The 56,047-nt window shown below is 58.6% G+C and carries 56 protein-coding genes (2 of these 56 running past the window's edge); 25 read left to right on the forward strand and 31 right to left on the reverse strand.

All coding sequences use genetic code 11. From position 1 onward, the window contains the following. The 3 genes from BVK86_RS05750 to colR all read right to left on the reverse strand — a co-directional run. Positions 1 to 276, reverse strand: the start of a protein-coding gene (locus BVK86_RS05750) for a class I SAM-dependent methyltransferase (RefSeq protein WP_075945513.1). It extends 393 nt beyond the left edge of the window; the window shows 276 of its 669 coding nt (coding positions 1-276); its start codon is at positions 274 to 276; its stop codon lies off the left edge, out of view. A 157-nt stretch (positions 277 to 433) separates the two neighbouring features. Continuing rightward, positions 434 to 1,717: a sensor histidine kinase gene (locus tag BVK86_RS05755; RefSeq protein WP_075945514.1), complete on the reverse strand. Its 1,284-nt coding sequence runs from the start codon at positions 1,715 to 1,717 to the stop codon at positions 434 to 436. Next, on the reverse strand, positions 1,707 to 2,390 hold the full coding sequence (gene colR, locus BVK86_RS05760; protein ID WP_075945515.1) for a two-component system response regulator ColR: 684 nt from the start codon (positions 2,388 to 2,390) through the stop codon (positions 1,707 to 1,709). The genes BVK86_RS05755 and colR overlap by 11 nt, the downstream gene beginning before the upstream one ends. Positions 2,391 to 2,609: 219 nt before the next feature. Between colR and BVK86_RS05765 the strand changes: the two genes are divergently transcribed. Then, complete coding sequence (locus BVK86_RS05765; protein ID WP_075945516.1) at positions 2,610 to 3,353, forward strand: phosphatase PAP2 family protein; 744 nt, start codon at positions 2,610 to 2,612, stop codon at positions 3,351 to 3,353. Positions 3,354 to 3,474: 121 nt separating this feature from the next. On the opposite strand, the gene groL is transcribed toward BVK86_RS05765, so the two are convergent. The 4 genes from groL to BVK86_RS05785 all read right to left on the reverse strand — a co-directional run bounded on the left by groL (position 3,475) and on the right by BVK86_RS05785 (position 6,986). Next, on the reverse strand, positions 3,475 to 5,121 hold the full coding sequence (gene groL, locus BVK86_RS05770; RefSeq protein WP_075945517.1) for a chaperonin GroEL: 1,647 nt from the start codon (positions 5,119 to 5,121) through the stop codon (positions 3,475 to 3,477). 49 nt (positions 5,122 to 5,170) lie between these two features. After that, complete coding sequence (locus BVK86_RS05775) at positions 5,171 to 5,464, reverse strand: co-chaperone GroES (protein WP_075945518.1); 294 nt, start codon at positions 5,462 to 5,464, stop codon at positions 5,171 to 5,173. A 247-nt stretch (positions 5,465 to 5,711) separates the two neighbouring features. After that, positions 5,712 to 6,188 (reverse strand): FxsA family protein, encoded by a 477-nt coding sequence (locus BVK86_RS05780; RefSeq protein WP_075945519.1) that lies wholly within the window; start codon positions 6,186 to 6,188, stop codon positions 5,712 to 5,714. Positions 6,189 to 6,254: 66 nt separating this feature from the next. Continuing rightward, the gene (locus tag BVK86_RS05785; protein WP_075945520.1) at positions 6,255 to 6,986 is read right to left on the reverse strand and encodes a HugZ family pyridoxamine 5'-phosphate oxidase; all 732 of its coding nucleotides are present in this window, start codon (positions 6,984 to 6,986) and stop codon (positions 6,255 to 6,257) included. A gap of 165 nt (positions 6,987 to 7,151) precedes the next feature. Here BVK86_RS05785 and BVK86_RS05790 point away from each other — a divergent pair, with 165 nt between their 5' ends. Further along, positions 7,152 to 7,910 carry an SDR family oxidoreductase gene (locus BVK86_RS05790; RefSeq protein ID WP_075945521.1) on the forward strand — a complete coding sequence of 253 codons (759 nt, stop codon included), beginning with the start codon at positions 7,152 to 7,154 and terminating at the stop codon, positions 7,908 to 7,910. Between the two features lie 129 nt (positions 7,911 to 8,039). On the opposite strand, the gene apbC is transcribed toward BVK86_RS05790, so the two are convergent. Further along, entirely contained in the window at positions 8,040 to 9,134 is a 1,095-nt protein-coding gene (apbC, locus tag BVK86_RS05795; RefSeq protein ID WP_075945522.1) for an iron-sulfur cluster carrier protein ApbC, read from the reverse strand. 152 nt (positions 9,135 to 9,286) lie between these two features. Here apbC and metG point away from each other — a divergent pair, with 152 nt between their 5' ends. The 8 genes from metG to BVK86_RS05835 all read left to right on the forward strand — a co-directional run bounded on the left by metG (position 9,287) and on the right by BVK86_RS05835 (position 16,159). Further along, entirely contained in the window at positions 9,287 to 11,338 is a 2,052-nt protein-coding gene (metG, locus tag BVK86_RS05800) for a methionine--tRNA ligase (protein WP_075945523.1), read from the forward strand. A gap of 122 nt (positions 11,339 to 11,460) precedes the next feature. Next, the gene (locus tag BVK86_RS05805) at positions 11,461 to 12,030 is read left to right on the forward strand and encodes an Rnf-Nqr domain containing protein (RefSeq protein WP_075945524.1); all 570 of its coding nucleotides are present in this window, start codon (positions 11,461 to 11,463) and stop codon (positions 12,028 to 12,030) included. Continuing rightward, positions 12,027 to 13,049, forward strand: a complete 1,023-nt coding sequence (gene rsxB, locus BVK86_RS05810; RefSeq protein ID WP_075945525.1) for an electron transport complex subunit RsxB — start codon at positions 12,027 to 12,029, stop codon at positions 13,047 to 13,049. The genes BVK86_RS05805 and rsxB overlap by 4 nt, the downstream gene beginning before the upstream one ends. Continuing rightward, positions 13,036 to 14,022, forward strand: coding sequence for an RnfABCDGE type electron transport complex subunit D (locus tag BVK86_RS05815; RefSeq protein ID WP_075945526.1), 987 nt, complete (start codon positions 13,036 to 13,038; stop codon positions 14,020 to 14,022). The genes rsxB and BVK86_RS05815 overlap by 14 nt, the downstream gene beginning before the upstream one ends. Further along, entirely contained in the window at positions 14,019 to 14,630 is a 612-nt protein-coding gene (locus BVK86_RS05820) for an RnfABCDGE type electron transport complex subunit G (RefSeq protein ID WP_075945527.1), read from the forward strand. The genes BVK86_RS05815 and BVK86_RS05820 overlap by 4 nt, the downstream gene beginning before the upstream one ends. Further along, the gene (locus BVK86_RS05825) at positions 14,623 to 15,210 is read left to right on the forward strand and encodes an Rnf-Nqr domain containing protein (protein ID WP_075945528.1); all 588 of its coding nucleotides are present in this window, start codon (positions 14,623 to 14,625) and stop codon (positions 15,208 to 15,210) included. Before BVK86_RS05820 ends, BVK86_RS05825 begins: the two co-directional genes overlap by 8 nt. A 25-nt stretch (positions 15,211 to 15,235) precedes the next feature. Next, positions 15,236 to 15,874 (forward strand): endonuclease III, encoded by a 639-nt coding sequence (nth, locus tag BVK86_RS05830; protein WP_075945529.1) that lies wholly within the window; start codon positions 15,236 to 15,238, stop codon positions 15,872 to 15,874. 105 nt (positions 15,875 to 15,979) lie between these two features. Further along, on the forward strand, positions 15,980 to 16,159 hold the full coding sequence (locus BVK86_RS05835; RefSeq protein WP_075945530.1) for a PA3496 family putative envelope integrity protein: 180 nt from the start codon (positions 15,980 to 15,982) through the stop codon (positions 16,157 to 16,159). 84 nt (positions 16,160 to 16,243) lie between these two features. On the opposite strand, the gene BVK86_RS05840 is transcribed toward BVK86_RS05835, so the two are convergent. Continuing rightward, positions 16,244 to 16,870 (reverse strand): response regulator transcription factor, encoded by a 627-nt coding sequence (locus tag BVK86_RS05840; RefSeq protein WP_075945531.1) that lies wholly within the window; start codon positions 16,868 to 16,870, stop codon positions 16,244 to 16,246. Positions 16,871 to 17,426: 556 nt separating this feature from the next. Here BVK86_RS05840 and BVK86_RS05845 point away from each other — a divergent pair. Continuing rightward, positions 17,427 to 18,071, forward strand: a complete 645-nt coding sequence (locus BVK86_RS05845; protein WP_075945532.1) for a hypothetical protein — start codon at positions 17,427 to 17,429, stop codon at positions 18,069 to 18,071. Positions 18,072 to 18,222: 151 nt separating this feature from the next. Here the strand turns inward: BVK86_RS05845 and BVK86_RS05850 are convergent, their stop codons facing one another. Then, a complete protein-coding gene (locus BVK86_RS05850) occupies positions 18,223 to 19,440 on the reverse strand; it encodes an argininosuccinate synthase (RefSeq protein ID WP_020799894.1) in 1,218 nt (405 codons plus the stop codon). 129 nt (positions 19,441 to 19,569) lie between these two features. Next, entirely contained in the window at positions 19,570 to 20,475 is a 906-nt protein-coding gene (locus BVK86_RS05855; protein ID WP_075945533.1) for a flagellar protein MotY, read from the reverse strand. Between the two features lie 159 nt (positions 20,476 to 20,634). Here BVK86_RS05855 and pyrC point away from each other — a divergent pair, with 159 nt between their 5' ends. Then, positions 20,635 to 21,681, forward strand: coding sequence for a dihydroorotase (gene pyrC / locus BVK86_RS05860; RefSeq protein ID WP_075945534.1), 1,047 nt, complete (start codon positions 20,635 to 20,637; stop codon positions 21,679 to 21,681). After that, positions 21,678 to 22,355, forward strand: a complete 678-nt coding sequence (gene rnt / locus BVK86_RS05865; protein ID WP_056853601.1) for a ribonuclease T — start codon at positions 21,678 to 21,680, stop codon at positions 22,353 to 22,355. The genes pyrC and rnt overlap by 4 nt, the downstream gene beginning before the upstream one ends. An 87-nt stretch (positions 22,356 to 22,442) precedes the next feature. Here rnt and BVK86_RS05870 read toward each other — a convergent pair whose 3' ends face one another. Further along, positions 22,443 to 23,045, reverse strand: a complete 603-nt coding sequence (locus tag BVK86_RS05870; RefSeq protein ID WP_007971324.1) for a peroxiredoxin — start codon at positions 23,043 to 23,045, stop codon at positions 22,443 to 22,445. Positions 23,046 to 23,348: 303 nt separating this feature from the next. Between BVK86_RS05870 and BVK86_RS05875 the strand changes: the two genes are divergently transcribed. Next, positions 23,349 to 23,567, forward strand: a complete 219-nt coding sequence (locus tag BVK86_RS05875) for a bacterioferritin-associated ferredoxin (protein WP_075945535.1) — start codon at positions 23,349 to 23,351, stop codon at positions 23,565 to 23,567. Positions 23,568 to 23,766: 199 nt separating this feature from the next. Continuing rightward, the gene (gene bfr / locus BVK86_RS05880; protein WP_075945536.1) at positions 23,767 to 24,243 is read left to right on the forward strand and encodes a bacterioferritin; all 477 of its coding nucleotides are present in this window, start codon (positions 23,767 to 23,769) and stop codon (positions 24,241 to 24,243) included. 109 nt (positions 24,244 to 24,352) lie between these two features. On the opposite strand, the gene grxD is transcribed toward bfr, so the two are convergent. From grxD to BVK86_RS05895, 3 genes are all read right to left on the reverse strand, one after another. Next, positions 24,353 to 24,694: a Grx4 family monothiol glutaredoxin gene (gene grxD / locus BVK86_RS05885; RefSeq protein ID WP_075945537.1), complete on the reverse strand. Its 342-nt coding sequence runs from the start codon at positions 24,692 to 24,694 to the stop codon at positions 24,353 to 24,355. 97 nt (positions 24,695 to 24,791) lie between these two features. Beyond that, complete coding sequence (locus tag BVK86_RS05890) at positions 24,792 to 26,900, reverse strand: molybdopterin oxidoreductase family protein (protein ID WP_075945538.1); 2,109 nt, start codon at positions 26,898 to 26,900, stop codon at positions 24,792 to 24,794. A gap of 134 nt (positions 26,901 to 27,034) precedes the next feature. Then, the gene (locus tag BVK86_RS05895; protein WP_075945539.1) at positions 27,035 to 27,325 is read right to left on the reverse strand and encodes a hypothetical protein; all 291 of its coding nucleotides are present in this window, start codon (positions 27,323 to 27,325) and stop codon (positions 27,035 to 27,037) included. A 406-nt stretch (positions 27,326 to 27,731) separates the two neighbouring features. On the opposite strand from BVK86_RS05895, the gene argF reads away from it, so the two are divergent. Next, positions 27,732 to 28,652 carry an ornithine carbamoyltransferase gene (gene argF / locus BVK86_RS05900; RefSeq protein WP_075945540.1) on the forward strand — a complete coding sequence of 307 codons (921 nt, stop codon included), beginning with the start codon at positions 27,732 to 27,734 and terminating at the stop codon, positions 28,650 to 28,652. Further along, entirely contained in the window at positions 28,649 to 29,758 is a 1,110-nt protein-coding gene (locus BVK86_RS05905; protein ID WP_075945541.1) for an ABC transporter ATP-binding protein, read from the forward strand. The genes argF and BVK86_RS05905 overlap by 4 nt, the downstream gene beginning before the upstream one ends. A gap of 113 nt (positions 29,759 to 29,871) precedes the next feature. On the opposite strand, the gene BVK86_RS05910 is transcribed toward BVK86_RS05905, so the two are convergent. Together BVK86_RS05910 and ybaK are read right to left on the reverse strand one after the other, a co-directional pair. Continuing rightward, a complete protein-coding gene (locus BVK86_RS05910; protein ID WP_075945542.1) occupies positions 29,872 to 30,654 on the reverse strand; it encodes a PhzF family phenazine biosynthesis protein in 783 nt (260 codons plus the stop codon). A gap of 102 nt (positions 30,655 to 30,756) precedes the next feature. After that, complete coding sequence (gene ybaK / locus BVK86_RS05915) at positions 30,757 to 31,227, reverse strand: Cys-tRNA(Pro) deacylase (protein ID WP_075945543.1); 471 nt, start codon at positions 31,225 to 31,227, stop codon at positions 30,757 to 30,759. Between the two features lie 338 nt (positions 31,228 to 31,565). On the opposite strand from ybaK, the gene BVK86_RS05920 reads away from it, so the two are divergent. The 4 genes from BVK86_RS05920 to glpD all read left to right on the forward strand — a co-directional run bounded on the left by BVK86_RS05920 (position 31,566) and on the right by glpD (position 36,645). Then, positions 31,566 to 32,417 (forward strand): MIP/aquaporin family protein, encoded by an 852-nt coding sequence (locus BVK86_RS05920; RefSeq protein ID WP_075945544.1) that lies wholly within the window; start codon positions 31,566 to 31,568, stop codon positions 32,415 to 32,417. 75 nt (positions 32,418 to 32,492) lie between these two features. Beyond that, entirely contained in the window at positions 32,493 to 33,998 is a 1,506-nt protein-coding gene (gene glpK / locus BVK86_RS05925; protein ID WP_075945545.1) for a glycerol kinase GlpK, read from the forward strand. 95 nt (positions 33,999 to 34,093) lie between these two features. Next, entirely contained in the window at positions 34,094 to 34,849 is a 756-nt protein-coding gene (locus BVK86_RS05930) for a DeoR/GlpR family transcriptional regulator (protein WP_046042004.1), read from the forward strand. A gap of 257 nt (positions 34,850 to 35,106) precedes the next feature. Beyond that, positions 35,107 to 36,645, forward strand: a complete 1,539-nt coding sequence (gene glpD / locus BVK86_RS05935) for a glycerol-3-phosphate dehydrogenase (protein ID WP_075945546.1) — start codon at positions 35,107 to 35,109, stop codon at positions 36,643 to 36,645. A gap of 65 nt (positions 36,646 to 36,710) precedes the next feature. Here glpD and BVK86_RS05940 read toward each other — a convergent pair whose 3' ends face one another. The 3 genes from BVK86_RS05940 to BVK86_RS05950 all read right to left on the reverse strand — a co-directional run bounded on the left by BVK86_RS05940 (position 36,711) and on the right by BVK86_RS05950 (position 40,369). Continuing rightward, the gene (locus tag BVK86_RS05940) at positions 36,711 to 37,817 is read right to left on the reverse strand and encodes an NADH:flavin oxidoreductase/NADH oxidase (protein ID WP_075945547.1); all 1,107 of its coding nucleotides are present in this window, start codon (positions 37,815 to 37,817) and stop codon (positions 36,711 to 36,713) included. Positions 37,818 to 38,062: 245 nt separating this feature from the next. After that, entirely contained in the window at positions 38,063 to 39,772 is a 1,710-nt protein-coding gene (gene recJ, locus BVK86_RS05945; protein WP_075945548.1) for a single-stranded-DNA-specific exonuclease RecJ, read from the reverse strand. 54 nt (positions 39,773 to 39,826) lie between these two features. Next, positions 39,827 to 40,369, reverse strand: coding sequence for a YaeQ family protein (locus BVK86_RS05950; protein WP_056853617.1), 543 nt, complete (start codon positions 40,367 to 40,369; stop codon positions 39,827 to 39,829). Between the two features lie 147 nt (positions 40,370 to 40,516). Here BVK86_RS05950 and BVK86_RS05955 point away from each other — a divergent pair, with 147 nt between their 5' ends. Together BVK86_RS05955 and BVK86_RS05960 are read left to right on the forward strand one after the other, a co-directional pair. Continuing rightward, positions 40,517 to 41,716 carry a CaiB/BaiF CoA transferase family protein gene (locus BVK86_RS05955; RefSeq protein ID WP_075945549.1) on the forward strand — a complete coding sequence of 400 codons (1,200 nt, stop codon included), beginning with the start codon at positions 40,517 to 40,519 and terminating at the stop codon, positions 41,714 to 41,716. Beyond that, positions 41,670 to 42,638, forward strand: a complete 969-nt coding sequence (locus BVK86_RS05960; protein WP_075945550.1) for a TIGR02285 family protein — start codon at positions 41,670 to 41,672, stop codon at positions 42,636 to 42,638. Before BVK86_RS05955 ends, BVK86_RS05960 begins: the two co-directional genes overlap by 47 nt. Before the next feature lie 169 nt (positions 42,639 to 42,807). Here the strand turns inward: BVK86_RS05960 and BVK86_RS05965 are convergent, their stop codons facing one another. The 6 genes from BVK86_RS05965 to xerD all read right to left on the reverse strand — a co-directional run bounded on the left by BVK86_RS05965 (position 42,808) and on the right by xerD (position 49,534). After that, positions 42,808 to 43,095, reverse strand: coding sequence for a DUF3509 domain-containing protein (locus tag BVK86_RS05965; protein WP_075945551.1), 288 nt, complete (start codon positions 43,093 to 43,095; stop codon positions 42,808 to 42,810). A 162-nt stretch (positions 43,096 to 43,257) separates the two neighbouring features. After that, positions 43,258 to 44,616 (reverse strand): transporter substrate-binding domain-containing protein, encoded by a 1,359-nt coding sequence (locus tag BVK86_RS05970; protein ID WP_075945552.1) that lies wholly within the window; start codon positions 44,614 to 44,616, stop codon positions 43,258 to 43,260. Positions 44,617 to 44,736: 120 nt separating this feature from the next. Next, positions 44,737 to 46,146, reverse strand: a complete 1,410-nt coding sequence (gene thrC / locus BVK86_RS05975; protein WP_075945553.1) for a threonine synthase — start codon at positions 46,144 to 46,146, stop codon at positions 44,737 to 44,739. Between the two features lie 66 nt (positions 46,147 to 46,212). Further along, a complete protein-coding gene (locus BVK86_RS05980; protein WP_075945727.1) occupies positions 46,213 to 47,517 on the reverse strand; it encodes a homoserine dehydrogenase in 1,305 nt (434 codons plus the stop codon). A 134-nt stretch (positions 47,518 to 47,651) separates the two neighbouring features. After that, positions 47,652 to 48,383 (reverse strand): bifunctional protein-disulfide isomerase/oxidoreductase DsbC, encoded by a 732-nt coding sequence (gene dsbC, locus BVK86_RS05985; RefSeq protein WP_075945554.1) that lies wholly within the window; start codon positions 48,381 to 48,383, stop codon positions 47,652 to 47,654. A gap of 254 nt (positions 48,384 to 48,637) precedes the next feature. After that, entirely contained in the window at positions 48,638 to 49,534 is an 897-nt protein-coding gene (gene xerD / locus BVK86_RS05990; protein ID WP_075945555.1) for a site-specific tyrosine recombinase XerD, read from the reverse strand. Between the two features lie 108 nt (positions 49,535 to 49,642). Here xerD and BVK86_RS05995 point away from each other — a divergent pair, with 108 nt between their 5' ends. Then, a complete protein-coding gene (locus tag BVK86_RS05995; RefSeq protein ID WP_075945556.1) occupies positions 49,643 to 51,454 on the forward strand; it encodes a cation:proton antiporter in 1,812 nt (603 codons plus the stop codon). Between the two features lie 58 nt (positions 51,455 to 51,512). Here the strand turns inward: BVK86_RS05995 and rplS are convergent, their stop codons facing one another. From rplS to ffh, 5 genes are all read right to left on the reverse strand, one after another. Next, the gene (rplS, locus tag BVK86_RS06000) at positions 51,513 to 51,863 is read right to left on the reverse strand and encodes a 50S ribosomal protein L19 (RefSeq protein ID WP_003175895.1); all 351 of its coding nucleotides are present in this window, start codon (positions 51,861 to 51,863) and stop codon (positions 51,513 to 51,515) included. 45 nt (positions 51,864 to 51,908) lie between these two features. Then, positions 51,909 to 52,661, reverse strand: a complete 753-nt coding sequence (trmD, locus tag BVK86_RS06005) for a tRNA (guanosine(37)-N1)-methyltransferase TrmD (RefSeq protein ID WP_034149002.1) — start codon at positions 52,659 to 52,661, stop codon at positions 51,909 to 51,911. Between the two features lie 2 nt (positions 52,662 to 52,663). After that, positions 52,664 to 53,200, reverse strand: coding sequence for a ribosome maturation factor RimM (gene rimM, locus BVK86_RS06010; RefSeq protein ID WP_075945557.1), 537 nt, complete (start codon positions 53,198 to 53,200; stop codon positions 52,664 to 52,666). 5 nt (positions 53,201 to 53,205) lie between these two features. After that, entirely contained in the window at positions 53,206 to 53,457 is a 252-nt protein-coding gene (gene rpsP, locus BVK86_RS06015) for a 30S ribosomal protein S16 (protein ID WP_003198088.1), read from the reverse strand. Between the two features lie 249 nt (positions 53,458 to 53,706). Then, positions 53,707 to 55,083: a signal recognition particle protein gene (ffh, locus tag BVK86_RS06020; RefSeq protein WP_075945558.1), complete on the reverse strand. Its 1,377-nt coding sequence runs from the start codon at positions 55,081 to 55,083 to the stop codon at positions 53,707 to 53,709. A 210-nt stretch (positions 55,084 to 55,293) separates the two neighbouring features. On the opposite strand from ffh, the gene BVK86_RS06025 reads away from it, so the two are divergent. After that, positions 55,294 to 56,047, forward strand: partial view of a cytochrome C assembly family protein gene (locus BVK86_RS06025; RefSeq protein ID WP_075945559.1) — the 5' portion only. It continues 59 nt past the right edge of the window; only the first 754 of its 813 coding nucleotides appear in the window; its start codon is at positions 55,294 to 55,296; its stop codon lies beyond the right edge, outside the window.

Consider the following 56,047-nt stretch of genomic DNA (forward strand, 5'->3'; position numbering starts at 1 on the left):
CTGTGTGGCGATCTTCAACATTGACTCAGAGTTGTCGGCGCCGATGATGACGCGGTTGGGTTTCTCCGCCAGCAATGGCCAGAAACGCCCGGCGCCACAAGGCAAATCAAGGACCAGGCCGGGTTCACCGACCGCCGTCAGGGCCTTGCGCGCCAATTGTTCATCCCGCCAGTGGGATAACTTACGGCTCAGGCCGTCCTGATGTTTAAGCAGATACTTCTGCGCGTGCTGGTCGTCGTATTTTTCGGAAAAATCCAGTTTGATCGGGCCGGCCATAATCGAGGTCTCCTGTACTTCTGATGGCTTCTACATTAGGTAGCGTCGTGTCAGCGTCAGGTCATACCTTTGTGAAAAAATTGTCATGTAAAACCCATAATCGTTTCAAGGTTTTACAAGACAATCAGGGCGCTCCCATTGCTCCTTACCGGTTCGATCAGCGTGCAGCCCAGGTCTGCAGTTCCACCTGAAAACGACAGCCATTGGGTTCCATGGTTGTCAGGCTGACGCTCCAGCCCTGGTTTTCACAGATTCGCTGCACCAGAGACAGTCCAAGTCCCAGGCCTTCCCCGCGTTTTTCGCTGCCGCGCACGAACGGTTCGAACATCGCTTCACGTTTTTCTTCGGGAATGCCCACGCCACTGTCCTCGACGACAAAACCGCTGGTCGTCAGGGTCAAACGGATAAACCCTCGTTCAGTGTAGTGCAACGCATTACGCAGGAGGTTCCCCATCACCGCATTCAGCAATGTGGCGTTGTAGCGAACGTTGTGTGGCTCACCCGGTTCAAACATCAGCGTCAGGCCTTTGGCCTCGATGGCCGCGCGCCACTGGCCAATCAAGCCTTCGGCCACGCCAGTCAGGGTCTGCTGCGGTGACATGCTCGCGTCTTCGCGCTGGGCGCGGGCCAGCATCAAAAAGGTCTGCACCAGCTCGCGCATTTCTTCACAGGCGCGGGAGATGCGCTCGACCTGAGCGCGACCGCGCTGATCAATGCCCGGGTTTTCCAGTAACAACTCGCAGGAACTGGCCAGAACCATCAACGGTGTACGCAACTCATGGCTGACGTCGCTGGTGAACAGCCGTTCCCGTGTCAGTGCCTGGCGGAGGCGGCCCAGGGTCGCATCGAACGCCACGGCCAGCTCACCGACTTCATCGGCGGCGTAGTCCGGTGCCAGCGGCGGCGCCAGACCAAGCAGTTGGTCGCGGTGCCGGACTTGCCGGGCCAGCCGGACCACCGGAGCCATCACTTTGCGCGCCAGGACCCAGCCGAGGAAGACCGCCAGCGCCAGGCTGAGCACGAAGCCAACCAGTACGACGGCAAACAGCACCCGCTCGCGCTCTTCGAAATCACTTTGATCCTGCAGCAGCACGTAACGCCGTCCGTCGACGATTTCGACCATCGCGTGATAGGACAGCTGCTCGCGAAAGACCTCATGAAAACCGGAATCCAGATGCCGCAGATCCTTGGGCAACTCGAAATCACCCGGCCCGCCACTGAAATAGAACAATTGGTCCGGTTCGGGTCGATGGCTCCAGTCCGAGACACTGTCCATCAACAACAGGCGCTGTAAATCGCCGCCCAAACCCGCAGAAATCAGCTTCTCCTCCACCAGATGCACGGTGGCGACGATGCCCATGGCGAAGGCACCCGCGACCAACGCACTCATCAGTGCAAAGGCAATGATGATCCGCTGGGCAAGGCTTTGCTTAAACTCCATCACGGCCCTCGGCCAGGCGATAACCCACACCGTGCACGGTATGCAGCAATGGCTTGGCGAACGGCTTGTCGATCACCTGACGCAATTGATGGACGTGGCTGCGCAGGCTGTCACTGTCCGGGCAGTCATCACCCCATAACGCTTCTTCGAGAATTTCCCGGCGCAATACGTGCGGGCTTTTCTGCATCAATACCGCGAGCAGCTTGAGGCCGACCGGGTTGAGCTTGAGCAGACGCCCTTCGCGGGTAACTTCCAGCGTGTCCAGGTCGTAGTTCAAGTCGCCGACTTGCAAGGTACGACGTCCGCCGCCCTGGGTGCGCCGCATCACCGCTTCGATCCGCGCTGCCAGCTCGGACAGGGCAAAGGGTTTGATCAGGTAATCGTCGGCGCCGGATTTGAAGCCCTGCAGCCGGTCGTCGAGTTGGTCGCGTGCAGTCAACATGATGACCGGAGTGTCGCGCCGGGCATCTTCGCGCAGGCGCTTGCACAGTGTGTAGCCATCGATGCCAGGGAGCATGATGTCGAGCACGATCAGATCGTAATGCTCGGTGGCCGCCAGGTGCAGGCCCGACAAACCGTCCTGTGCACAATCCACGGTATAGCCTTTGAGCCCTAGATAATCGGCCAGATTGGCCAGGATATCGCGGTTATCTTCAACCAGTAAAATTCGCATGGGCACCTTCTCCGTACACGGCAACGGCCGTCTTGGCCCGCGCAGCTTAAGGCCAAGTGTGGCTCACGGCTAGAACTCTGTGCAGATCTCTACCAGGTAAAATCATCGCTTCCGGCCTCGACGTTTTTTTCACTATCGGTTCACGGACTGACGACAGAATCGGGTTCAAACTCCGCGCGCCTGCGCATTCAAGAACATTTCACCGACCCGGGAATTTTCATGGTTTCGATCTCTGCACGCCCCGCTTCTCGCCCGCTCAACCTCTGGGTGTGCCTGGGCATTCCCGCTGTTGCGGCAATCACGTTGGTATTACTCGAACTGACCAGCCTGGACATGGACCTGGCCAAACTGTTTTACGATCCGGTCGCCGGTAATTTCATCGGCCGGCACAGTTACTTCCTCGAAACCGTACTGCATGACCGCGCCAAGCAAATGGTCATCGCGTTTTCGGTACTGGCCATACTCGGTTTCATTGGCTCGTTTTTCATCGGCCGGCTCAAACCGTACAGACGCGAACTGGGCTGCCTGGTGCTGTCTCTGGGTTTGGCGACTTCGTTTGTCACGCCGATGAAAGCGGTGACGGCGGTGCAATGCCCGTGGAGCCTGGAGCAGTTTGGTGGGCACGAGACATACAGCGAATTATTGAGCCCGCGTCCGCCCACCGACAAACCGGGACGTTGCTGGCCGGGCGGGCATGCGGCCACCGGGTTTACGCTGTTTGCACTGTTTTTCGTGTTGCGTGACCGTCGCCCACGCTTGGCGCGTACAGCGTTGGTGTTTGCCTTTGCGCTGGGCAGCGTGTTCTCCATCGGGCGGATGATGCAGGGTGCGCATTTCTTCTCCCACAACGTGTGGACGGCGGTGTTCTGCTGGCTGATTTGCCTGGGGTCTTATTACTGGGTGCTTTATCAGCCCGCGGCGAAGGCGGGTTACCTGAGCGAAGCCGTGCCCGCCAGCACCTGAACCGACGCTATGGCGGTCAACCTCGCTCCGGCGGTGGAATGATGTGTCGCTCAACGTCCGGACAATAAAAAACCCCGCCTGCTTTCGCAGGCGGGGTTTTTAGTACGGGGGTAAGGCTGGCTTACATCATGCCGCCCATGCCGCCCATACCGCCCATGTCTGGCATGCCGCCGCCAGCAGCGCCGTCTTTCTTCGGTGCATCAGCAACAGCCGCCTGGGTGGTCAGGATCAGACCGGCGATCGACGATGCAGCTTGCAGAGCGGAACGGGTGACCTTGGTTGGGTCCAGGATACCCATTTCGATCATGTCGCCGTATTCGCCAGTCGCAGCGTTGTAACCGAAGTTACCTTTGCCGTTCTTGACTTCGTTTACCACAACGCTTGGCTCGTCACCGCTGTTGGCAGCGATCTGACGCAGCGGTGCTTCAACGGCACGACGCAGAACAGAAACACCTACGTCCTGGTCAGCGTTGTCTCCTTTGAGGTCCAGGATGGCTTCAAGAGCACGGATCAGTGCAACGCCACCGCCAGGTACCACGCCTTCTTCGACGGCTGCACGGGTAGCGTGCAGGGCGTCTTCAACGCGGGCTTTCTTCTCTTTCATTTCTACTTCGGAACCAGCGCCAACCTTGATCACTGCTACGCCGCCGGACAGCTTGGCCAGGCGCTCTTGCAGTTTTTCACGGTCGTAGTCCGAGGAAGTCTCGGCCACCTGGGCACGGATCTGGTTGATGCGTGCTTCGATGTCGCCTTGTACGCCAGCACCGTCAACGATGATGGTGTTCTCCTTGGACAGGGTGACGCGCTTGGCGTTACCCAGGTGCTCCAGGGTGGTGCTTTCCAGGCTCAGGCCGATCTCTTCGGAGATAACGGTACCGCCGGTCAGAACGGCGATGTCCTGCAGCATGGCCTTGCGACGGTCGCCGAAGCCTGGCGCCTTGACGGCTGCGACTTTGACGATGCCACGCATGTTGTTCACAACCAGAGTCGCCAGGGCTTCGCCTTCAACGTCTTCGGCCACGATCAGCAGCGGACGGCCGGCTTTGGCAACGGCTTCCAGCACTGGCAGCATTTCGCGGATATTCGAGATCTTTTTGTCGACCAGCAGGATCAGCGGGCCGTCCAGCTCAGCGACCATGGTCTCTGGCTTGTTGACGAAGTACGGGGACAGGTAGCCACGGTCGAACTGCATGCCTTCAACAACCGACAGTTCGTTTTCCAGGCCCGAGCCTTCTTCAACGGTGATCACGCCTTCTTTACCGACTTTTTCCATGGCTTCGGCAATGATGTCGCCGATGGAGTTGTCGGAGTTGGCGGAGATGGTGCCTACCTGAGCGATGGCCTTGGTGTCAGCGCATGGCTTGGACAGGGCTTTCAGCTCTTTGACGATCGCGATGGTCGCTTTGTCGATACCGCGCTTGAGGTCCATCGGGTTCATGCCGGCAGCGACGGCTTTCAGGCCTTCGTTGACGATCGATTGAGCCAGAACGGTAGCGGTGGTGGTGCCGTCGCCTGCGTCATCGTTGGCACGGGAGGCAACGTCTTTGACCAGCTGCGCGCCCATGTTTTCGAAACGGTCTTCCAGTTCGATTTCTTTGGCTACGGAAACGCCGTCCTTGGTGATGGTCGGAGCGCCGAAGCTCTTCTCGATGATCACGTTACGGCCTTTCGGGCCCAGGGTCGCTTTTACTGCGTCAGCCAGGACGTTGACACCGGTGAGCATTTTTTTGCGGGCGGAATCGCCAAACAGTACTTCTTTAGCAGCCATGATCGATATTCCTTAAATACTTTGTAGTAACGGGAAAATGAGCGGGTAATCAGCCTTCGATAACAGCGAGAATTTCGTTCTCGCTCATTACCAGCAGGTCTTCGCCGTCGACTTTCACGGTGTTGCTGCCGGAGTAAGGACCGAACACAACCTTGTCGCCCACTTTCACGGACAGTGCACGCACTTCACCGTTGTCCAGTACGCGGCCGGTGCCGACGGCGAGGATCTCGCCGCTGTTGGCTTTTTCAGCAGCCGAACCTGGCAGGACGATACCGCCAGCGGTTTTCTTTTCTTCTTCGCTGCGACGGATGACGACGCGGTCATGCAGAGGACGAAGCTTCATTGTCGATCTCTCCTAATTGTGGTTTTCATCGGCCGGTGTAGTCCCGGCGGGTTTAACAAAGTCCGGCGGTGCCGGGTGCGGTTCGTCGAGCGAACCGCGGAAGTCTGTCTGGCGTGTTCGCCAGAAACCTTGCGGTGACCGTTACATAAGGGCGCACAAGCTTATTACAAGGGGGGGACCGAAAATTTTTCATGTTGATGCCGCGCAAACGAACACGGCACCCGAAGGTGCCGTGCCGCTGTGCGTATTACTTGGTATCGCGGTGTTCGAACTCGCCTTCGATCACGTTGGGCTCGCGGCCCAGCGGCTCGCGCGGTGCCGGGCCGCCTCGGGCCTGCAGGTCATCGGCGAACGCGCGTTGGCGAATCGCCTGCTCCTCGGCCCGCTGGCGCATCTTATTGGCCAGCAGGCGTCGACTGATCGGCAGCAGCATGATCAGGCCGATCACATCGCTGATGAAGCCGGGCAGGATCAACAGGCCACCGGCCAACGCCAGCATCAGGCCTTCAAGCATGGTCTGGGCCGGCAGTTCGCCGCGGTTCAGGCTTTCACGGGCACGCAGTGCCGTGGCCAGGCCGGCGATGCGCAGCACGAACACGCCGAACATCGAGCCGAGAATGATCAGCAACAGGGCCGGGAAAAACCCGATCGCCCCTGCCACCTTGACGAATACGAACAGCTCCAACACCGGGAACAGCAGAAAGAGCAACAAAAAAGGGCGCATCAAATGGTTCCTCAACGCAAGAATGCCTTGCCAGTTCACCCTAGATGACGTCGCCGTTTCGTGAATTCAAGCATCGGCCACTTCATTTTTCGGCCAATGTTCAGCGTGAGCCAGGAAAACCAAGGCCTCGCGAACTTGTGTCGGCGTATTACATGGTGCTTGAAACGGCAACCAGTAGAGGCTTTGACCGATGCGCAGGTGCATGCCTTCGCTGTCGATGCCGACCAATTGCGCCGGTGACGTTTTCGGTAAACCGGCCAGGTCCACGTAATGGGCAATGGCTTTGGCGTGATCGGCGTTCATGTGCTCGACCATGCTGATTTCAGCCTTGCCGGCGAACGGGTTGGCCAGCGTCAGCTCATTGACCCAGTGAATCGCGCCAAAACCACCGATATAGCGATGGCGAACCGGGGTCAGCACCCAGAAATCGAAGTCGTGGGCCTTGTGATACCCCTGGGACTCCGGGAAGTAGCGGTAGTAACGCTCGGAAGCGGCTTCGATAGCCGCTTCGTCTTCGAGCTGCTGCGCCTCCGCCAGGTAAGTGAGTCGCCCCACAGCCTGAACATCCTCGGCACCACGTTCGCCGACAAAGAGCGAGCATTTCGCATCTTTTTGCAGATTGTGCGTGTGCTGGGCGATGCGGCTGATCAGGATCAGCGGCCGGCCCTGCTCGTCCAGGCAGTACGGAACCACTGAACCGAACGGGAAACCGGGCATCGCCTTGGAGTGCGTCGAGAGCACTCCACGGTATTCCTTGAGGAGCAATTCTCGTGCATGCTTAGCCGCTTCAACGCTCAATTTATGACTCCTTGAATAGAATCCGTCAGAAAAACGGACGGGCTGCTGGTGGAAAGTCCCAGCATGCCATCGGGGCAATTCTCATGTGCAGCCAAGCCAGTTCAGGTGCAGATCGAGAGGCGCTCTAAAAGGTAAACCACTCAGACCTGCTACCGGGGCATGCGAATGCAACTCACTGACAAAGTAATCATTATCACTGGCGGTTGCCAGGGTTTAGGCCGCTCCATGGCCGAGTATTTCGCCAGCAAGGGCGCGAAGCTGGCGCTGGTGGACCTGAACCAGGAAAAACTCGATGACGCGGTCGTCGCCTGCAAAGCCAAAGGCGTCGAGGCTCGAGCTTATCTGTGCAACGTCGCCAACGAAGAACAGGTGACGCACATGGTCGCCCGGGTCGCTGAAGACTTCGGTGCGATCCATGGCCTGATCAACAACGCCGGCATCCTGCGCGATGGCCTGCTGCTCAAGGTCAAGGACGGCGAGATGACCAAGATGAGCCTGGCCCAATGGCAGGCCGTGATCGACGTCAACCTGACCGGTGTGTTCCTGTGCACCCGTGAAGTCGCGGCAAAAATGGTCGAGCTGAACAACAGCGGCGCGATCATCAATATCTCGTCGATTTCCCGTGCTGGCAACGTCGGCCAGACCAACTACTCCGCCGCCAAGGCCGGTGTCGCTGCAGCGACCGTGACCTGGGCCAAGGAACTGGCGCGCTACGGTATTCGCGTGGCCGGCATTGCACCGGGCTTCATCGAAACCGAAATGACCTTGGGCATGAAGCCTGAAGCGCTGGAGAAGATGACTGCGGGGATTCCGCTCAAGCGCATGGGCAAGCCGGAGGAGATCGCCCATTCGGCGGCTTACATCTTTGAGAACGACTATTACACCGGTCGGATTCTGGAGATGGACGGCGGGTTGCGCATCTAAATCCAACCCCAAAAACCAATGTGGGAGCTAGCCTGCTAGCGATTGCGGTGGTTCACCCAACATATTTGTTGAATGTGAATCCGCTATCGCTAGCAGGCTAGCTCCCACAGTTGATTGTGTTTCAGGTCATTAGTCGTCGCTGATGCTGATGTTCGGCATTGCCGGCGTCAACGCTTCCTGCAACACGATCCGCGCGCCGACGTGGCGGGCCAGTTCCTGGTAAACCAGGGCGATCGGGCTGTCCGGCTCGGCGATCACAGTTGGCTTGCCGCCATCGGCCTGTTCACGGATGGCCATCGCCAGCGGCAACGAGGCCAGCAGTTCGACGCCGTACTGATTCGCCAGTTTCACGCCGCCGCCTTCACCGAACAGATGCTCGGCATGTCCGCAGTTCGAGCAGATGTGCACGGCCATGTTTTCCACCACGCCCAGCACTGGAATGTTGACCTTGCGGAACATTTCCACGCCTTTGCGCGCGTCGAGCAACGCCAGGTCCTGCGGGGTGGTGACAATGACCGCGCCGGCCACCGGGACTTTCTGTGCCAGGGTCAGCTGGATGTCGCCGGTGCCTGGCGGCATGTCGATGACCAGGTAATCCAGGTCGCCCCAGGCGGTTTGCGTCACCAGTTGCAGCAAGGCGCCGGAAACCATCGGCCCGCGCCAGACCATCGGGGTGTTGTCGTCGGTCAGGAACGCCATGGACATCACTTCGACGCCGTGGGACTTGAGCGGAACGAACCATTTCTGGTCCTTGATCTCGGGACGGGTGCGCTCGGGAATGCCGAACATGATGCCCTGGCTCGGACCATAGATGTCCGCGTCCAGAATCCCCACCTTGGCACCTTCGCGGGCCAGGGCCAATGCGAGGTTGGCGGCGGTGGTGGATTTGCCCACGCCGCCCTTGCCGGACGCCACGGCCACGACGTTTTTCACGTTGGCCAGCCCCGGGATCTGCCCCTGAGCCTTGTGTGCAGCAATCACGCTAGTGATATCGACTTTGGCGCTCGACACGCCATCCAGGCCTTGAATAGCCATTTCCAGCATCTGCGCCCAGCCACTCTTGAACAGACCGGCGGCGTATCCCAATTCGAGCTGGACGCTGACGCGGTCGCCCTGGATCTCGATGTTGCGCACGCATCCGGCGCTGACCGGATCCTGGTTCAAGTAAGGGTCGGTGTATTGGCGAAGGACGGCTTCCACCGCTGCGCGATTGACGGCGCTCATGGGCAACTCCGAAAACGGGACTGGGAAATATGGCGGGTATCCTACCTCTTCTGTCTTCCGGACGGCATGTCCGGCAACGATTTGCAGGGGTGAAATATCTTTCCCGGCGCTTTATAGTGGCCGACCTCCGTTTCATCAAGTAGCCGAGCCCCATGTCCGAGCCACGCAAGATCCTCGTCACCAGCGCCCTGCCCTATGCCAATGGTTCGATCCACCTTGGCCATATGCTGGAATACATCCAGACCGATATGTGGGTGCGCTTCCAGAAGCACCGCGGCAACCAATGCATTTATGTCTGCGCTGACGACGCCCACGGTTCGGCGATCATGCTGCGGGCGGAGAAAGAAGGCATCACCCCGGAACAACTGATCGCCAACGTCCAGGCTGAGCACAGCGCCGACTTTGCCGACTTCCTGGTGGACTTCGACAATTTCCACTCCACGCACGCCGAAGAAAACCGCGAGCTGTCGAGCCAGATCTACCTGAAGCTGCGCGACGCCGGGCACATCGCCACGCGCTCGATCACACAGTATTTCGACCCGGAAAAGAAAATGTTCCTGGCCGACCGCTTCATCAAGGGCACCTGCCCGAAATGCGGCACCGAAGACCAGTACGGCGACAACTGCGAAAAATGCGGTGCGACCTACGCGCCGACCGACCTGAAAGATCCGAAGTCGGCGATTTCCGGCGCCACCCCGGTGCTCAAGGACTCCCAGCACTTCTTCTTCAAATTGCCGGACTTCCAGGAAATGCTGCAAACCTGGACCCGCAGCGGCACCCTGCAAGACGCCGTGGCAAACAAGATCGCCGAATGGCTGGACGCCGGCCTGCAACAGTGGGACATCTCCCGCGACGCGCCGTACTTCGGCTTTGAAATTCCGGGCGAGCCCGGCAAGTACTTCTATGTTTGGCTGGACGCGCCGATCGGCTACATGGCGAGCTTCAAGAACCTGTGCAACCGCACGCCGGAGCTGGACTTCGACGCGTTCTGGGGCAAGGACTCCACCGCCGAGCTGTATCACTTCATCGGCAAGGACATCGTCAACTTCCACGCCCTGTTCTGGCCAGCGATGCTCGAAGGCGCAGGCTACCGCAAGCCGACCGGCATCAACGTGCACGGCTACCTGACCGTCAACGGCCAGAAAATGTCCAAGTCCCGTGGCACCTTCATCAAGGCCCGGACCTACCTGGATCACTTGTCGCCGGAATATCTGCGCTACTACTACGCGGCCAAACTGGGCCGTGGCGTCGACGACCTCGACCTGAACCTCGAAGACTTCGTACAGAAGGTCAACTCTGACCTGGTCGGCAAGGTCGTCAACATCGCCAGCCGTTGCGCCGGTTTCATCAATAAAGGCAATGCTGGCGTGATGGTCGACACCAACGCCGCGCCGGAGCTGACCGAAGCGTTCCTGGCCGCCGCGCCAAGCATCGCCGACGCCTATGAAGCCCGCGACTTCGCCCGCGCCATGCGCGAGATCATGGGCCTGGCCGACCGCGCCAACGCATGGATCGCCGACAAGGCTCCGTGGTCGCTGAACAAGCAGGAAGGCAAGCAGGATGAAGTCCAGGCGATCTGCGCCACGGGCATCAACCTGTTCCGTCAACTGGTGATCTTCCTCAAGCCGGTGCTGCCGTTGCTGGCCGCCGATGCCGAGGCGTTCCTCAACGTCGCACCGCTGACCTGGAACGACCACGCGACCTTGCTCGCCAACCATCAGTTGAATGAGTTCAAGCCGTTGATGACCCGTATCGACCCGGTGAAAGTGCAAGCCATGACCGATGCATCGAAAGAAGACCTGACCGCCAGCCAGACCGACACTGGTGCAGCCGCACCGGCCGGCAATGGCGAACTGGCCAAGGATCCGCTGTCGCCGGAAATCGACTTCGACACCTTCGCCGCCGTCGATCTGCGTGTCGCATTGATCGTCAAGGCCGAACACGTTGAAGGCGCCGACAAGCTGTTGCGCCTGACCCTCGACATCGGTGATGAGCAGCGCAACGTATTCTCCGGAATCAAGAGCGCTTACCCGGACCCATCCAGGCTCGATGGTCGTCTGACCATGATGATTGCCAACCTCAAGCCACGGAAAATGAAGTTCGGCATCTCCGAAGGCATGGTGATGGCGGCCGGTCCTGGCGGTGAAGAGATCTACCTGCTCAGCCCTGACAGCGGCGCCAAGCCAGGCCAGCGCATCAAGTAAACGCTCGTGCTGAACCGATCCCACAGTCGTGCCTGGCGCGGCTGTGGGATTTTCATGTCTGGCCCATACTCTCCCTCAGGTGTGGCGCCTACAGGGTTATCCGGCATCGGATATGGACGATCATGACCGAAACGCTTTTGACGCTTATCAGTGCAGCCCTGATCAACAACCTCGTGTTGCACTGGCCGCTGGGCGTCGATTCGCTGGTGGGCAGCGAGCGCCGACAGGTTCACGCACTGGGCATCGCGACCACCTGCCTGATGCTGATCGCCGGCGTGTTCGGCTATGCGCTGTTTCACTGGCTGCTGGTGCCGCTGGACCTGACCGCCCTGCGCCTGTTCGTGTTTCTGCCGCTGAGCGTGCTGTTGATCGGCCCCCTGCTCAAACTGCTTGCACGCTTGTTGCCCAAGCTTTCGTTCGACGGTCTGTGGCTGCTGATGGCGGGCAATGCCGGCGTTCTGGGCTTGACACTGTTCAACGTTCAGGATGACAACGGCGTCCTCCATGCCATGGCCCTGAGCCTGGGTGCGGGCCTGGGTTTCTGGCTGGTGTTGAGTCTTTTCAACGATCTGCGCCAGCGCACACTCGATAACGATGTTCCCCTGCCCTTTCGCGGCCTGCCGATCGATCTCATCGGTGCCGGACTGATCGCAGTGGCTTTTCTCGGATTCAGCGGACTGATCAAAACATGAGTCTGATTCAACGCATCGACGCCCTCTTGCCACAGACTCAATGCGGCAAGTGCGGCCATCCCGGATGCAAACCGTACGCCGAAGGCATCGCCAGCGGCGAGCCCATCAACAAGTGCCCACCGGGCGGCAGTGAAACCATCAACGCCCTGGCCCAATTGCTGAACGTGCCGGTGCTGGAACTGGACGTGAGCCGTGGTTCGGCCCCGGCGCAAATAGCCTATATTCGCGAAGCCGAATGCATTGGCTGCACCAAGTGCATCCAGGCTTGCCCTGTCGACGCCATCGTCGGCGCGGCGAAACTGATGCACACGGTGATCGTCGACGAATGCACCGGTTGCGATCTCTGCGTGGCGCCGTGCCCGGTCGATTGCATCGAAATGCGCCCGTTGCCGATCGCCACGGTTTTACCGATTGTGGGGGGGCTGGCGTTCAGCCTTGATGAGCTAAGAGCCCGTGCCGCCAAACGCGATCATGCACGTCGCCGGTTCGAACAACGCAACACCCGTTTGCAACGTGAAGAAGAACAGAAAGCAGCCGATCGCCAGGCACGCTTGCAGCGAGCACCGCAGCCCATTGAACCGACTCTCGACCCGGTGCAAGCGGCCCTTGAACGCGTCCGCGCCCAGAAAGCGGCGAATGCCGATGCGGCGCTGAAGAAAGCCAGGATCGATGTCGCGATGAGCCGGGCTCAATTGCACAAATCGCTGAAAGCCTTCGGCCATCCGCCAACCTTTGAACAGCAATCGCAACTCATCGTCCTGCAACAGCAGTTCGAAGCGGCAGAACGGACCCTGGCGCAGCTGGAGAGCGTTGCACCGCCGGCCCCAGTTCAGGTCCCGGCAACACCGGCAGCTGCGACCAAGGACGCCGAGTTGAAACGGGCAAAAATCCAGCTGGCCATGCGCCGCGCCGAACTGAAAAAAGCGCAAAACAGCGAAGCATCCGCCGATCAGATCGAAGCCCTGCAGCGTGCACTCAGCGAGGCCGAACGTCAGGTGCAAGCCTATGCCATCCCTTGAGTCAGTTGACGATCGCTTGCAGCAGGCGATGAAACGGGTACTGCTGGCCACCCTGCCGGGAACATTGATGATGTTCTGGCTGTATGGTTGGGGCGTGTTGATCAATCTGATTCTGGCCAGCGTCGCAGCACTGACGATCGAAGCAGCGATGTTGCGGTTGCGCCAGCGGCCGCTCAGGGCAAGCTTGAGCGACGGTAGCGCTTTCGTCAGCGCGACGCTGCTGGCCCTTGCTCTGCCTCCCTATTGTCCGTGGTGGCTGACCGTCAGCGCCGCCGCGTTCGCGATGGTGTTCGGCAAGCACTTGTATGGCGGTGTCGGAACCAATCCGTTCAATCCGGCGATGCTTGGCTTTGCGCTGGTGCTAGTGACCTTTCCTCAACAAATGACCCATTGGCCGTCATCCCACGGGATGGATCTAACGAATGGTTTGCAACAGATCTTTGGCTTCGGACAGACACCTGACGCGTGGGTCCGCGCTACGGCGCTGGACAGTCTGCGGGTCAACAAAAGCCTGACGATGGACGAACTGTTTTCGGCGAGCCCGGCGTTTGGTCACTTCGGCGGTCGTGGTGTGGAGTGGGTGAACCTGGCGTTCCTTGCCGGTGGCGCATTCCTGCTGCATCGGAAAGTTTTCAGCTGGCATGCACCGGTTGGCATGCTGGCGAGCCTGTTCTTTATCAGCCTGCTGTGCTGGAACGGAACGGGCTCCGATTCCCATGGCTCACCGCTGTTCCAACTGCTCACCGGCGCAACCATGCTGGGGGCATTTTTTATTGTTACGGAACCGGTATCCGGCCCGAAAAGCCCCTTAGCGCGCCTGTTGTTCGGCGTCGGCGTCGGACTGCTGACCTACCTGATTCGCACGTGGGGCGGTTACCCGGACGGCGTGGCCTTTGCGGTGTTGTTGATGAACCTCTGCGTCCCCGCGCTGGAGAGGCTTGCTGTCGCCAGGCAGGAGCGCAGCGCATCATGAATCGTGCGTCGAGCATTGCGATCCTGATCTTACTGGGCACTTCTGGCGCAGGTCTGACCTATATCGCGCAACACAGCAGCGCGCCACGTATCGTCGCCGAACAGCGCTTGATCGACAGTCGCAACCTGCTTGACCTGCTTCCCTCCGACAGCTACGACAATCAGCCTCTGGATCAGCCGCTTACGCTCGAAAACACCGCGCTGGGCAGTAGTACCCTGCTGGCCGGCTATCGAGCGACAAAAAGCGGAAAACCCTATGCCGTATTGCTGCGCAGCCAGACTCTAGGTTACGCAGGCGCCATCGATCTGCTGATTGCCATCGACGAAAACGCCAGGTTAATCGGTGTCAAAACCCTCAAGCAAACGGAAACCCCGGGGCTCGGTGCGCGAATCGCCGACTGGCCCAACACCTGGCTTCAATCCTTTACCGGCAAGTCTCGTTCCGATCCTGACGATAAAGGCTGGGCCTTGAAAAAGGATCGTGGACAATTCGATCAGATGGCGGGAGCGACCATCACTTCCAGAGCGGTAATCAACGCCACCCACGATGCACTTCGCTACTTTGATGATCATCGGCAGCAACTGCTCGGGAGCGCGCCCCATGAGTAAATCATCATTACTGCCGTGCTCATTGATGCTGACGCCACTCATTGGCGCCACCACTTTATTGGTGAACGCACTGGGCCTGTGGCTGATGTTCGTTGTGGTGATTACCTCGTTCGGCCTGGGTATGAACGCTTTGCGACCACGCTTGCTTGGGGCGACACGTTTGTGGGCAAGCGTACTGCTCGCGGCGATGCTGACCAGTTGTGCAGAACTCGGCGCGCAGGTGTGGTCACTGCAATGGCATCAGCAGACAGGCATCTATAGCGCATTGCTCGCTTTGCAATGTGTCGTGCTGGAGCAAAACAAGTTCTTTCAGCTCAACTGGAGAGATCGCCTGCGCGTGTATGGGCTGTTCGGTGTTGCGATGGTGGGCCTGAGCCTGCTGCGAGAATTCATTGGATACGGGACACTTGGCCACCACCTGTCGTGGTTGCTGGTTACGACGCAAGCACAATGGCAGGGTTGGGTGCTGACCGCCGACGGCGGTTTACGCCTGGCTACACTGGCCCCCGGCGGCTTTATTCTCTTGGGTTTGCTGATCGCCGCATGGCAAGCCTGGCATCGCCCGCCACCTTCACACTGACCGTCTTCGAGGAAACGCACAGCCCATGAATGCTGCAAAACGTCTGGAAATATTCCGCAGGCTGCATGAAGACAACCCGGAACCAAAGACCGAACTGGCTTACTCCTCACCGTTCGAATTGCTGATCGCGGTCATTCTTTCGGCGCAATCGACCGATGTCGGGGTTAACAAAGCCACCGCAAAACTGTTTCCGGTCGCCAACACCCCTGCTGCGATCTACGCGCTGGGCGTTGAAGGGTTGTCGGAATACATCAAGACCATAGGACTGTTCAACAGCAAGGCGAAGAACGTCATCGAGACCTGCCGCCTGTTGGTCGAACGCCATGCAGGTGAAGTACCGCAAACCCGAGAGGAACTGGAAGCCTTGCCCGGCGTAGGCCGCAAGACTGCCAACGTCGTGCTCAATACTGCGTTCCGGCAGCTGACCATGGCGGTGGACACCCATATTTTCCGGGTCAGCAACCGCACCGGCATTGCGCCTGGCAAGAATGTCGTTGAAGTCGAGCACAAGCTGATGAAGTTTGTGCCCAAACAGTACCTGCTCGATTCCCATCACTGGCTGATCCTGCACGGGCGCTATGTCTGCCTGGCCCGCAAGCCTCGTTGCGGCAGCTGCCGTATCGAAGACTTGTGCGAATACAAGCATAAGACCTCCGACGATTGAGGTTCTATTAGAATTGTTGATTCACGATTGAAAAAATCTTTTTTACCCGCCAGAGGATTGTCGATATAAGGACCCCCAAAGGCCTTCTTAGCCTGGAGTAACTAAATGAGCACTGGCAAAGAGCAATTGGACATAGAAGACGACTTCACACCCGTCGAGGCTGATGACGCCGAGCCGGTGGTTGAAGTAGCCAAAACCAACCTGAGCAAACGCCGTACCATCGACAATCTGCTGGAGGAGCGCCGACTGCAAAAGCAATTGGCCGATTACGATTTTGACTTATGACACCTGAAAGCCTCCCTAAACGGAGGCTTTTTACTTTGTGCTGAACCGTGATAAGTGCCCGCTTATCGCGCATCAACACCGGAATCAGACAAGTCCATTGCGCTGAGCCAGCTCGATCAGGTCAACCAAGGAACGCGCGTTGAGCTTTAATAACAGCCGTGTCTTGTAAGTACTCACGGTTTTGTTGCTGAGGAACATTCCATCGGCAATCTCCTTGTTGGTCTTGCCTCTGGCCAACTGCTGCAGAACCATCATCTCCCGCCCCGACAGGCGATCTACCATTTCGGCTTCACTGGCGTTCCCCAGACTGGCCCGAACGGTGTGCAACGCTTGATTGGGAAAATAACTGTAACCCGACAGTACTGCTTTTATTGCACTGAGCAACTCCGTCAGGTCCTGCTGTTTGCAAACATACCCTGCGGCTCCGGATTGCATGCATCGCATGGAGAAATGCCCAGGCGCCTGAGAGGTCAATATCAACACTTTCATCGGCAGTGCTGCCGAACTCAATCGCGCGATAACTTCCAGGCCATCGAGTTTCGGTATTCCAATATCCAGAATGACAATATCCGGCATTTGTTCACGGGCAAGTTGTAATGCATCCACGCCATTGTCTGTTTCAGCAACGACTTCGTAGCCATGACGTTCCATCAGCATACGCACCGCAAGACGAATGACGGGGTGATCATCCACGATCAGCACTTTATTCATGGGCAAGTCCAATTTTCGCTGTTCGAATTTTTAGAGCCAGCACAATAGCCTAGTCGTTTCCCCCATGGCATGCCGCACCCCCCGGACACCTACAGCGAAAGACATTCCCTACAAACATCGAGGATTAGTCTTACAAAAAACCCTCGAACTCTGCGTTTCGAAAACTGTATCAGCGTCGAGCACGCCCGTTTTCACGGTGTTTTTTTGTTTCAATTCATAACAAATAACAGCGGCATTTCCCTCGCTATCGCATCCGGCGGACGACCTGAACGCTATTACCCCCCTGAAAGTAACAACTGCATTCGATACCCATCGCTGACAAGAGAAATATCACACAACAAGTTCAACTCACTCTTACAGAAAAAAACAGAACTTTAGCAATCATTAAAAACAGGAACCCAAGTAGATACAAACAGGGTATATTTTGATAAACCCGGAAAACAAGGCGCAATGGACAAAACATCAACCCAACTTCATAAGCAACCAAACATTAACAGCACCCAACCACAAAAACATTAACCACTAGAGAAAAGACAAATCAAAATGAGTAAAAAACATGAAAAAACCCAAAGAAAAAATTGTAAACCCCATCACCGTTATCGCGATATTCGCAACGCTGTCTGAAACTTCGGCGGCAATCACATTACCCTTTCTGGATAACGAGGAAAGGGAAATCTACATATGGTTTCTAATTTCCTTTCCTTTTTATTTGCTTCTTCTTTTCTTTGTCACACTCAACTTTAACTACCGGTCGCTGTACGCACCTTCCGATTATGAAAAGGGCGAACACTTCATAGAGGTTCTTGGTGATATGGATCACCGGGAAAGTGAATCAGCAGATGTTCGTCCGGCGTCGCGCGCCCCTACCGCACAGGCTCCACCGGACGACAACGCCACCGGGATGGATTTCTTTGGTGAACAAGCTGTTCAGTTGCCCGAATCAGCAAGCGATCTGCGCATCATTGATGCGCGCCATATCCACAAAAGGTCCGAACTCGGCGCCTTGTGTCCGGAAATACAACACTCACGCGAAAAACAACTTCACATCATTTTATTTATCGCAGACACAAAATCGGAAAAATGGCTCAAGGAAAGCGTATTCAACCTTTCCAGACAGGCAGGCAAACGCAACCGCGCTACTTTCTTCGCTATTTACAACTTGAGTTCATGGAAAGTGACAATCATTAAAACTTGCCACTGACGGATACCACTCAACGGTGATGTCACGGAGGGGGGTAACCCGCAGGAAACGAAAAAAATCGTGTTATAGAAATATCAGTTGGACCAGGCTTTTTTCAAATTTGTGGCCTCCTCAATGAGGAGGCCACAAATCCATTACCGGCTCAAAGGTCTCAGAACAGCTTGCGACCCTTGTTCGCCGCAATGCGCATGCGCAGGGCGTTGAGCTTGATGAAGCCCGCCGCGTCGGCCTGGTTATACGCGCCGCCATCTTCTTCGAAGGTGGCAATGTTGGCGTCGAACAGCGACTCATCGGACTTGCGACCGGTGACGATCACATTGCCCTTGTACAGCTTCAGGCGAACGACGCCGTTCACGTGAGCCTGGGACGCATCGATCATCTGTTGCAGCATCAGACGCTCAGGGCTCCACCAGTAACCGGTGTAGATCAGGCTGGCGTACTTGGGCATCAGCTCGTCTTTGAGGTGAGCGACTTCGCGGTCCAGTGTGATCGACTCGATCGCACGGTGGGCGCGCAGCATGATGGTGCCGCCTGGGGTTTCGTAGCAGCCGCGGGATTTCATGCCCACGTAACGGTTCTCGACGATGTCGAGACGACCGATGCCATGTTCGCCACCGATACGGTTCAGCGTCGCCAGCACGGTGGCCGGAGTCATTTCGACGCCGTCCAGTGCCACGATGTCGCCGTTGCGGTAGGTCAGTTCCAGGTACTGCGGCTTGTCAGGCGCCTTCTCCGGGGAGACGGTCCAGCGCCACATGTCTTCTTCGTGCTCGGTCCAGGTGTCTTCCAGCACGCCGCCTTCATAGGAGATGTGCAGCAGGTTGGCATCCATCGAGTACGGGGATTTTTTCTTGCCGTGGCGCTCGATAGGGATTGCATGCTTCTCGGCATAATCCATCAGCTTCTCGCGGGACAGCAGGTCCCACTCGCGCCATGGAGCAATCACTTTCACGCCTGGTTTCAAGGCGTAGGCGCCCAGTTCGAAACGAACCTGGTCGTTGCCTTTGCCGGTGGCGCCGTGGGAAATGGCGTCAGCGCCGGTTTCGTTGGCGATTTCAATCAGACGTTTGGCGATCAGCGGACGTGCGATGGAAGTACCCAGCAGGTACTCGCCTTCGTAAACGGTGTTGGCGCGGAACATCGGGAATACGAAATCACGTACGAACTCTTCGCGCAGGTCGTCGATGTAGATTTCTTTGACGCCCATGGCCTGAGCCTTGGCGCGTGCAGGTTCCACCTCTTCGCCCTGACCCAGGTCAGCGGTAAAGGTCACCACTTCACAGTTATAAGTATCCTGCAGCCACTTGAGGATCACCGAAGTGTCCAGGCCGCCGGAATACGCCAGAACGACCTTGTTTACGTCCGCCATGCCATCACTCCACGGGGTTCTACGGAAAGCCGGGAAGTCTACCGCTCATGCAGGATAATTTACAGTGGCGCGACAGCTTATGACGACGAAGCGACAGATTATGTCGAGAGCGCGACGATGACCGGTAAGTCAGGAACTCGCCGAAGAGGCCGGTTTTACGGCTTGAGGCGCCACCTGCTCGGGGGGCGCGCCGCGCTCAAGGCGTATGGCCACACGACGGTTTTTCGATCGGTTGGCGTTGTTGATATTGGGCGCCAGCGGATATCGCTCGCCATGGAAGCGCATGGTGATCTGCGATTCCAGAATCCCGTTGGCCTTGAAAAACTCCATCACGGCCAGGGCGCGACGCCGCGACAGGTCGCGATTGGTCAGGCGGTTGCCGCTGTTGTCGGAATGGCCGTCGAGCTCGATGTGGTTAACCGTCGGATCAGCCTTCATGTACGCCAGCATCACCTGCAGCTTGGCTTTTGCCGCCGCATCCAGATCTATACCGCCGCCAGGGAAGCCGACTTCGGACTGTTTCACCTGATCGAAATTCTGCGGCAACAATTTGGCCACACAGCCCTGATAATCGGCGAACGCCTTGTTGAACCTGACCGGCAACAAACGTACTTCCGATACCCGGCCATCCCCCGAAGAGTGCCGCACCACCGGGCTGCGACCGTCAATCAGACCGCTGATCAGCCGTCCGGCCTGCGCTTGCGAGCTGTTGAACAGCACATTGCCGCTGCCGATCCGCACTGAGCCCAGATTGATGTCACCCCGCCCCGGTTGCCACGGCGCAGCCGCCGCCAACAGCGTGGCCGAGCCACCGCCCAGCATCGCGTTATAGGCATTCAGACGAAATGTCGCCTGCTCGCCGGCGCGGCGCACGAATTGTCCCGAACCGAAATCGGTGATCGGCTGGGTCAACCGGCACTCGAACTTGTCACCTTCGACCGTCCACTCAATGCTCTCCAGACGTGTCTGGAAAGTGATGGCCATCGCAGGAAGGCTGGCAAACACACTGAGCAAGGCTAAATAACGCTGGCGCACGGGAGGCTCCACTGGCTTCGACAACTAAAAGACCGACACACAGATGTTTACGGCATACCTGTTGGATATCGGAAGCTTCCTGCAAAACTTGATAGCGAGTGCCTGCAAGAGTCTTTTCCGGTAGCATTCCCCTCAGTTTGACCCGCCTGGAATCCCCTCATGTCCGACCGCCTGACCCTGCTGCGTCCCGACGACTGGCACATTCATCTTCGCGATGGTGCCGTGTTGACCAATACCGTTGCGGATGTCGCGCGCACCTTTGGTCGCGCCATCATCATGCCTAACCTGGTCCCTCCGGTCCGCAATGCGGCTGAAGCCGACGGCTATCGCCAGCGGATTCTCGCTGCCCGTCCGGCTGGCAGCCCGTTCGAACCGCTGATGGTCCTGTACCTCACCGACCGCACCCTGCCTGAGGAAATTCGCGAGGCCAAGGCCAGCGGTTTCGTTCACGCTGCCAAGCTGTACCCGGCCGGCGCGACCACCAACTCGGACTCTGGCGTCACCAGCATCGACAAGATTTTCCCGGCAATCGAGGCCATGGCCGAAGTCGGGATGCCGTTGTTGATCCACGGTGAGGTTACCCGCGGCGATGTCGACGTCTTCGACCGCGAAAAAATCTTCATCGATGAGCACATGCGTCGCGTGGTCGAGCGTTTCCCGACGCTCAAAGTGGTGTTCGAACACATCACCACCGCTGACGCCGTGCAGTTCGTCAACTCGGCCTCGGCCAACGTTGGCGCGACCATCACCGCGCATCACCTGCTCTACAACCGCAACCACATGCTGGTGGGCGGGATTCGACCACACTTCTACTGCCTGCCGATCCTCAAACGCAACACGCACCAGGAAGCCCTGCTCGACGCCGCCACCAGCGGCAGCGAGAAGTTCTTCCTCGGTACCGATTCGGCGCCGCACGCCCAGCATGCCAAGGAAGCCGCCTGCGGTTGCGCCGGCTGCTACACCGCCTATGCGGCGATCGAGATGTACGCCGAAGCGTTCGAACAGCGCAATGCACTGGACAAGCTCGAAACCTTCGCCAGCCTCAACGGCCCTCGTTTCTACGGCCTGCCGGCAAACACCGATCGCATCACCCTGGTCCGCGAAGATTGGACTGCCCCGACCAGCCTGCCGTTTGGCGAGCTGACCGTCATCCCGCTGCGCGCCGGTGAAAAACTGCGCTGGCGCCTGCTGGAGGAACACGCGTGAGTGAAGACCATTTCGACGACGAACAGGAAGGTCAAGGCGGTGGCGGCGGATCCCGTCACCCCATGGCCGCACGGTTTCGTGGCTACCTGCCCGTTGTCGTCGACGTAGAAACCGGTGGCTTCAACTCGGCCACCGACGCCCTGCTGGAAATCGCCGCGACCACCATCGCCATGGATGAAAAGGGTTTTGTTTACCCGGACCACACGTACTTCTTCCGGGTCGAGCCTTTTGAAGGCGCGAACGTCGAGGCGGCCGCGCTGGAGTTCACCGGGATCAAGCTCGATCACCCACTGCGCATGGCGGTGAGCGAAGAAACGGCCCTGAACGACATCTTCCGCGGCGTGCGCAAGGCACTCAAGGCCAACGGCTGCAAGCGGGCGATTCTGGTCGGGCACAACAGCAGCTTCGATTTGGGTTTCCTGAATGCCGCCGTTGCGCGCCTGGACATGAAGCGCAATCCGTTTCACCCGTTCTCCAGCTTCGACACGGCGACCCTCGCCGGTCTGGCCTACGGTCAAACCGTGCTGGCCAAGGCTTGTCAGGCAGCGGATATCGACTTCGACGGTCGCGAGGCTCATTCGGCTCGCTATGACACCGAGAAGACGGCCGAGCTGTTCTGCGGCATCGTCAATCGGTGGAAGCAGATGGGTGGCTGGGAAGATTTCGACGACTGACAGGTCGCCAAATAATGTTCGCCCATAAAAAAACCGGCCTTGATGGCCGGTTTTTTGTAGCTGCGTTTTACAGCGGGAGCGTGCGCCTTACAGTGCGGCAGCGTGCTCGGTCAGGTAAGCAGCAACGCCTTCTGGCGAAGCGTTCATGCCTTTGTCGCCTTTTTTCCAGTTGGCAGGGCAGACTTCGCCGTGCTCTTCGTGGAATTGCAGAGCGTCGACCAGACGCAGCAGCTCTTCCATGTTACGGCCCAGCGGCAGGTCGTTGATGATCTGCGAACGGACAACGCCTTTGTCGTCGATCAGGAACGCGCCACGGAAGGCAACGCCGTCAGCGGACTGAACGTCGTAAGCCTTCATGATTTCCTGCTTGATGTCGGCAGCCATGGTGTAACGGACTTCGCCGATACCGCCATTGTTGACCGGGGTGTTGCGCCATGCGTTGTGGGTGAAGTGCGAGTCGATCGAAACCGCGACCACTTCAACGTTGCGTGCCTTGAACTCAGACATGCGGTTGTCCAGAGCGATCAGCTCCGACGGGCAAACGAAGGTGAAGTCCAGTGGGTAGAAGAACACCAGGCCGTATTTGCCTTTGATGGCCGACGACAGGGTGAAGCTGTCTACGATTTCGCCATTGCCGAGTACAGCCGGTACGGTGAAGTCAGGGGCTTGTTTGCCTACGAGTACGCTCATTGGATATCTCCTGGTGTAGAAACGTGAAAAACAAGGTTTGCGTCAGCCTGCCACCCTCAAGCGACAGCCCTGTGACACAAATCCGTTGCGCAAAGACCGGCCATCATACACTGCGTGTTTGGCCTGTCCTCAACGGTTTTTCCCGCCGAGGTAAAATCGCTTCAGTAAAATCAACGCCTGCGCGGCAGCGGAAAACCGTTCGTCAGCCTTCAGGAAATGTTCCCTCAAAGCACTTTGACAATCATTCTCGTTAACATTAAGATCCATCGCATTCGAGACATAAACAAGCGACGGTCTTCTCTTATGTATGTTTGCCTCTGCACTGGCGTCACCGACGGTAAAATCCGCGATGCGATCTATGAAGGATGCTGCAGCTACAAAGAAGTCCGGTTGGCCACGGGCGTTGCCAGTCAATGTGGCAAATGTGCCTGCCTTGCCAAGGAAGTGGTCCGCGAAACACTGATGGAATTGCAGACTGCCCAAGCCGCGATTCCTTATCCTGCAGAATTTACAGCTGCCTGAATAATCCAAATTCAAAGAGCCGGACTTATGTCCGGTTTTTTTATGCCTGAAAATCAACTAGTTAGGCCCTAGACGCGGAACACAAACATTCTTATTCCGATTAATTTTCATATATTATTCAATAACTTAGGTTTGACACTCTTAGTTGCGCGGCTCAAACTCCGGCTTATAGACAGCTAATACAGGGCAGGACCCCATCATGAAAGGCGACATTACAGTCATCCAGCATCTCAACAAGATCCTTGCCAATGAACTGGTCGCGATCAATCAATACTTCCTGCACGCGCGGATGTATGAAGATTGGGGTCTGAACAAGCTCGGCAAGCACGAGTACCACGAATCCATCGACGAGATGAAGCACGCGGACAAGCTGATCAAGCGCATCCTGTTCCTTGAAGGCCTGCCGAACGTGCAGGACCTGGGCAAGCTGCACATCGGCGAGCACACCAAGGAAATGCTTGAGTGCGACCTGCGTATCGAGAAAACCGGCCATGCCGATCTCAAACTAGCCATCGCGCATTGCGAGAAAGTCGGCGACTTCGGTAGCCGTGAACTGCTCGAAGACATCCTTGAGTCCGAAGAAGAACATATTGACTGGCTGGAAACCCAACTGGGCCTGATCGACAAGATTGGTCTGGAAAACTATCTGCAATCGCAGATGGGCGAAGACGAGTAAGTGCTACGCCAATAATCTCGACGCCATAAAAAGCCCCGCACTCTGTTGAAGAGGCGGGGCTTTTAATGCCGCTGCAGGCGCTGGCTTGCCAGCGCCTGCAAGGACCGAATCAGGCTTCGGACTTGGCAGCAGCAGCGGCTTCGACTGCAACCTTGATGGTGGTTTGCAGCGAACCGTCTGCAGCCATCTCGGTCATGATGTCGCTACCGCCGACCAGCTCACCACCGACCCACAGTTGCGGAAAGGTTGGCCAGTTGGCGTATTTTGGCAGGTTGGCGCGGATCTCCGGGTTCTGCAGGATGTCCACGTACGCAAACTTTTCGCCACATGCCATCACGGCCTGCGCGGCCTTAGCGGAGAAGCCGCACTGCGGGGCATTTGGCGAGCCTTTCATGTAAAGCAGAATGGTGTTGTTGGCAATCTGCTCTTTAATCGTTTCGATGATATCCATGGAGCACCTCGGCTGAACTTTCCGACTCATGGGTCGGCACGGTGGCGCATTGTAACGGAAAGCCGAGCGCCCTGCTCGGTCTCTCCGTCAGATACGGTCAGGCGGCCGCCACCGTCACCGGAACGCCATTGAGCGCTGCATTGCCGGACAACTCGTCGAGCTGACACTCATCCGTCAGGTCGTTGGCGCTGGCTCCCGGCTGGCCGCTGGCGATGGTCATTTGCACACCCGGGCGCGCATGTCCCCAACCGTGCGGAAGACTGACCACGCCTTTCATCATATCCAGGCTGCCAAGCACTTCCACCTCGATGACCCCGACCCGTGAACTGACCCGCACACGTTGCCCGTCAATCAAGCCACGGCTGGCCAGGTCCTCGGGGTGCATCAACAACTGATGACGCGGTTTGCCTTTCACCAGACGATGATAGTTGTGCATCCACGAGTTGTTACTGCGCACATGGCGACGGCCGATCATCAGCAACTCACCAGCCGCCGGAGCCGGCAGCGCGGCAAAGCGCGCCAGATCGGCAAGAATCGCGGCAGGCGCAGCTTGAACCCGCTGATTGGCGGTTTTCAGACGTGGCGCCAGATTGGCTTGCAACGCACCCAGATCAACGCCGTGAGGATGGTCGAACAGCGTCGCCAGCGACAGTTTTTGCGCCGAGGCGTCACCGTACTGGCCCATGCGCAACCCACGATCGATCATCTGCGCCGGCGCGATGGTCGGTTTCAGCTCCTTGCCGGTCTTCGCGGCAAAGGCCTTGGCCAGCCCGACGAAAATCTCCCAGTCATGCAGCGCGCCTTCGGGCTTGGGCAGAATCGCCCGATTGAAGCGGCTGACATTGCGCACGGCAAACATGTTGAAGGTCGTATCGTAGTGATCGTTTTCCAGTGCCGAAGTGGATGGCAGGATCAGATCGGCGTAGCGCGTAGTCTCATTGATGTACAGGTCGACACTGACCATGAATTCCAGGCCATCCAGCGCTTGCTCCAGTTGTCGACCATTGGGCGTCGATAACACGGGATTACCCGCCACGGTGATCAGCGCGCGAACCTGCCCTTGCCCCTCGGTCAGCATTTCTTCCGCCAACGCCGACACCGGCAGCTCACCGGCGTACTCCGGTCGACCGGAAACCCGGCTCTGCCACAGATTGAAATGCCCGCCCGAGGTCGAGGCCACCAGGTCCACCGCGGGCTCAGTGCACAAGGCCCCCCCGACGCGATCGAGGTTACCGGTGACCAGGTTGATCAACTGCACCAGCCAGTGACAGAGCGTGCCGAATGCCTGGGTCGAGACGCCCATGCGACCGTAGCAAACCGCGGTTGGCGCAGCAGCGAAGTCCCGTGCCAGTTGACGGATCTGTTCGGCCGGCACCGCGCACAACGGGCTCATGGACTCAGCGCTGAATGTCGCAATTGCCTCGCGCACCTCGTCCAGACCGTCCACAGGCAAATGACTGTCGCGGGTCAGGCCTTCGGCGAACAACGTATTGAGCAGGCCAAACAACAACGCCGCATCGCCGCCAGGACGCACAAACAGGTGTTGATCGGCGATCGCTGCCGTTTCGCTGCGTCGCGGGTCAACCACCACCACTTTGCCGCCCCGGGCTTGAATGGCTTTCAAGCGTTTTTCCACATCGGGCACGGTCATGATGCTGCCGTTGGAGGCCAGCGGATTACCGCCGAGGATCAACATGAAGTCGGTGTGATCAATGTCCGGGATCGGCAGCAACAAACCGTGGCCGTACATCAAATGGCTGGTCAGGTGATGAGGCAGTTGGTCGACCGACGTCGCGGAAAACCGGTTGCGGGTTTTCAACAGGCCGAGAAAGTAGTTGCTGTGGGTCATCAGCCCGTAGTTGTGCACGCTGGGGTTGCCCTGATAAACCGCCACCGCGTTTTGCCCATGTCGCTCCTGAATCGCTGCCAGCCTTTCGGCGACAAGATTGAAAGCGTCCTCCCACTCGATCGGCTGCCATTCACTACCCACCCGCCGCATCGGTTGATGCAGGCGATCAGGATCATTCTGGATATCCTGCAGGGCGACAGCCTTGGGGCAAATGTGCCCGCGACTGAACGTATCCAGCGGATCACCCTTGATCGAGGTGATCTGCAGGTTGCCGCCTTCGCTTTCAGTGGTTTCGATGGTCAGGCCGCAGATGGCTTCACACAGGTGGCACGCACGGTGATGGAGAGTCTTGGTCATGGCCAGTCTCTGTCTTGTTCTGGGCGGGCAATATTGGCCGCGGGAACAAAACTATGGCGCGTGCCCCGCGACCGCGCCAGCGACGTTCGTCTTGTGAATCGCTGACCATCAGGCCAACCGATGGCCGTTGCCGATCAGCTCGACGGCAGCCTCGGTGGCGTCTGCGACTGGATTTCCTGGATGGTTTCGATCTGCTCGTGGGCGACATGCACCCCGGTCAACTCGCCAATCAGCCGCCAGTGCTCGTCCAGCCCGGTGCTGATGGTGGCCATGCGGTCGATCATTCGCCGACCGGCGTCCCGGGTCACCGGGTCGCTGCTACGCAGCAATTCGAAGCACATCGAGGTCATCGACGCGGTCAGGTGAGTCAGGGAGCGGGCTGTGAGGCCGAGCAATTCCATTAGCTGCTGTTCTTTCGATTCCATTGCGGAGGCTTCCTGCGTCGCTCGTGATTTATTTATAACCCAGCACTTTGCATTAGCAAATATTTCAGATCAGACGCACGACGCCGAAACGCCGCGAATATGGGGTCGCAAACAGACCACTGACAAGCCATCCGCGCTCCGCTTGATTGCCAAGCTGCGCAGGCGCGGTGTACAAATGCTTCGCTGCTGTCAGGAAACAGGCTTCAAAAGCGCTACTGCGGTCACCCCGTAGCCCCTCTGAAATCCCCTAAAACCGTAGCCCTATTGGTAAGACGCGACATTTAATTATAAGATCGCGCCTCCCCCTATTTCGTCGCCCCGTGCGGCTTACGCCGCAGGTCTCGCCCGTTGTTCCGTCAAACAAGGCTTTGAGCATCTGCGGTTTGTAGCAAAAAGGTAGTCAATGATGAGCGCAAGGCACTTTCTCTCCCTAATGGATTGCACGCCCGAAGAGCTGGTCAGCGTAATCCGTCGAGGCGTTGAGCTCAAAGACCTGCGTAACCGCGGCGTACTGTTCGAGCCCCTGAAAAACCGCGTGCTCGGGATGATTTTCGAGAAGTCCTCGACCCGCACCCGCATTTCCTTCGAAGCCGGCATGATCCAGCTCGGCGGCCAGGCGATTTTCCTGTCGCCCCGCGACACCCAACTGGGCCGTGGCGAGCCGATCGGCGACTGCGCGATCGTCATGTCGAGCATGCTCGATGCAGTAATGATCCGCACCTTTGCCCACAGCAACCTGACCGAGTTCGCCGCCAACTCGCGCGTGCCGGTGATCAACGGCCTGTCCGACGACCTGCATCCGTGCCAGTTGCTGGCCGACATGCAGACATTCCTCGAACACCGCGGCACCATCCAGGGCAAGACCGTGGCCTGGATCGGCGACGGTAACAACATGTGCAATAGCTATATAGAAGCGGCGATCCAGTTCGACTTCCAGCTGCGCGTTGCCTGCCCGGAAGGCTACGAGCCCAATCCCGAATTCGTGGCCATGGCCGGGGACCGGGTCACCATCGTTCGCGATCCGAAGGATGCCGTGCGCGGCGCCCATCTGGTGAGCACTGATGTCTGGACCTCCATGGGCCAGGAAGAAGAAACCGCCAAGCGCCTTCAGCTGTTCGCCCCTTACCAGGTGAACCGCGCACTGCTCGACCTGGCCGCGCCGGACGTGCTGTTCATGCATTGCCTGCCCGCTCACCGTGGCGAAGAAATCAGCATCGACCTGCTCGATGACCCGCGTTCGGTTGCCTGGGATCAAGCCGAGAACCGCCTGCATGCGCAAAAGGCCCTGCTCGAGTTTCTCGTCGAGCCGGCGTACCACCACGCATGAGCCAGCCATTACTGCTAAACCTGCGCAACCTCGCCTGCGGTTATCAAGACCAGCGGGTGGTGCAAAACCTCAACCTGCATTTGAACGCCGGTGACATCGGTTGCCTGCTCGGCTCTTCAGGTTGCGGCAAGACCACCACACTGCGCGCCATTGCCGGATTCGAGCCGGTGCACGAAGGTGACATCCAGCTGGCGGGAGAGACGATCTCCAGCGCCGGTTTCACCCTTGCGCCGGAGAAACGCCGGATCGGCATGGTGTTCCAGGACTACGCACTGTTTCCACACCTGAGCGTGGCCGACAACATCGCCTTCGGCATTCGCAAGCACCCGCAAAAGGATCGCGTCACCGAAGAGCTGCTGGAACTGGTCAACCTCAAAGGCCTCGGCAAGCGCTTCCCCCATGAGCTTTCCGGTGGTCAGCAGCAACGTGTCGCACTGGCCCGTGCCCTGGCGCCAGAGCCGCAATTGCTCTTGCTCGATGAACCGTTCTCCAACCTCGATGGTGAATTGCGCCGCAAGCTCAGCCACGAGGTGCGCGACATCCTCAAGGCCCGCGGCACCAGCGCGATTCTGGTGACCCACGATCAGGAAGAAGCCTTCGCGGTCAGCGATCACGTCGGCGTATTCAAGGAAGGTCGACTTGAGCAGTGGGATACGCCCTACAACCTCTATCACGAACCTCTGACGCCCTACGTGGCCAGCTTCATCGGCCAGGGCTACTTCATTCGTGGTCAGTTGAGCAGCCCGGAGTCAGTGCAAACCGAGCTGGGCGAGTTGCGCGGTAACCGGGCCTACACCTGGCCGGTGGGTAGCGCAGTGGACGTGTTGCTGCGTCCGGACGACATCGTTTATGCGCCAGACAGTGCATTGAAGGTGCGGATTGTGGGCAAGTCGTTCCAGGGCGCCTCAACGCTCTATCGCCTGCAACTGCCAACCGGCACACAGCTGGAGTCGATCTTCCCGAGCCATGTCGATCATCTGATTGGCACTGAGGTCGGCATACGTGTCGCGGCGGAACACCTGCTGCTGTTCCAGGCGAGCGGAAGCATGGCGGCGCAGATCGCGGCCGTAGAAGCTGGCGTTCGGCGCTACAGCACTGCTCACTGATCAGCACCCTCGCAGTGGGAGCGACCTGCTCGCGATGACGGTTTTTCATTCAACAACCCTGTTGGCTGATCCACCGCTATCGCGAGCAGGCTTGCTCCTACAGGAGTTTTGAGTCAGCCCAACAGCAACGTTCCGCTGGTCACCAGCGTCGCATTCCCGCCAATTTTCACCCGGTCGCCTTCCAGCCGGCAGAACAACTCTCCTCCCCGCGCCGAGCATTGATACGCCGTCAAACTTGACTTGCTCAACCGTGCAGACCAGTACGGAATCAGGCTGCAATGAGTCGATCCCGTCACCGGATCCTCGTTGATGCCAATGGCCGGTGCGAAGTAGCGCGAGACGAAATCGTGCTTGCTGCCCCGCGCGGTGACGATGGCGCCCAACCATGGCAGCCTGGCCAGCGCCACCATATCCGGCTGACAGTCGAGTACCGCCTGCTCGGACTCCAACACCACGAACAGTTCATTCGATCCCAACACATCGACGGCTTCCACGCCGAGGGCACGCTCGACGTCCAGCGTCACGCCCACCTCTGACGGGATGATTGCCGGGAAATCCAGCCACAAAAGCCCACCCTCGCGGCTGACACTCAGCGGGCCGGACTTGCAGGTGAAGTCCAGGCGCTCGACTGGCTCCTTGTAGATCTCGAACAAAACGTGAGCACTGGCCAGCGTCGCGTGACCGCACAGCGGGACTTCGGTGGTCGGGGTAAACCAGCGGATGTGCCAGCCCTGGCCTTCGCGCACGACAAAAGCCGTTTCAGCAAGATTGTGCTCGGCGGCAATCTTTTGCATCAACTCATCGGCGAGCCAGGCATCCAGCCGATAGACCATTGCCGGGTTGCCACGAAAAGGCTGATCACTGAACGCGTCGACCTGATGAAACTCAAGTTGCATAAACATCTCCCTTTGTCAGGTCACCGAGCATGAGGTCGCCGGGGAAAAACCACCAGTGACAGAGTTGACCGATTTTCGCCATACAGTGGCGTGGCTGTCCTGTCAGGCCCGACCGATATCGGCGAACGTTGCTTGAGTATGCTCGGCCAGCACTGCCGGGGCCAATTCGACCTCCAGCCCACGTCGGCCGGCACTGACGAAAATGCTCGCGAAGGGTTGGGCCGAATTATCTATAAAAGTGCGCAACCGCTTTTTTTGCCCCAGCGGACTGATCCCGCCCAACAGATAACCCGTCGACCGTTGCGCTGCGACGGGGTCGGCCATTTCAACTTTTTTCACCCCGGCGGCGTGAGCCAAACCTTTCAAGTCCAGACTGCCGACAACTGGCACCACCGCCACCAGCAGCTCGCCTTTCTCGCTGGCCGCAAGCAAGGTCTTGAACACCTGAGCCGGGTCCAGGCCAAGTTTTTCTGCGGCTTCGAGTCCATAGGACGCTGCCTTCGGGTCATGTTCGTAACTGTGCACTCGGTGTTCGGCCCGAACCTTTTTCAGCAAATCCAATGCGGGGGTCATGACAGCTCCAGACTGGGCGGCAGTAGAAAAATCCTGCGCCGGATTCTAGGACATTGATCCGCAAAAGGCTCTAACCCGGCACCGTTTGCATGGGTTGCCGCCCTTGATCATCCGCGATCATTCACCGAACTAATAGTTTATTTATGACCAGTGGTTCACTTTCGACCTTTGACAGCAGTGTTTCTTGTCTATATTTTTTCGTTTATGAAACTTCTCGAAGAGTCATACCGCAACGCCCCGCTGTAAACCGGGAACAGGATGGGGATTCTGCCTCGGGGAAAACCGCGCTCTGACCCTGATGGAAAGCAAGCGCCAGACAAGAAAAAAATGAGGTTTCAATGACAACTGCTGTACAACAACCGTCGCTCTCGAGCCAATGCATGGCCGAGTTTCTGGGCACCGCGCTTCTGATTTTTTTTGGTACCGGTTGCGTCGCCGCGCTCAAGGTCGCGGGCGCCAGCTTTGGCTTGTGGGAAATAAGCATCATTTGGGGCGTTGGTGTCAGCATGGCGATCTACCTGACTGCCGGGGTTTCCGGGGCTCACCTGAATCCCGCCGTCAGCATCGCGCTGAGCATTTTTGCCGACTTCGAAAAGCGCAAACTGCCCTTCTATATTTTCGCCCAGGTCGCTGGCGCCTTTTGCGGTGCGCTGTTGGTGTACACGTTGTACAGCAACTTGTTCTTCGATTTCGAACAAACTCACCATATGGTTCGCGGCACCGAAGCCAGCCTTGAGCTGGCATCGGTGTTTTCCACCTTCCCCAACCCGAGCCTGTCCACAGCGCAAGCCTTTCTGGTCGAGGTGATCATCACCGCCATCCTGATGGGCGTGATCATGTCGCTGACCGACGATAACAATGGCCTGCCCAATGGCCCGCTGGCACCGATCCTGATCGGCTTGCTGATTGCGGTGATCGGCAGTTCGATGGGGCCACTGACCGGTTTCGCGATGAACCCTGCACGGGACTTCGGCCCGAAACTCATGACATTTTTCTCCGGTTGGGGCGAAATTTCCCTTACCGGCGGGCGCGACATCCCCTACTTCCTGATTCCGATATTCGCCCCGATCGTCGGCGCCTGCCTCGGTGCCGCGGCCTATCGCGGAATCATCGCCCGCCATCTGCCCGGCGCCGCACCTGCTACAAAGGACACAACAACAGCCATTGACGGCAAACCCAGAATTTCTTGATACCGTTGGCGCATGATCCTGCCGAAAAGATCGCGCGCCAGACCTCACCCCCTTATTTCGTCCAAGGCAATCGACATGACCGACTCTCAGAATAAGAACTACATCATTGCCCTCGATCAGGGTACGACCAGCTCCCGCGCGATCATTTTCGACCGCGACGCCAACGTGGTCTGCACCGCTCAACGGGAGTTCGCGCAGCACTACCCGCAAGCCGGCTGGGTCGAGCATGACCCGATGGAAATCTTCGCCACACAGAGCGCAGTGATGGTCGAGGCACTGGCGCAAGCCGGTCTGCATCACGATCAGGTCGCGGCCATCGGCATCACCAACCAGCGTGAAACCACGGTGGTCTGGGACAAGAACACCGGACGCCCGATCTACAACGCCATCGTCTGGCAGTGCCGACGCAGCACCGAGATCTGCCAGCAGCTCAAACGCGATGGCCACGAGCAATACATCAGCGACACCACGGGCCTGGTCACCGACCCGTATTTCTCCGGCACCAAGCTCAAGTGGATTCTCGACAATGTCGAAGGCAGCCGTGAGCGTGCACGCAACGGCGAGCTGCTGTTCGGCACCGTCGACAGCTGGCTGATCTGGAAATTTACCGGCGGCAAAGTGCACGTCACTGACTACACCAACGCCTCACGCACCATGCTTTTCAACATCCACACCCTGGAGTGGGATGCGAAGATGCTGGAGGTGCTGGATATCCCTCGCGAAATGCTGCCCGAAGTGAAATCGTCGTCGGAAATCTACGGCCGCACCAAAAGCGGTATCGCCATCGGTGGTATCGCCGGCGACCAGCAAGCCGCGTTGTTCGGACAGATGTGTGTCGAGGCCGGCCAGGCCAAAAACACCTACGGCACCGGTTGCTTCCTGTTGATGAACACCGGCGACAAAGCCGTGAAATCCAGCCACGGCATGCTGACCACCATTGCCTGCGGTCCGCGCGGCGAAGTGGCCTATGCCCTGGAAGGCGCGGTGTTCAACGGCGGTTCCACCGTGCAATGGCTACGGGACGAGTTGAAGATCATCAATGACGCTCACGACACCGAATACTTTGCCAACAAGGTCAAGGACAGTAATGGTGTGTACCTGGTCCCGGCCTTTACTGGCCTGGGTGCTCCGTACTGGGACCCGTATGCCCGCGGCGCATTGTTCGGCCTGACCCGCGGTGTCCGCGTGGATCACATCATCCGCGCAGCGCTCGAGTCGATTGCCTACCAGACCCGCGACGTACTCGATGCCATGCAGCAAGATGCCGGGGAGCGCCTCAAAGCCTTGCGCGTGGATGGCGGTGCGGTGGCGAACAACTTCCTCATGCAGTTCCAGGCCGATATCCTCGGCACGCACGTCGAGCGTCCGCAAATGCGCGAAACCACGGCGCTGGGTGCTGCCTACCTGGCGGGCCTGGCGTGTGGTTTCTGGGGCAGCCTGGAAGAGTTGCGCGGCAAGGCCGTGATCGAGCGCAAATTCGAACCGACCCTGGACGAAGCGGCGAAGGAAAAACTCTACGCCGGCTGGAAAAAAGCCGTCAGCCGCACCCGCGATTGGGAGCCGCAGGAAGGGGCTGAATAAGCCAATAGCCAGACCGGTATCCGGTTGTAACTGGCAGGGAGCAGATTCCTGCGGCATCATGGGCAAATTTTGCACGGCAGCCCAAAGGACGCCCCATGAATCTGCCTCCCCGTCAGCAGCAAATCCTCGAACTGGTTCGCGAACGCGGCTATGTGAGTATCGAGGAAATGGCTACGCTGTTCGTTGTTACTCCGCAAACCATCCGCCGCGATATCAACCAGCTCGCGGAAGCCAATTTGCTGCGTCGCTACCACGGCGGCGCGGCTTACGACTCCAGTGTCGAAAACACTGCCTACGCCATGCGCGCCGACCAGATGCGCGATGAGAAACAGCGTATTGGCGAAGCCATTGCCGCACAGATTCCGGATCACGCCTCGCTGTTCATCAACATCGGCACCACCACCGAATCCATCGCCCGCGCGCTGCTCAATCACAATCACCTGAAGATCATCACCAACAACCTGCATGTGGCCTCGATGCTCAGCGCCAAGGACGACTTTGACGTGCTGCTGACCGGCGGCAATGTGCGGCGTGACGGTGGCGTAGTGGGTCAGGCGAGTGTCGATTTCATCAACCAGTTCAAGGTCGACTTCGCTCTGGTCGGCATTAGCGGCATCGATGAAGATGGCAGTTTGCTGGATTTCGATTATCAGGAAGTGCGGGTGTCCCAGGCGATCATCGCCAATGCCCGTCAAGTGATTCTCGCCGCCGACTCGAGCAAATTCGGGCGCAACGCCATGATTCGCCTGGGTCCGATCAGCCTGGTTGATTGCCTTGTAACCGATCAGCAGCCCTCCCCGGCGCTGGCGCAATTGCTGAACCAGCACAAGGTTCGGCTGGAGGTTGTTTAACCACAACGAAGGTTGAACGACCCGCAAGAGCCGGCTTGCCGGCGATGGCGCCCTTGAGATCGCATCGCCAGCAAGCCGGCTCCTACAGTGCATTCCCCTCAAAAATGTTCGTAAATTTTCCTTTCACCGCCCTTCGATGAGTATTTTCAATCGAAGCTGACTGGCTGTGCGCGTCTTAATGGGCTAGTATTTTCGCAAATGAACATTTATGTTCGAATTCAAATACAGAAAATCAAAAAAGCCCGAGGCCTTAGCCGATGCCCACTTCCACCTTGCCTACGCCCCCTCTTGCCGAGGTCTACGATATTGCCGTCATCGGTGGCGGCATCAATGGCGTGGGGATCGCAGCGGACGCCGCCGGCCGTGGCCTCTCGGTGTTCCTTTGCGAAAAGGATGACTTGGCCAGCCACACATCATCAGCCAGCAGCAAGCTGATCCATGGTGGCCTGCGCTATCTCGAACATTACGAATTCCGCCTGGTGCGCGAAGCCTTGGCCGAGCGCGAAGTCTTGCTGGCCAAGGCGCCCCACATCGTCAAGCAAATGCGCTTCGTGTTGCCGCACCGTCCGCATCTGCGTCCAGCCTGGATGATCCGCGCGGGTCTGTTTCTGTATGACAATCTGGGCAAACGCGAACAACTCCAAGGCTCGAAAAGCCTGAAGTTCGGTGCGGACAGCGCACTGAAAAGCGAAATCACCAAAGGCTTTGAATATTCCGACTGCTGGGTCGACGATGCGCGCCTCGTGGTGCTGAACGCCATGGCCGCCCGGGAAAAAGGCGCCCACGTCCATACTCAAACCCGTTGTGTCAGCGCTCACCGCACCAAAGGCTTGTGGCATTTGCACCTGGAGCGCGCCGACGGCAGCCTGTTTTCGATTCGCGCCAAAGCATTGGTGAACGCGGCCGGCCCTTGGGTCGCCAAGTTCATCCGTGATGACCTGAAGATGGAGTCGCCGTACGGTATCCGTCTGATCCAGGGCAGCCACCTGATCGTGCCGAAGCTGTACGAAGGTGAACATGCGCACATTCTGCAAAACGAAGATCAGCGCATCGTCTTCACCATTCCGTATTTGAACCACTTCACCCTGATCGGCACCACCGACCGCGAATACACCGGCGATCCGGCTGCGGTTGCGATCACCGAAGGCGAAACCGATTATTTGTTGAAGGTGGTCAACGCCCACTTCAAAAAACAGATCAGTCGTGACGACATCCTGCACAGCTATTCCGGTGTGCGTCCGCTGTGCAACGACGAATCGGACAACCCGTCGGCCGTGACCCGCGATTACACCCTCGCCTTGTCAGGCTCCGGCGAAGAAGCCCCGCTGCTGTCCGTGTTCGGCGGCAAGCTGACCACCTACCGCAAACTGGCCGAGTCGGCGCTGGCGCAACTGGCGCCTTACTTCTCTCACATCAAACCGAGCTGGACCGCCAACGCTCCCCTGCCGGGCGGCGAAGACATGACGACCCCGCAGGCGCTGAGCTCGAAAATCCGCGACAGGTTTGACTGGGTCCCGACCGAAATCTCGCGCCGCTGGGCCACCACCTACGGCACTCGAACCTGGCGCATGCTCGAAGGCGTGCAGAATCTGAGCGACCTGGGCGAACACATCGGCGGCGGTCTCTACACCCGCGAAGTCGATTACCTGTGCAGCGACGAATGGGCCACCACCGCCCACGACATCCTGTGGCGCCGTAGCAAGCTCGGCTTGTTCACCACACCGGCGGAACAGGACAAGCTCAAGGATTACCTCAACAAGGTCGAGCAGAACCGCAGCAAGATCGAAGCGGCCTGATCAATACCGCTCAAACGAAAGCCCCTGGATCTCACGATTCAGGGGCTTTTTTTGTAGCGGCGCGTTCAGTCCCGCAAATCTGACTCATGAATCGGCTGATCACGATGAGTCGCCCGTTGATATTGCGCCGGCCAGATGGCCTTGCGTCCCCCGAGATCGTCGTCAGCGTGCAGCGGCCAGTACGGGTCGCGCAACAGCTCGCGAGCCAGGAAAATGATGTCCGCCTGACAGGTGCGCAGAATGTGTTCGGCCTGTGCCGGTTCGGTAATCATGCCTACGGTGCCGGTGGCAATGTCGGCTTCTTTGCGGACACGTTCAGCGAAGCGCGTCTGGTAGCCAGGCCCGGTCGGAATTTCCGCGTTAACCGCCGTACCACCCGACGACACATCGATCAGGTCTACGCCAAGGGCTTTGAGACGTCGCGCCAGCTCGACGGTCTCATCCGGGTTCCAGCCATCTTCCACCCAGTCCGTGGCCGAGACCCGGACAAACAGCGGCAATTCTTCAGGCCACACCGCGCGCACGGCTTCAGTGACCTGCAACACCAGGCGAATGCGGTTTTCAAAGGAACCGCCCCATTGGTCGCGTCGCTGATTACTCAGCGGCGAGAGAAATTGATGCAGCAGGTAACCATGGGCCGCATGCACTTCCACCACCTTGAAACCGGCGGTCAGCGCTCGTTTGGCGGCATCGACGAAAGCCTGAATCACATCGGCGATTTCATCATCGTCGAGCTGTTTGGGTTGAGTGTGCTGCGGATCGAAGGCAATCGGTGACGGACCGACCGGCAACCAGCCACCGTCGTCAGGCTTGACGCTGCCATGCTTGCCGAGCCACGGCCGCCAAGTGCTGGCCTTGCGGCCGGCATGGGCCAACTGGATGCCCGCGATGCCGCCCTGAGCGGCAATGAAGCGGGTGATGCGTTGCAGGGGTTCGATCTGTTCATCGTTCCACAGACCAAGGTCTTGCGCGGTGATCCGCCCGTCGGCCGTGACCGCCGTGGCTTCGGTAAACACCAGCCCAGCCCCGCCGATGGCGCGGCTGCCGAGGTGGACCAGATGCCAATCATTGGCCAGACCATCGACGCTCGAGTACTGGCACATTGGCGACACCGCAATGCGGTTGAGCAGGGTCAATTGGCGCAGGGTATAGGGTTCAAGCAGCAGACTCATGGGGCACCTCTCGAATCAGTGGTCAGGCTCCAGGGTTCTGTTTGAAAAGTCGACGAGTGACAGGAAAAAGGTACAGCACCCGCCCCCGCGGGCATAAAAATCGACAAGACGTCACAAGGATAATCAAGCAGTGCTTAGAGCCTAGTCGACATCGGGGGATGAGGGAGGGTTCAAGAATGAAACACGGACAATCTGCACACAACACATACCCTGTGGCGAGGGAGCTTGCTCCCTCGCCACAAAAGCTATCGCGGTTCGATATGGGCAATCATCAACTGAACGGTTTCATTGCCCCGGAACTCGTTCACATCGAGCTTGTAGGCCAACTCCACCCACTTGATGGTCGGGTTCGGCCAGACGTCCCGATCGATACCGAATGCGATGCCATCGAGTTTCACCGAGCCACATTCGCTTCGCAGCACGACCTTGAGGTGCCGCTCACCGACGACACGCTGCTCGACCAACTGAAACACCCCGTGAAACAGCGGCTCCGGAAAGTGCTGTCCCCAAGGGCCGGCATGGCGCAACGCGCGGGCCAGTTCCAGGTGAAACTCCTCGACCGCCAGGGTGCCGTCCGACAGCAGGCGCCCGGTCAGATCCTCTTCGCGCAGTTGCCGACGAACCTCGGCATCAAACGCTTCGGCAAACAGCGGAAAATTCGCTTCCGGCAACGTCAGGCCAGCCGCCATCGCATGACCGCCGTACTTGGTGATCAGGTTCGGATGCTGCGCCGCCACCACGCTCAACGCGTCGCGGATATGAAAGCCTTGGACCGAACGACCCGAGCCCTTGAGCAGTCCATCGCCGGCATCGGCAAAGGCGATGGTCGGACGGAAGTAACGCTCTTTCATACGCGACGCGAGAATGCCGATGACGCCCTGGTGCCATTCGGGGTCGAACAGGCACAAACCGAATGGCATCGACTCTACTGGCAGGTCCTTGAGCTGAGCCAGCGCTTCACGCTGCATGCCCTGTTCGATGGATTTGCGGTCCTGGTTCATGCCGTCCAGTTGCGCAGCCATTTCACGGGCGAGGCCGGCGTCTTCGGTCAGCAGGCATTCGATGCCCAGGCTCATGTCGTCCAGACGCCCTGCCGCGTTCAGGCGCGGGCCGACAATAAAGCCAAGGTCGGTAGAGGTAATGCGCGCAGGGTCACGCTTGGCCACGTCCAGGATCGCCTTGACCCCCGGTCGGGCACGGCCGGCACGAATACGCTCGAGGCCCTGATGCACCAGAATCCGGTTGTTGGCATCCAGCGGAACCACATCGGCTACGCTGCCCAGCGCCACCAGATCGAGCAACTCTCCGATGTTCGGTTGCGGCTTGTCCGCATACCAGCCGAGCCCGCGCAACCGCGCGCGCAGAGCCATCAGGACATAGAAAATCACCCCGACGCCAGCAAGGGCCTTGCTCGGAAACTCGCAGCCGGGCTGGTTCGGATTGACGATGGCATCGGCCAACGGTAGCTCATCGCCGGGCAAGTGGTGATCGGTGACCAGCACGTTCAGCCCAGCTTTCTTCGCCGCCGCCACGCCTTCGACACTGGAGATGCCATTGTCCACGGTGATCAGCAATTGTGGCTGACGCTCCAGCGCCACCGCGACGATTTCCGGCGTCAGGCCGTAACCGTAGTCGAATCGATTGGGCACCAGGTAATCGACATGTGCCGCACCCAGCAAGCGCAGCCCCAACGTGCCGACGGTACTGGCCGTTGCGCCATCGGCGTCAAAGTCGCCGACGATCAGGATCCGCTGACGCTGCTCGAGGGCGACCACCAGCAAATCCACGGCTGCCTCGATGCCCTTGAGCTTCTGGAACGGAATCAACCGTGCCAGGCTCTTGTCCAGTTCGGCTTCGGATTGCACCCCCCGCGCCGCATACAGGCGGGTCAGCAAAGGTGGAATATCACCGAGGAAGGGCAAGGTGTCGGGCAGCAGGCGAGGTTCAATGCGCATGGGGTGACGGGAGCTTCTCTAGATTACGTAGGATAAATCGGGGATGGCGCAGCTTCAGCCGCGCTCGCCCAACAACCAGGTCAGTTGGACTTCGTGTTGACCGCGATCGTCGGTCACGAAAATCGTCCCTTCGCTGATCATTACGTCCCACTTGATGACGCGGGGCATGTCTTTGGCCAGGGTTTCCAGCACTTCCTGAGGCACGGCCGCAATGTTCACGTTCTTCAGGTTTTTCACCGCTGGCACCACTTTGCCTTCCCAGACACGCAGGCTGCCGTAAGCCAGCAGGCTGGTGCGCTCGGTGCGACGCGAGCACCAGGTCAGACGTTCGGCATCCGGCTGGCCGACTTCGATCCAGTGCAGGACGCGGTCATCCAGACTTTTTTCCCACAAGGCTGGTTCGTCCACTTCTGACAGACCACGGCCAAAGGACAGTTGTTCGTTGTACCAGAGGGCGTAAGCCAGCAGGCGCACGGTCATGCGCTCTTCGGTTTCCGAAGGGTGACGGGCGATGGTTTGCTTGACGCTCTCGTAGACACTGCGGTCGAGGTCGGTGAGGTTCAGTTCAAACTTGTAGGTCGTGGACGGCTGGGCCATGAACGGGCTTCTAGATACGGGGAAAGGCGGCAAGTCTAACCGATGCAGGCATCAATCAACGAATAGAAGACGATCTACCTCGGGCGCCTGACGGTCGGCTATGTTAAAACGCTGTATTCGCTCAACCCTTGCCCTACAGGTTCCCGTATGTCGTTGACCGCCAAACCGCTTTCAGGCCTGAAAGTCATTGAATTGGGCACGTTGATTGCCGGCCCCTTTGCTTCGCGCATTTGCGCCGAATTCGGTGCCGATGTGGTCAAGGTCGAATCCCCGGATGGCGGCGATCCGTTGCGCAAATGGCGCAAGTTGTATGAGGGCACGTCGCTGTGGTGGTTTGTGCAGGCGCGCAATAAAAAGTCCTTGACCCTGAACCTCAAGCATCCCGACGGCCTGGCGATTCTGAAAAAGCTGCTGAGCGAAGCGGACATCCTGATCGAGAACTTCCGACCCGGCGTCCTGGAAAAGCTCGGCCTGGGCTGGGAGGTCTTGCACGCGTTGAATCCGAAGCTGGTGATGGTGCGCCTGTCGGGTTTCGGCCAGACCGGCCCGATGAAAGATCAGCCGGGATTTGGCGCGGTCGGTGAGTCCATGGGCGGCTTACGCTACATCACCGGCTTCGAAGATCGCCCACCGGTGCGCACCGGCATCTCCATCGGCGACTCGATTGCCGCACTGTGGGGCGTGATCGGCGCGCTGATGGCTTTGCGGCACCGCGAGGTCAACGGCGGGCAGGGCCAGGTGGTGGATGTCGCGCTGTACGAAGCGATCTTCGCCATGATGGAAAGCATGGTCCCGGAGTTCGACGTGTTCGGTTTCATTCGCGAACGTACCGGCAACATCATGCCCGGCATCACGCCCTCCTCGATCCATACCAGCGCCGACGGCAAGCATGTACAGATCGGCGCCAACGGCGACGCGATCTTCAAGCGCTTCATGCTGGTCATTGGTCGCGAAGACCTGGCCAACGATCCATTGCTGGCCAGCAACGATGGGCGTGACAGCCGCCGTGACGAGCTTTACGGCGTCATCGATCGTTGGGTCAACTCGTTGCCGCTGGACCGGGTCATTGAACTGCTGAACCAGGCCGACGTACCAGCCAGCCGGATCTTCAGTGCGCAAGACATGTTCAGCGATCCACAGTACCTCGCCCGGGAAATGTTCCTGCAGGCCAAACTGCCGGATGGCAAAGATTTCAAGATGCCGGGAATTGTGCCGAAACTCTCTGAGACACCCGGTGATTGTGAATGGGTCGGGCCGCAACTGGGCGAACACAACGCTCAGGTACTCCAGGAACTTGGCTATGACGCGTCGCAGATCACACAACTGCGCAAAGACGGAGCCATCTGAGCTGAAGCGTCTGGTTGCGCACTTCATCAAGCACTGCCTGTGGCGCAACGGACGAGCGTTGCGCGCTACGGCGGGCGTGCTTCTGATCATCGCTATGGCACCCTCGGCGTGGGCGCAATCCAAGGAGTCGCTGATCTGGCTCAAGCGCGATCTGCCACCGCTGTTCATTTTCGACGGACCGAAAAAGGGTCTGGGGATCATCGATCAACTGTTGACCAAACTGATCGCCGGCATGCCGCAGTACCAACACAGCGTGATGAAGGTCAATCGCGCGCGCGGCTTGCAGATGCTTCATGAGCCCTCTCTGACCTGTGACGCAGCGTTGAACTGGAGCAAGGAACGCGAAAGCCGGATCGCGTTTTCCGTTCCCGTGTTCCGTGCCATGAGCAATGGCCTGGCCGTGCGCCGGGTTGATCGCGAAGTGGTGGTGCCGTTCCTCAAGGAAGGCGAAGTGGATCTGGCCGCCCTGCTGGCCACTGGCGCTGTAACGCTGGGGATTATCGCCGAACGCAACTATGGCGAGTACCTGGATGCCATGCTCAGGCAGGCCCCACCCAAGGCCCTGACGCTGCATTACGGCAATGACGCACTGGGCAGTCTCCTGCAAATGCAACGCCTAGGACGCCTGCGGTTGCTGCTGGGTTATCGCCCGGAAATCCGCTATCAGGCTCAGCAGCAAGGGATCGCCGAGGATGAACTGCAGTTCTACCCGATTCTCGGCACAGGCAAGTACTTGTCCGGGTACATCGGTTGCACCAATACCCCTCAGGGTCGACAGGTCATTACCGAGATCAACCAACTGTTGCACACCCTGCCTCGTGACTACCTGAGCGAGGCCTACGCGGCCTGGCTCGACCCGGAAAGTCGCAGCGAATATCTGGAAGCCTCGCGAAAATTTTTCGAGCAACAGACCGGGCGCTGACAAATTCCAGACAAAAGAAACCCCGAGAAGTGGGGAGACGACTCGGGGTTAAACGCAGTCTACATAAAGACCGGTAGCAGCAAGCTACAAGCACCGGAGCACAATGCTTGATCCTGCTGTTAGTGGGTCTGACAGACCTTGTTGCAGGAAGGTTCCCACAAAAGACAATTCAATTTCGACTGGCCAACAGCTTGTCCTGAGCGGCATTGCGTAATGCCGCGATCACACAAGGCTCCAGGCGCCCTTCCGCAATCAGCACATCGCGATGCAAACCGTCGACCACATCGGTCAACAATCGCTTGTCACTCAACTGCGCCTGATTGAATTTTCGATCGACCACCACTTCGCCGCTCGCGTTCTTCAATGTCACACGGCATTCGCCATGAATGCCTGCCGGTGTCAATGTCACCTGATACGGGCTCAGAGCCTCACCGAGCAAGAGACTGATACTTTCCATCTCGATCACCACTCAATAGTCCGAAAACAAAGTGCCTGGGGCGTGTCTACAGTAAATGACCGCCGGCCCGAGAAGAAAGTTCTGAATACCGAGTGCACGTAAATATTCGTCTCTGGTCGATAGAGCATGCACGGCAAAGATGACAGAGAAAAAACTGTTCTGTCACGTCTGTCGGGGCCGCCGTTCGATTTCAGTCCATCCGCCCTGCAAACCCCGCAATTGACCATCCGCACCGTAAAACGGCACAGTCCACTGATAGATGTCGCTGAGGCCATGTTTGAACATCAATTGCCGCTCGCGGAAGCGTGGCTTGCGTGTCTGCAGTTGAACCATGAACTCGGCATGCAAAAGCTCGGCGGTCTCTCGGGGCAAGACTTCCAGCTCGATCAACCGCTGTCCGCGCATCTGATCAAAACGGGTCGACAGGCTTTCCTCATAGCTTTTGTTGCACATGATCAAACGCCCTTGCCGATCACAAACAAACACCGGGTCGGGCATGGCGTCCATCAATGCATGCTGGAATGCCAGCTGATCGCGAAGTCCCTTCTCGGCGCTCAAACGCTGCTCGATCACAATGGCCAATCGACGATTCCAGACCAGCGATAGCAGTGCAAACACGCTGACGATCAACAGCCCCACGCAAACCTGCCTGGTGGTCCCCTCCCAGATTGAGGATGTGCTTGTCGGCGCAACGGCATAGAACCATTTGTGTCGCAGCGCGCGCAGTTCAACGGACGGAAACGCCTCCAGTGCTTTACTAAGGATGCTCAACAGCTGTGGCTGCCCTTTGTGCACAGCCAGGTAATCCGCATCCCATTTGCCTTCCAGTGCCTCACCGACCTTGAGCCGCCCCGACGGATAGAGCCGCGCTCCGATGTCATTGTCGAGGGTCGCATACGCTTCGCCGCTCTCAACCAGTGCCCGGGCTTCAGCGTGGGTTTTTACCGAACGCACTTCGATAGAAGGGTAATCACGACGAATCAAGGCTTCCAGCGCATGTCGCGTCGGCAACACCAGCACCTTTTTTGCCAGTTGCTCCAGCGATTGCACGTCAGGAGCCTCTGCGTGCCCGACAAACACCCAGCCAGCGCCACCAAAGGCAGGACTGAAATCCAGAAAGGCCCTGCGCTCGTCGTTCATGGACAGCATCGTGCTCATGTCGGCTGCGCCACTTTCCAGACGATCGAGTAACTGTTCGGTGGAAAATGTCTCGTCGTAGACGAACCGCAACCCTGTCATGGCGCTGATGCGTTCCAGCACATCGTTATGAAAACCGCTCCATTGGCCGCGCTCGTCCTTGAATAGATATAAAGGGTACTGTGTCGACGCGACGACGACGTGTGAATGCCCAGCCAGCCATTCGCGCTCCTGCGCATCAAGCTCGATCAGCGGCTCCGGCACCGCCGTCGCATCAGCCGCATAAGCGACCAGTTGCGCCGCCACAGCGCCTTGGGCCAGCCCCAGAAGGGCCAGCCAAAATATCCAGCCAACCGCCGGCTTCATCACTGCTAAATACTGCATTGCCACATCCTTGTGCTCGGCTCGCTGGTCCTCGATAAAGGCATTTCCCGGCCAGTGTGGCATGCAAAAACAAGAAAGCCCGTCAGGAGACGGGCTTTCTTGTGTGTCAGGTTTTGCCCGTTACAAAGGCTTACCACGGTTGCCATGCTGGCTGACAAAGGCCTGCACGGCTTTCAGGTCGTTCGGCAACACGGTGCAACGCTCGTCTCTCTCAAACAAATCAGAAAGATGTACAGGGAGTTCCAGCGCTTTTCCTACACCGGCTTTCTCCACCGCGTCCGGGAATTTGACCGGATGTGCCGTGCCGAGGATCACCATCGGGATATCCAGGCTGCGTCGGCATTCGCGCGCGGCCTTGACGCCGATCGCGGTATGCGGATCCAGCACCTCGCCGGTCTGCTCGTAGACTTCGGCGATGGTTTCGCAGGTTTGTGCGTCGTCCACGGCCAGCGAGTCGAACAGTTTACGGGCTTCGGTCCAGCGCTCTTGCTCGACGCTGAAACCACCACCTTGCTTGAAGCTGTCCATCAGCCCGGCAATCGCTGCACCGTTGCGACCATGCAGGTCGAACAGCAAGCGCTCGAAGTTCGACGAGACCATGATGTCCATCGACGGCGACAGCGTAGCGTGCAGGGTTTCCTTGACGTACTGGTTGCCGCTCATGAAGCGGTGCAGGATGTCGTTGCGGTTGGTGGCGACGATCAACTGATTGATCGGAAGGCCCATGTTGCGCGCCAGGTAACCGGCGAAGATGTCGCCGAAGTTGCCGGTCGGCACCGAGAAAGAAACCGAACGCGCCGGGCCGCCCAATTGCAGGGCGGCGTGGAAGTAGTAAACGATCTGGGCCATGATCCGCGCCCAGTTGATCGAGTTCACCGCCACCAGGCGCGTACCCTTGAGGAAGCCCTGGTCGGCGAAGCTCGCCTTGACCATTTCCTGGCAGTCATCGAAGTTGCCTTCAATGGCGATGTTGTGGATGTTCTCACCGAAGATGGTAGTCATCTGCCGACGCTGCACTTCGGACACCCGGTTGTGCGGATGCAGGATGAAGATGTCGACGTTTTCGCAGTGCTTGCAACCTTCGATGGCCGCCGAACCGGTATCACCCGAGGTGGCACCGACGATCACCACGCGCTCGCCGCGCTTCTCCAGCACGTAATCGAGCAGGCGACCCAGCAGTTGCAGGGCGAAGTCCTTGAACGCCAGGGTCGGGCCGTGGAACAGCTCCAGCACCCATTCGTTGCCGTTCAGCTGACGCAGCGGCGCAACGGCGCTGTGGGCGAACACACCGTAGGTTTCTTCAAGGATCTTTTTGAAATCGGCATCGGGAATGCTGCCGGTCACGAACGGGCGCATGACCCGGAAAGCCAGCTCGTGATAGGGCAGGCCAGCCCAGGAGGCGATTTCTTCCTGGGTGAAACGTGGCAGGTTTTCCGGGACGTACAGACCGCCGTCGGTGGCAAGACCTGCCAGCAGGACGTCTTCGAAATTCAGGGCCGGTGCCTGGCCGCGGGTACTGATGTAACGCATGACTGACTCCAATGGACAGTGTTCGTAGTGCCGGGCCCGCAGGCGAACCCGGTCAACGATAACGGCTTAGTTCAGGTGCTCGACACGGATCCGTACAACCGGACCGACCACACCCGCCAAGGCTTCCAAAGCTGCGATGGCGTCGTTGATGCGCTGCTCCACCACGCGGTGGGTCAGCAGGATCATCGGCACCAGGCCGTCGTGCTCTTCGACTTCCTTTTGCATGATCGATTCGATGTTGATGCCGCGCTCCGACAGGATGCTCGCCACCTGGGCCAATACGCCCGGATGGTCCTTGGCCTGAATGCGCAAGTAGTAAGAGCTTTCGCAGGCTTCGATCGGCAGGATCGGGTGTGCGGACAACGAATCCGGCTGGAAGGCCAGGTGCGGTACGCGGTTTTCCGGGTCGGAGGTCATGGCGCGAACCACGTCCACCAGGTCAGCGATCACCGACGAAGCGGTCGGCTCCATGCCGGCACCGGCGCCGTAGAACAGGGTCGAACCGGCAGCATCGCCGTTGACCATGACCGCGTTCATCACGCCGTTGACGTTGGCGATCAGGCGATCGGACGGGATCAGCGTCGGATGCACACGCAACTCGATACCGGAAGCCGTGCTGCGCGCCACGCCCAGGTGCTTGATGCGGTAACCCAGCGCTTCGGCGTAATTGACGTCGGCGGTGGTCAGTTTGGTGATGCCTTCGGTGTAAGCCTTGTCGAATTGCAGCGGAATACCGAATGCAATGGACGCCAGGATCGTCAGCTTGTGCGCCGCGTCGATGCCTTCAACGTCAAAGGTCGGGTCGGCTTCGGCATAACCCAGGGCTTGCGCTTCAGCCAACACGTCTTCGAAGGTCCGGCCTTTCTCGCGCATTTCGGTGAGGATGAAGTTGCCGGTGCCGTTGATGATGCCGGCCACCCAGTTGATGCGGTTGGCGGACAGACCTTCACGGATTGCCTTGATGACTGGAATGCCACCCGCCACAGCCGCTTCGAACGCAACAATCACGCCCTTCTCGCGAGCCTTGGCGAAAATTTCATTACCGTGAACGGCGATGAGCGCCTTGTTCGCGGTGACCACATGCTTGCCATTCTCGATGGCCTTGAGTACCAGCTCGCGGGCAACGGTGTAGCCGCCTACCAGCTCTATTACGATGTCGATCTCAGGGTTCGTGGCCACTTCGAAGACATCGTTGGTAATCGCAATACCGGTCGTTTGGAACTGAGGCTTTGGCGTGCGCATGGCAATTTGTGCCACTTCGATCCCACGCCCGGCACGACGAGCAATTTCCTCGGCGTTACGCTGAAGTACGTTGAAGGTACCGCCACCGACGGTCCCTAACCCACAGATGCCTACTTTGACCGGTTTCACTGTGAACTCCCCATAAAACGGCCGACTCAAGGCCGGCCGTGAAAACAGCCGCATGCTCGCGGCTCTCTATTAATGGCCCGGCGATGCTGCTGCCGGACCATGCTCGTCAAAGGCTGGCCGTGACGATGTGAAATTTACTTCGCATTCAGCGCCAGTTTGGCGACTTGTGGCGCAGGCTGGTAGCCCGGAATGAGCTGACCGTCAGCCAAAACGATGGCCGGTGTACCGTTCACGCCAATCGACTGGCCGAGGGCGAACTGCTTGGAAACCGGGTTATCGCACTTGGCGGCCTTGATTTCCTTGCCATCGACCATTTTGTCCATGGCCGCTTTCTTGTCTTTGGAGCACCACACCGCCTGCAGTTGCTCGTCACCCGGCGAGCCCAGGCCCTGGCGCGGGAACGCCACGTAACGCACTTCGATACCGCGCTTGTTCAGCTCCGGAATTTCGGCGTGCAGCTTGTGGCAGTACGGGCACGTGGTGTCGGTGAACACCGTGATGTGCGACTTGGTTTCGCCAACGGCCGGGTAAACCACGGTTTCAGCGACCGGAATGTCATTGACCAGTTTGGAGATGCCCAGGCGTTCGGTCTTCTCGGTCAGGTTGACCGGTTTGCCGTCCTTGAGCTGAAACATGTAACCCTGAACGACATACTGGCCGTCGGCGCTGGCATACAGCACGCGGCTGCCCTTGAGTTTGACTTCATAAAGGCCCGGCAGGGGGCTGGCGGTAATGGTTTCTACCGGGACTTCGAGCTGGAGGTTTTCCAGGCTTTTACGAATGGCTTTGTCGGCCGCGTCATCGGCGACGGCAAAGGTGCTGACCAACGCAATGGCTGCGGCGGCGAAAATCTGGGTCAGACGCATGAGAACTCCTGAAGGCGGACAAATGGGACGATCAGAACGCCCGTGCCGAAACACCGGGTCTTAACCGCCCATCGTGCAAACCGGCAAAGCCTACCACATAAGGTTCGCGTGGCCGAATGCGCCTGTCGCAAGACGTTCAGGACAAGATCATTCCCTGTGGGAGCGAGCCTGCTCGCGAATGCGCAGTGTCAGCTAAATGGAAGCTGGCTGACACTCCCTCTTCGCGAGCAGGCTCACTCCCACAGGTGTTTTGTTTAGCCGCGGGGGTGGTGTTTGGCGTGCAGGTCCTGCAAGCGTGCGCGGGCGACGTGGGTATAGATCTGGGTCGTCGACAAGTCGCTGTGGCCGAGCAGCATTTGCACCACCCGCAGATCCGCGCCGTGGTTGAGCAAGTGCGTGGCAAACGCGTGGCGCAGGGTGTGCGGCGACAGCGACTTGCCGATCCCCGCGACTTTGGCCTGATGCTTGATCCGGTGCCAGAACGTCTGACGGGTCATCTGCTCGCCGCGCAGGCTGGGAAACAACACATCACTGGGACGACCTCCGAGCAGTTCGCCACGGCCATCGCGCAGGTAGCGCTCGACCCAGACAATCGCCTCCTCGCCCATTGGCACCAGCCGTTCCTTGCTGCCCTTGCCCATCACTCGCAGCACACCCTGGCGCAGGTTGACTTGCTCCAGCGTCAGGCTGACCAGCTCAGTCACCCGCAATCCGCAGGCGTAGAGCACTTCGAGCATGGCGCGATCGCGCTGACCGATGGCTTCGCTCAAATCGGGAGCCTTCAGCAGTGCTTCCACATCGGCTTCCGACAAGGATTTGGGCAACGGCCGCCCGAGCTGAGGCATATCGATTCGCAATGTCGGGTCGACTGCGATCAATTTTTCCCGCAGCAAATAACGATAGAAGCCACGCACACCGGAGAGAAATCGCGCGGTGGATCGAGGCTTGTAGTTTTGCTCCAGGCGCCAGGCGAGGTGGTCGAGGATCAACTCGCGTCCGGCATTGACCAATTCCAGCCCTTTCTCTTGTAACCAGCCATTGAACAGTGCGAGGTCACTGCGATAGGCCCCACGGGTGTTATCGGAAAGGCCTTTCTCCAGCCACAGGGCATCAAGGAATTGGTCTATTAATGGGTGATCGATGGCAGGCATGGGCACTCAAGTCACGCAGCCCCGGGGCGGCGCACAAAATTAAAAAACGGACAGGGAAACGGACGCTAGTCTTTCATAGGCCGCCATGACAAGGAACAGGGAGCCGCAATGAGCGAACAGCAGATCTTATTGGCGTTTGGCGCAATTGGTGCAGCGGCGCTGCTCTGCCAATGGCTGGCCTGGCGCTTGAAACTGCCGGCGATCCTCTTTCTGCTGTTGACTGGCATCCTGGTCGGCCCGGTGCTGCATCTGCTCGACCCGCAGGAGATGTTCGGGCCATTACTGATGCCACTGGTGTCCCTGGCCGTCGCGCTGATCCTGTTCGAAGGCAGCCTGACCCTGCATCTATCGGAGTGGCGAGAAATAGGCAGTGTCGTGCACCGTATGGTGACCGTCGGCGCTCTTTCCACATGGGTAGTCATTGCCGTTGCCACTCACTGGCTGCTGGATTTCGACTGGATGCTGGCCATCCTGTTCGGCAGCCTGACCCTGGTGACCGGTCCGACCGTGATCGTACCGATGCTGCGCGTCGTGCGCCCGAAAGCCTCGATTGCCAACATCCTGCGCTGGGAAGGGATTGTCATCGACCCGATCGGCGCCCTGCTGGCGGTGGTCGTCTACAGCTTCATCATCGCCAGCGCCGAAGGCCACGGTATCAAAGAAAGCCTGCTGACATTCGGTGGCGTGATCTTGTGCGGCAGTCTGTTCGGCATTTTTGGTGGTTGGCTGCTGGGCACCCTGATTCGTCGCCAGTGGCTACCGGAATACCTGCATAACCTGGCAGCGCTCGCCGCCGTGCTGGGGATTTTCATCACCTCGAACGAGGTGACACATGAATCCGGATTGCTGGCCGTGACCCTGATGGGCATGTGGCTGGCCAATATGAAGGGTGTGGATGTGCGCCACATCCTGCACTTCAAGGAAAACCTCAGTGTCCTGCTGATTTCCGGGCTGTTCATTCTACTGGCAGCGCGCCTTGACCTGAATGCCATGTTCGGTCTCGGGCCATGGGTCCTGATTCTGCTGCTGATCATTCAATTCATCGCGCGACCGTTGAACGTGACCCTCAGCACCCTGGGCTCAAGCCTGAACTGGCGCGAGCGGGCATTGCTGGCCTGGATTGCACCTCGCGGGATAGTGGCGGCAGCGGTATCGGCCATTTTCGCCATACGGTTGCATGAAGCGGGTCACGAAGGTGCACTGTTGCTGGTGCCACTGACCTTCGCCGTGATCATCGGCACTGTCGTGCTGCAAAGTGCCACAGCGCGCCCCTTGGCGCGTCTGTTGAAGGTGGCTGAACCGGCGCCTAGCGGCTTTCTCATCATCGGCGCCAACGGCCCGGCGCGCACGCTGGGCAAAGCCCTGCAACAACTGGGCAGCCGCGTGTTGCTGACCGATTCGAGCTGGGAAAACATCCGGGCGGCGCGCATGGAAGGTTTGCCCACCTATTTCGGCAACCCGGCCTCTCAACATGCCGATGCGCACCTGGACCTGGTGGGACTTGGGCATTTGCTGGCACTGTCGCCATCCGGCGAACTGAACACTCTGGCGTCGATGCGTTTTCGTCATGACTTTGGTCATCAACGCTTGTTCGGGCTGGCCAGTGGTCAAGAGAATCGCCGCACCGACAAGCACCGCGCCAGCCATGAACATCGCGGGCGTTTGCTGGGCAATGAGGAATTAACCTACGTCAAACTGGCCAATCAGCTGCATCAGGGGGCCGAGTTGTACAGCACACACCTGACCGAGGGCTTCGGCTGGGAGGATTATCAGGCGTTGCATGGTGAACGTGCGACGCTGCTGTTTGCTCGCGACGACAGTGGCTGGGTGCACGTAGTGACGCCGGAGAGCTCGCTGAAACCTTCGGCGGGGTGGACGTTGTTGGCGTTGATTCAGCCGCAGGCAAGCGGCGCTGCATAAATCGCAGACAACAAAAAAGCAGCCCGCAGGCTGCTTTTTTCTGCATCGGAAGCTGGACTTAAGCCAGTTTTTCCTTGATGCGAGCTGCTTTACCAGACAGGTCACGCAGGTAGTACAGCTTGGCTTTACGTACGTCACCGCGACGTTTAACGGCCATGCTGTCGATTTGCGGGCTGTAGGTCTGGAAAGTACGTTCTACGCCAACACCGTTGGAGATTTTACGAACGGTGAATGCACTGTTTACGCCGCGGTTACGCTTGGCGATAACAACACCTTCGAACGCTTGCAGACGCGAACGGTCGCCTTCCTTCACTTTCACCTGAACGACAATGGTGTCGCCCGGGGCAAAGGTAGGGATCTCTTTGGTCATCTGCTCTGCTTCGAGTGCAAGGATGATTTTGTTAGTCATGCTGTGCTCCTAAGGTAAATCGTCGGATCTACCATCGATACGTTGTTAACTATCGTCCCGCTCGCGGATGTATTCCTCGAGCAGCTTCTTCTCTTCTCCAGAAAGCGAGCGGCTTTCCAGAAGATCGGCGCGTCGTTCATAGGTCCGACCAAGGGACTGCTGTAAACGCCAACGCCGGATGTGCGCGTGATTGCCACTTAGCAATACGTCGGGAACACGCTGATCCGCATACACCTCCGGTCGGGTGTAGTGCGGGCAATCCAGCAAACCATCCGTAAAGGAATCTTCCTCGGCGGAGTCCGCATGCCCTAAAGCTCCAGGCAGCAGTCGTGTAACCGCATCGATCAGGACCATCGCCGGCAGCTCGCCGCCAGACAGTACATAGTCGCCAATCGACCACTCTTCATCGACATGAGCATCAATAAAACGCTCGTCAATGCCTTCATAGCGGCCGGCAATCAGGATCAATGCATCCAGATTCGCCAACTCGCGCACCGCCGACTGAGTCAGTTGACGGCCTTGGGGCGACAGGTAGATCACCTTCGCGCCCTCCCCGGCGGCTGCCTTGGCGTGAACCAGAGCGTCTTCCAGGGGCTTGATCTTCATCACCATGCCCGGACCACCGCCAAACGGGCGATCGTCCACAGTGTGATGTCGATCCGTCGTGTAGTCTCGCGGATTCCAACAGGTGAGCTGCAACAGCCCCTGTTTCACCGCACGACTGGTGATGCCGTACTCGCTGATGGCGGAGAACATCTCGGGAAACAAACTGATCACTTCTACGCGCAAGTTAGCCACGCTTAGAAATCCGCGTCCCAATCCACCTTCATCTCGCCTGCTGCCAGGTCGACGGCCAACACGCATTGCTCGGTATACGGCAACAGGCGTTCGCGATCATCCAGGCTGCCAGCGCAAGGCTTGACCACCATTACATCATTCGAGCCGGTCTCCAGCAGGTGATCGATCTTCCCGAACAATTGCCCGAGGGTGTCGAAGACCTTGAGACCTTCCAGCTGGTACCAGTAGTACTCGCCGTCGGTCAGTTCAGGGAACAGGTTGCGCGGCACGCAGATCTCATAACCGGCCAGAAGACGAGCTTCTTCACGATCATCGAGACCCTTGAGCTTTGCGACCAGGAACTTGTCATTCCCGCGTCCGCTGACCAGCTCTACCTGCTTTACATTGCCGTCACGCTTGAGCGTCCAGGTTTTGTAATCCAGCAGGTTCTTAATCGGATCAGTAAAGGAATACACCTTCACTTCGCCGCGAACGCCGTGAACAGAATAAATCTTGCCGATAACGATCAAATCATCAGCAACAGCTGGCGTCGCGTTCATATTGCTCAGGCCGCAGCCTTAGCAGATTCCTTCAACAACTGAGCAACGCGCTCAGAAGGTTGTGCACCAACGCTCAGCCAGTAGGCTACGCGCTCTTGGTTCACGGACAGACGAACTTCTTGACCACGAGCAACCGGGTTGAAGAAACCAACCTGTTCCTTGTGCGAACCGTCGCGCGGGTTGCGGCTGTCGGTTACGGTCAAGTGGTAAAACGGGCGCTTTTTGGAGCCGCCAAGGGCAAGACGGATTGTTAGCATGTGAACATCGTTCCTGTAGTCGGTGCTGCAAATCTAAAGGCACAGCGGGCATGGGTGCCCGAAAGGCCGCATATTCTAAGGAATATCCGGACTTTTGCAAATGACTTTTTCCGGCGGCCTATCGGTCGCCAAGCAGATTTGCTATAGAGCCGTCGTTGAAAACGGCCGGTCAGCTCCCGCCAAGTGCGGGTTTGCTGTGTATCCCACTTCCCTGTGGGCTGCGCCAGAGCAGGCTCCAGCGCGAATTCTTTACATTTTCGGCATGCCGCCGCCGGGCAACATACCGCCCATCCCGCGCATCATCTTGGCCATTCCGCCTTTCGCGGAGAATTTCTTCATCATTTTCTGCATCTGCTTGTGCTGCTTGATCAAGCGGCCGATGTCCTGCACCTGAGTGCCGGAACCCATGGCGATACGGCGTTTACGCGAACCACTGATCAGCTCAGGGTCACGACGCTCGGCCGGGGTCATGGAATTGATGATGGCTTCCATCTGCTTGAACTGCTTCTCTGCCGCATTCTGGGCGTTACCCATCTGCGCCAGGTTCACACCGCCCATGTTAGGCAGCTTGTCCATGAGCCCGCCGAGGCCGCCCATGTTCTTCATTTGTTGCAGCTGATCGCGGAAGTCTTCGAGGTCGAAGCCCTTGCCCTTCTTCAGCTTCTTGGCCAGTTTGTCGGCCTTGTCCTTGTCGAGGGTCGCCTCCGCCTGTTCGATCAGGCTGAGCACGTCACCCATGCCGAGGATGCGCGAAGCAATACGCTCAGGGTGGAACGGATCGAGCGCTTCGCTCTTCTCGCCCATACCGATGAACTTGATCGGCTTGCCGGTGATGGCACGAACCGACAGCGCGGCACCGCCACGGGCGTCGCCGTCGACCTTGGTCAGGATCACACCGGTCAGCGGCAGCGCATCACCAAAGGCCTTGGCCGTGTTGGCGGCGTCCTGGCCGGTCATGGCGTCAACCACGAACAGGGTTTCGACCGGGTTGATCGCGGCATGCAGCGCCTTGATCTCGCCCATCATCTCTTCATCGATGTGCAGGCGACCGGCGGTATCGACGATGACCACGTCGATGAATTTGAGTTTTGCTTCCTTAATAGCCGCTTGCGCGATCTCGACCGGCTTCTGGCTCAGGTCGGAGGGGAAGAAGGTCACACCCACTTCACCGGCGAGCATTTCCAGCTGTTTGATCGCCGCTGGACGGTAAACGTCCGCGGACACGACCATGACCGACTTCTTCTTGCGCTCTTTAAGGAAGCGCGCAAGTTTGCCGGCGGTGGTGGTTTTACCCGCACCCTGCAAACCGGCCATGAGGATGACCGCTGGCGGCACGGCGCTCAGGTTCAAATCTTCGTTGGCCGCGCCCATCAGGCTTTCGAGTTCGGCCTGGACGATTTTCACAAAGGCCTGGCCCGGCGTCAGGCTGCGCGACACCTCGGTGCCGACAGCGCGCTCCTTGACCGAATTGACGAAGTCCTTGACCACCGGCAGGGCGACGTCGGCTTCGAGCAGCGCCATGCGCACTTCGCGCAGGGTATCTTTGATGTTGTCTTCGGTCAGCTTGGCCTTGCCGGTGACATGGCGCAGCGTCTGCGAGAGACGGTCGGTTAAGTTTTCAAACATTGCGCGATCCTTTCAGGCCCTGTGTAGACCGGGATAATGGCGGCCCGGACCGGACTATAATTGTGCTCGGCGAGCCTGCGGCGTGGGCAGGTCGCGGATTATAGCGAAGACTGCGTCTGGCGGACACCTCGCCGTCAGCTTGTCTGGTCTTTCGTGCTGAGTGGGTTCTATGCCAAACTCAGCGCCTTTCGGGCTTGCCTAACAGGATTTATGCTCCCCTTGTCACCCAGCTTGCTTACCACCCTCGCCGCCGCTTCTTTATATGCCGCTGCGACATTCTATCAAGGCACTCGCCTGGCCAACTGCGCCAAGGCCAACAAGCGCCTGCTGGTCACGCTCGGCGTGCTTGCGGTGCTGGCCCATAGCGCCAGCCTGGTAACCCACCTGCTGACGCCGATCGGCCTTGGCCTGGACTTCTTCAGTGCCGCCAGCCTGATTGCCGCCGCGGTCATCGCCCTGACCCTGCTGGCCTGCTCGCGCATACCAGTGGAGAACCTGCTGGTTCTACTGTTTCCCCTCGGTGCATTGACTGTGCTACTGGCGCAGTTCACTCCCGCCGGCACGGTGCAAATCATTGACGAAGAGCCGGGCATTCTTGCCCATATCCTGCTGTCGATCCTCGCCTACGGCATGTTCACCATTGCGGTGTTCCAGTCACTGCTGCTGCTGGTCCAGGACCATCAGCTCAAGCACAAGCATCCGTCCGGGCTGATCAAGAACTTCCCGCCGCTGCAAACCATGGAAAGCCTGCTCTTCGGTTTCCTCTGGGCCGGCTGGACCCTGCTGTCGATGTCACTGATTTCCGGGTGGCTGTTCGTCGAGAATCTGTTCGCACAGCATCTGGTGCACAAGACCCTGCTGGCCTGCCTGGCCTGGATCGTCTTCAGCGTGCTGCTCTGGGGCCGTAACCGCCTCGGCTGGCGCGGACACAAGGCCATTCGCTGGACCCTCGCCGGATTCTGCC

Source organism: Pseudomonas reinekei (assembly GCF_001945365.1).
Taxonomy (GTDB): Bacteria; Pseudomonadota; Gammaproteobacteria; order Pseudomonadales; family Pseudomonadaceae; genus Aquipseudomonas; species Aquipseudomonas reinekei.

Excerpts from the sequence above, each read along its gene's own strand:
- BVK86_RS05815 (WP_075945526.1), top strand. The coding sequence starts at position 13,036 with ATGCCATCCCTTGAGTCAGTTGACGATCGCTTGCAGCAGGCGATGAAA.
- pyrC (WP_075945534.1), top strand. The coding sequence starts at position 20,635 with ATGTCCGACCGCCTGACCCTGCTGCGTCCCGACGACTGGCACATTCAT.
- BVK86_RS05765 (WP_075945516.1), top strand. The coding sequence starts at position 2,610 with ATGGTTTCGATCTCTGCACGCCCCGCTTCTCGCCCGCTCAACCTCTGG.
- BVK86_RS05970 (WP_075945552.1), bottom strand. The coding sequence starts at position 44,616 with ATGCAGTATTTAGCAGTGATGAAGCCGGCGGTTGGCTGGATATTTTGG.
- BVK86_RS05825 (WP_075945528.1), top strand. The coding sequence starts at position 14,623 with ATGAGTAAATCATCATTACTGCCGTGCTCATTGATGCTGACGCCACTC.
- BVK86_RS05775 (WP_075945518.1), bottom strand. The coding sequence starts at position 5,464 with ATGAAGCTTCGTCCTCTGCATGACCGCGTCGTCATCCGTCGCAGCGAA.
- BVK86_RS05870 (WP_007971324.1), bottom strand. The coding sequence starts at position 23,045 with ATGAGCGTACTCGTAGGCAAACAAGCCCCTGACTTCACCGTACCGGCT.
- BVK86_RS05910 (WP_075945542.1), bottom strand. The coding sequence starts at position 30,654 with ATGCAACTTGAGTTTCATCAGGTCGACGCGTTCAGTGATCAGCCTTTT.
- BVK86_RS05755 (WP_075945514.1), bottom strand. The coding sequence starts at position 1,717 with ATGGAGTTTAAGCAAAGCCTTGCCCAGCGGATCATCATTGCCTTTGCA.
- groL (WP_075945517.1), bottom strand. The coding sequence starts at position 5,121 with ATGGCTGCTAAAGAAGTACTGTTTGGCGATTCCGCCCGCAAAAAAATG.
- BVK86_RS05875 (WP_075945535.1), top strand. The coding sequence starts at position 23,349 with ATGTATGTTTGCCTCTGCACTGGCGTCACCGACGGTAAAATCCGCGAT.
- rpsP (WP_003198088.1), bottom strand. The coding sequence starts at position 53,457 with ATGCTAACAATCCGTCTTGCCCTTGGCGGCTCCAAAAAGCGCCCGTTT.
- rplS (WP_003175895.1), bottom strand. The coding sequence starts at position 51,863 with ATGACTAACAAAATCATCCTTGCACTCGAAGCAGAGCAGATGACCAAA.
- BVK86_RS05965 (WP_075945551.1), bottom strand. The coding sequence starts at position 43,095 with ATGGAAAGTATCAGTCTCTTGCTCGGTGAGGCTCTGAGCCCGTATCAG.
- BVK86_RS05920 (WP_075945544.1), top strand. The coding sequence starts at position 31,566 with ATGACAACTGCTGTACAACAACCGTCGCTCTCGAGCCAATGCATGGCC.
- metG (WP_075945523.1), top strand. The coding sequence starts at position 9,287 with ATGTCCGAGCCACGCAAGATCCTCGTCACCAGCGCCCTGCCCTATGCC.
- BVK86_RS05820 (WP_075945527.1), top strand. The coding sequence starts at position 14,019 with ATGAATCGTGCGTCGAGCATTGCGATCCTGATCTTACTGGGCACTTCT.
- BVK86_RS05905 (WP_075945541.1), top strand. The coding sequence starts at position 28,649 with ATGAGCCAGCCATTACTGCTAAACCTGCGCAACCTCGCCTGCGGTTAT.
- BVK86_RS05835 (WP_075945530.1), top strand. The coding sequence starts at position 15,980 with ATGAGCACTGGCAAAGAGCAATTGGACATAGAAGACGACTTCACACCC.
- xerD (WP_075945555.1), bottom strand. The coding sequence starts at position 49,534 with ATGCCTGCCATCGATCACCCATTAATAGACCAATTCCTTGATGCCCTG.
- recJ (WP_075945548.1), bottom strand. The coding sequence starts at position 39,772 with ATGCGCATTGAACCTCGCCTGCTGCCCGACACCTTGCCCTTCCTCGGT.
- BVK86_RS05890 (WP_075945538.1), bottom strand. The coding sequence starts at position 26,900 with ATGACCAAGACTCTCCATCACCGTGCGTGCCACCTGTGTGAAGCCATC.
- BVK86_RS05955 (WP_075945549.1), top strand. The coding sequence starts at position 40,517 with ATGTCGTTGACCGCCAAACCGCTTTCAGGCCTGAAAGTCATTGAATTG.
- ffh (WP_075945558.1), bottom strand. The coding sequence starts at position 55,083 with ATGTTTGAAAACTTAACCGACCGTCTCTCGCAGACGCTGCGCCATGTC.
- BVK86_RS05960 (WP_075945550.1), top strand. The coding sequence starts at position 41,670 with ATGACGCGTCGCAGATCACACAACTGCGCAAAGACGGAGCCATCTGAG.
- apbC (WP_075945522.1), bottom strand. The coding sequence starts at position 9,134 with ATGAGCGCCGTCAATCGCGCAGCGGTGGAAGCCGTCCTTCGCCAATAC.
- dsbC (WP_075945554.1), bottom strand. The coding sequence starts at position 48,383 with ATGCGTCTGACCCAGATTTTCGCCGCCGCAGCCATTGCGTTGGTCAGC.
- grxD (WP_075945537.1), bottom strand. The coding sequence starts at position 24,694 with ATGGATATCATCGAAACGATTAAAGAGCAGATTGCCAACAACACCATT.
- glpD (WP_075945546.1), top strand. The coding sequence starts at position 35,107 with ATGCCCACTTCCACCTTGCCTACGCCCCCTCTTGCCGAGGTCTACGAT.
- BVK86_RS05780 (WP_075945519.1), bottom strand. The coding sequence starts at position 6,188 with ATGCGCCCTTTTTTGTTGCTCTTTCTGCTGTTCCCGGTGTTGGAGCTG.
- BVK86_RS05845 (WP_075945532.1), top strand. The coding sequence starts at position 17,427 with ATGAAAAAACCCAAAGAAAAAATTGTAAACCCCATCACCGTTATCGCG.
- BVK86_RS05790 (WP_075945521.1), top strand. The coding sequence starts at position 7,152 with ATGCAACTCACTGACAAAGTAATCATTATCACTGGCGGTTGCCAGGGT.
- BVK86_RS05895 (WP_075945539.1), bottom strand. The coding sequence starts at position 27,325 with ATGGAATCGAAAGAACAGCAGCTAATGGAATTGCTCGGCCTCACAGCC.
- ybaK (WP_075945543.1), bottom strand. The coding sequence starts at position 31,227 with ATGACCCCCGCATTGGATTTGCTGAAAAAGGTTCGGGCCGAACACCGA.
- BVK86_RS05805 (WP_075945524.1), top strand. The coding sequence starts at position 11,461 with ATGACCGAAACGCTTTTGACGCTTATCAGTGCAGCCCTGATCAACAAC.
- nth (WP_075945529.1), top strand. The coding sequence starts at position 15,236 with ATGAATGCTGCAAAACGTCTGGAAATATTCCGCAGGCTGCATGAAGAC.
- BVK86_RS05950 (WP_056853617.1), bottom strand. The coding sequence starts at position 40,369 with ATGGCCCAGCCGTCCACGACCTACAAGTTTGAACTGAACCTCACCGAC.
- BVK86_RS05930 (WP_046042004.1), top strand. The coding sequence starts at position 34,094 with ATGAATCTGCCTCCCCGTCAGCAGCAAATCCTCGAACTGGTTCGCGAA.
- thrC (WP_075945553.1), bottom strand. The coding sequence starts at position 46,146 with ATGCGTTACATCAGTACCCGCGGCCAGGCACCGGCCCTGAATTTCGAA.
- colR (WP_075945515.1), bottom strand. The coding sequence starts at position 2,390 with ATGCGAATTTTACTGGTTGAAGATAACCGCGATATCCTGGCCAATCTG.
- argF (WP_075945540.1), top strand. The coding sequence starts at position 27,732 with ATGAGCGCAAGGCACTTTCTCTCCCTAATGGATTGCACGCCCGAAGAG.
- rimM (WP_075945557.1), bottom strand. The coding sequence starts at position 53,200 with ATGAACGCGACGCCAGCTGTTGCTGATGATTTGATCGTTATCGGCAAG.
- BVK86_RS05940 (WP_075945547.1), bottom strand. The coding sequence starts at position 37,817 with ATGAGTCTGCTGCTTGAACCCTATACCCTGCGCCAATTGACCCTGCTC.
- BVK86_RS05850 (WP_020799894.1), bottom strand. The coding sequence starts at position 19,440 with ATGGCGGACGTAAACAAGGTCGTTCTGGCGTATTCCGGCGGCCTGGAC.
- bfr (WP_075945536.1), top strand. The coding sequence starts at position 23,767 with ATGAAAGGCGACATTACAGTCATCCAGCATCTCAACAAGATCCTTGCC.
- BVK86_RS05840 (WP_075945531.1), bottom strand. The coding sequence starts at position 16,870 with ATGAATAAAGTGCTGATCGTGGATGATCACCCCGTCATTCGTCTTGCG.
- glpK (WP_075945545.1), top strand. The coding sequence starts at position 32,493 with ATGACCGACTCTCAGAATAAGAACTACATCATTGCCCTCGATCAGGGT.
- BVK86_RS05995 (WP_075945556.1), top strand. The coding sequence starts at position 49,643 with ATGAGCGAACAGCAGATCTTATTGGCGTTTGGCGCAATTGGTGCAGCG.
- rsxB (WP_075945525.1), top strand. The coding sequence starts at position 12,027 with ATGAGTCTGATTCAACGCATCGACGCCCTCTTGCCACAGACTCAATGC.